Origin of the sequence: Xanthomonas sp. DAR 80977 (assembly GCF_041240605.1) — a bacterium.
In the GTDB taxonomy this organism is placed as follows: domain Bacteria; phylum Pseudomonadota; class Gammaproteobacteria; order Xanthomonadales; family Xanthomonadaceae; genus Xanthomonas_A; species Xanthomonas_A bundabergensis.
The window spans coordinates 5,407,007-5,464,677 of sequence record NZ_CP162487.1 but is presented as its reverse complement, the minus strand read 5'-3'; the positions used below and the strand labels follow the sequence as shown (position 1 = coordinate 5,464,677).

Genomic DNA, 57,671 nt, shown 5'->3' with positions numbered 1-57,671 from the left:
GGCGCCAAGCTGCGCAAGCTGCTGCCGCGGCGCCTGCGCAAGGGCCTGGTCGACGACGGCCGCTGGCTCAAGCCGGACGCGCGCGAACAGCTGCAGCACTGGGTCGCGCAGCGCCCGCGCATGCGTACCCTGGTCGAACACCGCGCGCGCCTGGCCGCCCTGCTGGAAGCGCGCAGCCACGACGCCAGCGAACGCCTGAAGCAACTGCAGGCCTGGTGCCACGACGCCGAGGCCAGCGGCATCGCCGCCCTGCAGGCCTATGCCGCGCGCCTGAAGGGCTACGCGTTGGCATGAGCCACGGTGTCCCGCAGACGCCTCGCGAACGCCGCCTCGTGCGGCGTTCGTCGTTCATGGCAGCGTTCGTCCTGTTGACGGCGCTGAGCGGCGCGATCGCCAGCGCCGGCGCGCAAGTCGTCGACAGCACCGGGAGCTATCTGCAACGCATGGAACGCGACGGCGACGGCCGCGTCAGCCTGGACGAATACCTGGCCTGGATGAGCTACGCCTTCGACGCGCGCGACCTCGACCACGACGGCGTGCTCAGCCCCGCCGAACTCCCCGGCGGCCGCGGCAAGCCGATCACCCGCGCCCAGCACCAGGCGACCTTGACCGCGCGTTTCCGCAAGCAGGACGGCAACGGCGACGGCTATCTCAGCGCCAGGGAGTTGGCGGCGCCGCCGAGATGAACGCGTCGCTTCGTTCCCAAGTCCGCTTTCTTGTGCTTTCTTCCATCCATGCAGCCAGTTCTTTGTCCATAAAAAATGACTACGAAACGCTTATTAATCTGACTGCATCCGCGGCGCAATGCTTTGCTTAAATAGGCCGCGCACTAACACACTTACTTTAATCAACCCTTGTTATCACAGGAAAGCGCCCTGCTGAGATGTGTTAACGATGGTTTTCATCGAAGTAGCGCAGCACGAACACCTCTCTTTCACTATTCCAATGGTGCTCGGCCTTATCGTAGCGCTGCCACGGGAAACCGTATATCGAACATGAAGGCAGTGCCGTCCCAGTCCGGATCTTTGTCCGGCAGGGTAAGGTACCGAAACTCTCAAAGGATTCCCGAACAGTCGCTCGACATGGTCTTCAAAACGCTCTGTGTGGCCACAAGTACGGCTCCAGTAGATCGTATGCCGCAACTACCAAAGTTGGTATATAGAAGAATCAAATGGCCATCCCTAAAAAAAGCAGAATATTTTCCTGAACCGTCATCCCTAATGGATCTCACAAGATAAACGTGCTTTTGACTCAAGAAAAAACTTGGTGCATCCAGCAACCTCAATTCATGACCCGTTATTTCTACGAATTCACGGCCAGCAAGAATTTCCTTTGCTCTCCCATCGCCGCTCATTGGTATTTCAAATAATCTCCCCTCTTCCATCCTATCCAATTCGCGCGGATATTCCGGCACGCTCAGTTGAGGATTTGGAGCGGATGCGCAACCAGAGAAAAAGGCTATAAAGAAAAGAGCGCGGCATGATTTATTTTTTTTGCAATTCAACTCTTTCTTTATTATTTCCCTGACCCTGTCATCAGGTTGCCCGAATGGGTCCGCCATTATATTCCCCTCCCAACCTTGAACCGCTTTAGACCGCCTCGGATTTTGAGATATGACGTCATACATGTCAAATCGTCCACCATACTCGAATTTCATTATATGCCCAGCCTCATGTGCAAATACCCAGGGGTCGCTACCGGCAAAAAACCATTTCCCCCAGTTGCCCTGCATATAAGATGTGCCATGGCGGCCGCGGCAAGGCGATCAGCCGAGTCCAGCACCAGTCCACCTTGACTGCGCGCTTTCGCAAACAGGACGGCAATGGCGATGGTTATCTCAGCGCCAGGGAGCTGGCGGCGCCGCCGCAGCGAGAGGTTGACCCGGCCCATGTCGTCCATGTCGGGTCTTAGCTTGGGGCTTGAGACGTGGGTTCCGTCACCTGGACGATTTGGCACTTAAGGAAAGGTGCAGCAGCGCCATCGAAAGGAAACAGACGGCGGTCGCATCGCTTCGAATACCGACCATCGCCAAGGCGAGAAAACAGTACATCGCGGCCAGTTTACGGTGCGAGGAAGAGCGCATGGTCGTTTAGTTCTGCAGGTAAGTTCGATGTGTCTCCTCGCCGTTGCCCAACGCCGCCGTCCACCGCTGACGCCTAGATGACGCTCTGCAACGCCCAGCTCTTGCAACGCTGAAAATTCTCTTCGTTGTTCCAGACCATGATGTAGGTCGGGCCCCGCACGCGTCCGATCAGTTCGAAGGCCTTTTCGCGATCGCGAGCGAGGCAGGCGAAGCGGGCAAAATTCTGCAGGTTCCACTCATCCGGATAGACCTTGAGCACATCGTCGATCCCCGCACGCATGGTCGACCAGCGTGCAAGCGACTCGCTGAACAGTCGTTCGTCGTAGACCGATTGCGAGGCGTACCAATAGATGCGTGCGTACAGCCCTTTTCCTTCCCGCGCACGAGTGCGCTCCATCGCCATCCTGGTGAACCGTTCGATGTCGGCCGCACTGCCTCCCCATTTTGGCGAATAGAACTCGATCGCGTGGAAATAGATCTCGTAGTACTCGGGATACCGCGTCATCGCTTCATCGATCAAGCTCTGGAAACGGGCATCGTCCCACTGCTGCGCCTTGGCGACGGATTCCATCTTGACGTACCACTCCGGATCCGACGATGCGATCTTCTTGTTGTCCTCCAGATAGCGTCTCGTCGCCTCGATTCCGGCTCTGAACGGTGCCCAGTCCTCCGGTCGAACCGTATTCGCATAGCCCCCGCCGCGATGGCTCCAGGCGCGTCTGGACAGCCACTCCGCGTACGCCAACCGTGCGGTCGGAGACTTCGGATATGCCGCGATCCAGCCTTTGGCGGTCTGTTCTTTTTCCGCCCATGTCGCCTCGTCGTACGTACCTATGAGGAAATAGCGATCGACGCCGCCATGGAGCACACTCAATTTCCAGACGCCGCTGGAGGTACGGGTTTGCCGCGTTCGGAATTGCGTGGCCTGCTGCTCGAGCGCTGCGAAGTCGCCCTTTTTGAGCGCCTCCTTCGTGCTATCGAGAATCGATGTGCGTTCCTGTATCTCTTCGCTCGATGCCTGCGTGGAAAGCATCGAGGCGGCGACAAATAGAAACGCAGTCAACACGCGATGATTTGTCCAGCTCATTGCCCCTGCTCTCCTTGAAAAAATCGTGCTTCCTTAACGGATATGGGAGGCTCCAATACGATGCTGCCGCCGGCTTGCTCCGCCCGCGCACATTGGCGTGTCTCCGCCCAGCGCCCGCGACCCACGCAGCTGAAGGCGTCGGGTGGGAATCGGGCGGCGTGTGGACGATCAAAGGTGCCAGAGAAAATATTCACTTCAAACAGATATTCCCTCTGGTCCATTTTTCTAGCGCGCGATTATCTGTAGTGACTCTGATCATCAAGGCGAGACTCAAAACACTAAAGAATTTCTGCCTTATTCCTCTTTGTGTTCCATGAAACAAGCTTCATAACTCCAGGCGGCCAAGGCTGCGATGGCGGGAAACCTGGCGGCAAAGCATACCAAGTCACGTATGTCGCACACACCGTCTTGTGCACTAGCTGGAATTTTTTCCATTTTTTGCTTCTTGAGTTCTTTCTTAACTGCAGCGGGAAAATTATGGTCTACTCCAAGGGAAGTGTGGCATGCCTCGTCTGCAAAAGCGCTTGACATCATTGAAGCTAAAAAAATCAAAACCCATAGTCTTCGCATTTTTTAGACTCCCGACGTTTGACAGCTTCAAGAAGATTGCGTTTGGTATTCGCATCCAATGGGGTTTTCTTCTTAATTTTTGAGATGCAATCAATGGTGATGGCATCAGCTCTACACTCGGTTTCATGAAACTCACGCGCATAAGCCTCGCTATCAGCAGTGTAATTCTGGGGCCAAGGAGCGGCCCCGAGCGGGCGGCCCAAGCATGCGCCCGGATGTACGGTTTTTAAAAATCTTTTATGCTCTTCTTCATGGCGCTGCGTGCATTCACGGTCGCAGCCATTGTTGCAGTTACTTACCATGAAGCCTCCTTTTCCATCACAGGTCGTTAGACCCAGTTGACCTGCGCAAGTCTTAGTATCCCAGACGGCTTCCAGTCCAAATGGATCATAGAACCGAGTCGGTGTGCCTAACGAATAAAGGTAAGAAGAAGTTCCTCCTCTCAACCCAATCGGATCACTCTGCCCATACCGCCCAATACGAGGTTCATAGTCCCGGAAGTAGTTTTGATTGAACCCAGTTGCCGCATCGTAGCGCTGCCCCGGGAAGCGCATATCGAACACGAACGCGGTGCCGTCCTTGTCCGGGTCCTGGTCTGGTGCGGTGGTGCCGAAGGCTTCGCCCTTCAGGTCCCAGGTCCAGATTGCCACGTCGCGCACCGGTCGATCACCGCGCGCGGACTGCCTAGGTGGTGACGAAGTGAAAATCGCCACAAAAGAAATATCTAATCGCGGTTGCAATAATGTTCACTTTTACTGTCTGATGTCCAAATGACTCCATAAGTCCAGTAACTATTTTCAACTTGCTCCAGAGATAGCATCAAACGTTTTTTACAAAAATTATATATTCTCGAATACGGCGATTTTGTTGGTGTCGACTCAACCCAACCAAGGCTCAATGCTTTTTTTTTGAACTCCACTAAAGGCAAAGAATCCTTATTGGCCAATCTAATACCCTGAGACGAGACACCTACAATGCTCACCCTATCAAAGGCTGTGATAGGAACCCCGCCAAAATTGTCCGAAAAAGGCGCAATTTCTTTTTTTAGATGACTTATGCTTGGCCTTCCAGAGGGATCGTAACCCTTAGATTTCACGTAAGAAATATAAAGCCCATATCCAATGCAAAGGAATATAAGCAAAAAAAACGCCGGCTTGAGCACCTTCACCACGTCCACCCCCATCCATCGTTACTTATAACTTCTCCCAACTCGCCGCCGAAACCGCCTGCTTTGCTACCCTTAGTGGCAGAAACACCAGCTCCAACACCAATTTCTGTTGTGGATCCGGCACCTGGGGAATGACTGTAAGCCCCACCTACTACTTCATAGGCTCCGAAAGTCGCTAATCCAGGCCCGGTAAACAAATTGTCAAGCTTGGAACTACTGGGAGTATCGCATTGATTTGCCCAGCCAATACTAGCCGTAACTCCAGCAGATATAAAATGCGGGTATATTTTAGCCAAACCTTTACTCATATAAACCCTTCCATTTCTGCCGCGCGCAAAAGATAGCGTTCCAGGCCCGTAGCCAAATGAGACCTTGACAAAATCAGGCCCTCGAATGTTCGTGCCCGTCTCCCACCAAACCTTATGCCCGCCGTTATTAAAAGAGCCAACAGATTCAAGTCCATATAAGTCAAAATTCAAAACAGCATTTGAATCAGCATAAGCAAAGGTATTTATACCTGCTTTCAACCCAATCGGATCACTCTGCCCATAACGCCCTGTGCCCGGATCGTAGTCTCGGAAGTAGTTCTGGTTGAACCCCGTCGCCGCATCATAGCGCTGCCCCGGGAAGCGCATATCGAACACGAACGCGGTGCCATCCTTGTCCGGATCCTGGTCCGGCGGGGTGTTGCCGAACGCTTCGCCCTTCAAGTCCCAGGTCCAGATCGCCACGTCACGCACCGGGTCGATCACCGCCCGCGGGCTGCCCAGGTGGTCCGGCTGCACGTAACGCAGGCTGTTCTTGGCCAGTACGCCCACCGGCAGGTCGTCCAGCCAGATCGCCTGCTGCAGCGACGCGCCGTTGGCGTCGTAGTTGCCCAGCCAGTGGCCGCTCTCGTCGTACAGCGTGTAGGTGTTGGTCTTGTCCACCCGCCGCACCTGCTCGCCGCGGCCGTTGTAGCCGTACTTCATCACCACCGTGCCCGCGCGCTTGGCCTGGCTCATCCGGCCCGTGGCGTCGTAGGCGAACTCCTGCGCCGTGCCGCCGATGGACAGCGTGTTGCCGATCGCGTCGTAGGTGCGGGCGGTGCCGGCCACCGCGCTCAGGCGGTGGCTGGTGGTCGGGTACGTGTAGCTCTGGGTGACGGTGTTGACCTTGGCGTTGAGCCGGTTGCCGGTGGCGTCGTAGCTGTAGCCGTCGATCACCGTGCCGGTCGGGCCGTCCTTGAACGCGGTCAGCCGGCCCAGGGCGTCGTAGTCCAGGCTCACCACCGGGGCGGTGTTGCCGGCCGCGGTCAGGGCGCTGAGGTTGCCGGCCGGGTCGAAGGCGAAGCCGGTGCTCAGGCCGTCGCTGCGGGTGTCGCTGACCGCCAGCGGGCGGTAGTCCTGGTCCAGCACGCGTTGCATCGGGCGGCCGTTGCCGTAGGACCAGCTCGCCACCGGGCCGAACGGGTAATAGGTCGCGTTGCCCAGCAGCACCTGCCGCGTGCCGCCGGCCGGGGTCACGCCCACTTCCGTGGTCTGGCCCTGGGCGCTGCGCACGTAGTCCACTGCCGCGCCGTCGGGATAGGTCAGGCGGCTGAGCTGGCCGGCCTTGGTATAGGCATAGCGCAGCACGAACACCTTGCCGTTGGTGGTCTGCACCTTGCGCACCAGGTCGCCGAAACGGTCGTAGCAGTAGTCGGTGCTGCCGCTGCTGTCCTGCATGCGCGCCAGGCGGCCGATGGCGTAGGTCTCGCCGCTGGCGCAGGTGGTCTGGCTGACGTCGTAGGTATAGGTGACGTTGAGGCTGGTGGTCGGATAGGCGACCTTGGTCAGCCGGTTCAGCGCGTCGTAGCTGTAGGTGGTCTTGATGTTGCGCGCATCGGTCTGCGTGGCGCGGTTGCCGGCGCTGTCGTAGGTGTACGTGGTGACGCCGGTGTCCGGGCTGGTGAGCTTGGTCAGGTCGCCCAGGCCGTTGTAGGCGTAGGTGGTGTCCAGGCCCTTGGGGTCGGTGACCTTGGTCAGGTTGTCCAGCGCGTCGTAGCCGAACTTGGTCTCGGCCGCGATGCCGCCCACGTCCTGCAGCGTGCGCGCCAGGCGGTTGAGCGGGTCGTAGTCGTTCTGGGTCTTGTGCCCCAGCGCATCGGTGACCGCCGTGGTGTTGCCGTTGGCGTCGTAGCCGAAGTCGGTCGGGTCGCCGCTGGCGGTGGCCTGCGTGGCCAGCTGGCCGAGCTGGTTGTAGACCCGCGACAGCGTGCGCTTGAGCGTGCCCGACGCGTCCTTGGTGTCTTCCTTGACCCGGTTGCCGGCGTTGTCCAGCGTGTAGTGCAGCGTATTGCCGGCGTTGTCGGCGATATCGGTCAGGCGGTGCGCCGCGTCGTAGGTGAAGGCGGTGAACGCGCCGTCCGGCTGGGTGACCTGCTTGACCAGGCCGGTCGGCCAGTAGTCGATGCGGGTGATGCGGTCGTCGCTCTCGCTGCTGTCGTCGGTGCCGCGGACCTTGCTGGCGGTGAGCCAGCCGCGCGGGTGGTAGGTAAAGTCGGTGATGAGGCCGTTGGCGTCCTTCACCGACAGCACGCGGCCGGCGCCGTCGTAGGCCAGGTACTCCGTCACCTGGCCCAGGGCGTTGGTGACTTTCCACAGGTCGCCCTTGCGGTGCGGGCAGGTGGCTGGAGTGCTGGCACAGGTCGCATCGTCTGATGGGTAATACGCGTAGCTGGCAGTGTCGCTGATGTCGGTGCGCGGCCCATCCACAGCCTTCAGCAAGCCGAGCAGCGGGCAACTGCTACCGGAGGCGACATCATCCGCCTCGCAGTAGCTATATGTCGTAGTACGTAGCTTGCCACTGCTGATGTCCTTGACCACAGCGCTAGTGGACTGCAGGCGCAGATTGCGCGTAAAGCGCGTCTCGCGATTGCTATCCCGGGTCAAGATCACACGATTGCTCGCGAGATCGCGGGTCTCCACGCTGTCGCGCGCACCTGACAAGCCAACTGCCTGCTGAGCAGTATGCGTGCTTGCGGGAAGACCGCTTATCGAATCGACGGCCTCGGCGTAGCTATGTTTGGTTTGCACTCCACTACGATCGATGACGGTATCCACGCGGCGCCGAAAATCCACCGATTCATCGTAATACGTAGTGCTGAGCGTACCCACGTTGTCGACAACATCGCCGATTTTGCGCGGCGGACCATTGGCGGCGCCTGCGGCTAGGCCGTAGTTGGTTTGATGGCCGAGCGCATCGGTGACGATAGCCCCGCCTGCAGGCGTGTAGCTCAAGGTGATACCGTCCGCGCCGCCGTCATGCTGGCTGGAGATCACCCGGCCTTCGTCGTCGTAGGCAAACCAACTGTAGCGACGTCCGTCCTCGGCGGTGATGCCGGTCAAATTCTTGGGATAGCGCGTGTCTTCGTAGTGATATGCGCGGTTGCCGCCGCCAGGATAGGTTGCCGTACCGACTTGGCCAGTGGCGGTGTAGGTATAGCTGACGAGCTGGACGCCCGACGCGCTGACAGCAACGATCGAGGCATTCTCGGCCGTTGAGTCGTAATGGAACTCCAGCGTGCGGCCGCTGGAGTGAAGGATCGCGTTCAGGCGGCCCATCGCATCGTAATCGTAGGACAGGCTGGTGCCGTCCTGATTGTTTCGTTCCAGCAAGCGGCCGTCGGCATCGAAGGTGAGAACGCTATCGGTGCGGTAGAGTTTCCAAAGGCCGCCATCGGCGACGATGCGGTTGCCGCTGCTGTCGGAGGCAAAGTACGCGTCGCCGGACTTGCGGTAACGGGTGTGGAAGCCGCCGCCATCGGTCAGGCCCAGAGAATCGTCGGCGATCGACAAGCGTAGATCATGCGAGTGCGTCCAGCCGTACCCAAAGCCACCGGAGGCATTGGAGATGCCGGAATGATAATGGCGTTCGAAAGCAATCCAGCCGAGATCGAAATCCGTTTCGATCTGGTATTTATCGCCGGTCTTTGTGTCGCAGGGATTGCCCTCGTAGCCGCATCCGCGTTCGAGCGTTTTGGTCACTACGAACGCGAGCGCATACTCGTTGACACACGCTTGGTACTTGTCTCGCCACGACATGAATTTTTCGATCGAGCACTCAGTCTTTCTATGTCGCGCAAGTTCTGAGGTACTGCTTCGGGGTACGCAATCGCTACCGGATCTACGGGTGTAGTCCAATTGATACGGCTTTTTCCCCCATTCGCCGCCATCGTCACCTGGACCAGTGCGGCTGTAGTCCCAGTCTCCCAAAAGAGTAAGCTTAGCAGTGGCAGGACATGGGCTATTGCTCGCATTGGCGATGCTTACCAGTTCTTTGATAGCCTCGTCTTCAGTCGCATAGTCCTGCGCACCGACCGGATATTCCCAGTCTGGATCCGTAGGTTGTTCTTTTCCATTCCAATACGTGATCTTCAACTCCCCATTCTGGGAAATTTCCCGACTCTTTATTTGATCTGCATACTTATAGAAACCGGGAGTATAAGGACTGGGATCTGGCAAATTCTTGATGGAAGCGGCAGCTTGGTCCTGGGTCTTGTACGGACCGTGGGTTTGCCCATCTTGATCGAGTAGTGTCCAGGTTCTTTTGCTTTCTTCCGCGGCGACAGTCGTAGCCAGCATGGGCATGAACATGCTCACCAGCAGCAATAAACTCCTCGAATATTTGAGCGCTGACTTGTAGATGGCGTGACTGTCGCTTCCTGCCTGATACATATCCCTGAAATCCTTGAAGTAAAATCTTGGAGTCACGTCTGCGCGCGTCAATTCGATATGAGCCTGCAGAACGGGCACAACTCTGACGGCATGCATGCAGATGCCGTTGCTAGAAACGTTCTTGAGATCAAGTCGAGTTGCTCCCTACCCATATCTGGTGCCCACCGGCACGCTGCGTCCTAGCATTGGCGACGTTGATACCTTTAGCACGCTACTTTGTCAATCGAAAGACACTGCAACCAGTCGCAACAGGCACACCACGTCAAATGTGAGAGGAATTGTCCATCCCTATTCACAGCCGAACATGCTGGGCGTCGCATTTGTAACGTGATCCGAAATTGTCAACGCTGCTCCGGACATTGATGTACGGGTTCGCGAACGAAGTTGATCGGCTCCAGGCTCTTTCCGATCCGGCGCCAGGCATCGGCGAACAGACGGTTGTCGTAGTGCGCTTGCGAGGCGCACCAATAAATCCTCTTGGCGACGGTGATACATTCCGCCGGCTCGCCTTCTCAACCGACCATCGCACTCCACCCCCATGCCCGAACTCCCCGAAGTAGAAACCACCCGGCGCGGCCTGGAGCCGCATCTGCTGGGGCGGCGCATCCATGGCGTGATCCTGCGCCGGCCGGACCTGCGTTGGCCGATCCCGCCGGAGGTGGCGCAGCAGTTGCCGGGGCAGCGCATCGACGGCATCCGCCGCCGCGCCAAGTACCTGCTGCTGGACACCGCCGCCGGCAGCGCGCTGCTGCACCTGGGCATGTCCGGCAGCTTGCGCGTGCTGCCCGGGGACACGCCGCCGCGGGCGCACGACCATGTCGACATCAGCCTGGAAGACGGGCGCGTGCTGCGCTTCAACGATCCGCGCCGCTTCGGCTGCCTGCTGTGGCAGGCGCCGGGCCAGACCCACCCGCTGCTGGAGGAACTCGGGCCGGAGCCGCTGTCGGACGAATTCGACGGCGATTACCTGTTCCGGCGCAGCCGTGGCCGGAGTGCGCCGGTAAAGACGTTCCTGATGGACCAACGCATCGTGGTCGGGGTCGGGAACATCTATGCCGCCGAAAGCCTGTTCCAGGCCGGTATCAGTCCGCTGCGCGAGGCCGGGGAGGTCTCGCGGGCACGCTATGCGCGGCTGGCCGAGGCGGCCAAGGCGATCCTCGGCTACGCCATCGCCCGTGGCGGCACCACCTTGCGCGACTTCATCAGCCCGGACGGGGCGCCGGGCTATTTCGAGCAGGAACTGGCGGTCTACGGCCGCGAGGGCGAGGCCTGCAAACGCTGCGGCCGGCCGCTGCGGCATGCCAGCATCGGCCAGCGCGCCAGCGTCTGGTGCGGGAGCTGCCAGCGCTGACGGACGGCAGCCGCTGGCCGCCGGCCCGCGTTATAGTCCGCGCGAATCCCGGCCGGAGGAGAGACCGCCGTGGTAGAGACCGCACCCGAGATCACCGTGTGGCTGGATGCCGCGCGCGGCGGCGACCGCGCGGCGCTGGACCGTGTGCTCAGCACCCTCTACCAGGAGCTGCACAGCATGGCCCGGCGCCAGTTGGCCGGGCAGCAGAGCCAGACCCTGGATGCGACCTCGCTGGTCCACGAATCCTATCTGAAGCTGCTCGGCGCGCACGGCATGGCCCGCTTCGACGGCCGCGCGCACTTCTTCGCCTACGCCGCCTCGGCGATGCGCAGCGTGGTGGTGGACTACGCGCGCAACCGCCTGACCCGCAAGCGCGGCGGCGACCTCAAGCGCGTCGCCGAGATTCCCGAGGACAGCGGCGGGGTGCGCCTGGACGAGGACCTGCTGGCGCTGGACGTGGCGCTGGACCGGCTGCAGGCGATCGACGAGCGCCTGGCCAAGGTGGTGGAGCTGCGCTATTTCGCCGGGCTGTCGGAACAGGAGATCGCCGAGCTGATGCAGCGCTCCGAACGCAGCATCCGCCGCGACTGGCAAAAGGCGCGCATCTTCCTGTTGGCGGCGATGCAGGATCACTAGGACGCACAAGGAGCACGCATGGATGCGCTGCAGTGGCAACGCCTGTCGCCGTTGCTCGACGAATTGCTGGAGTTGGCCCCGGACATGCGCGCGGCGCGGCTGGCGCAGCTGCATGCGCACGACCCGGCCATGGCCGACGAACTGGTGCGGATGCTGGCGCTGGACGCGGCCGGCGCGGACCTGCTCAGCGAGCCGTTGCTGACCACCGCCACCGAGTGCCTGTGCGCCGGCAGCCGGGTCGGGCCGTACGCGCTGGAGTGCCTGCTCGGCGAAGGCGGCATGGGCCAGGTATGGCTGGCGCAGCGGGCCGACGGCCTGTACCAGCGCCAGGTCGCGCTGAAGCTGCTGCGCCCCGGCTATGCCGACGCGGCGCTGCGCCAGCGCTTCACCCGCGAGCGCGAGATCCTGGCGCGGCTGGAGCATCCGAACCTGGCGCGGCTGCTCGACGCCGGCATCGCCAACGACGGGCGCCCCTACCTGGCGCTGGCCTATGTCGAAGGCGAGCCGCTCACCGACTACTGCCAGCGCCTGCACCTGTCGGTGAGCGCGCGGCTGCAGCTGTTCCTGCAGGTGTGCGAGGTGGTCAGCCATGCGCACGCCAACCTGATCGTGCATCGCGACCTGAAGCCGTCGAACATCCTGGTCAACGCCGCAGGCGAGGTGCGCTTGCTCGACTTCGGCATCGCCAAGCTGCTCGACACCGAGACCGACGCCGCGGCCGATCCGCATCCGCGCACCGAGATCCGCGCCTTCACCCTGCACTACGCGGCGCCGGAGCAGGTGCGCGGCGAACCGATCACCACAATGACCGACGTGTATTCGCTGGGCGTGGTGCTGTACGAACTGCTCACCGACCAGAAGCCCTACCACCTGCGCCGCAGCAGCGATGCCGAATGGGAGCGCGCGATCCTGGCGGTGGAGGCGCCGCGGCCGTCGGCGGCCGTGGTGCGCGCCGCGCAGCAGGGGCAGCGCGATCCGGCCGAGGCGCGGCGCCTGGCCTGGCGGCTGCGCGGGGACCTGGACAACATCCTGCTCAAGGCGCTGCAGAAGCCGCTGGCGCAGCGCTATTCCTCGGCCGAGGCGCTGGCCCAGGACCTGCGCCGCTACCTGCAGGGGCGGCCGGTGCAGGCGCGCTCGCGGGGCGTGGCCTACCGCCTGCGCAAGTACCTGCAGCGGCATCGCTGGAGCCTGCTGATCGGCAGCGCGACCACGGCCGCGTTGCTCGGCGCGGTCGGCGTGGCGCTGTGGCAGGTGCGCGAGGCGCACCGCGAGACGGTGCGCGCGCAGGCCATGCAGGATTTCGTGATCGGCCTGTTCGATCGCGCCGGCAACGCGCAGCGCGGCGACGGTTTCGACCTGCGCGGCCTGCTCGCCAGCGGCGAACAGCGCGGCGAACGCGAACTGCTGCGGCAGCCGCTGGCACGGGCGGAACTGCAGGGCGTGATCGCGCGCCTGCGCATCGGCCTGGGCGACTATCGCGAGGCGCTGCTGCTGCTGGAACGGCAGCGCACGCTGCTGGCCACGCAGGACGACGTGCCGCTGGCGCTGCGCCTGGAAGCGGCGGCGCAACACGGCCGCGCGCTGCGCCTGCTGAGCCGTTCGCAGGAGTGCGTGGCGGTGTTGCAGCCGCTGGCGGCGCAGGCGCAGCAGGCGCAGGCGCAGCTGCCGCTGCAGGCCGCCGGCTTCTTCTCGCAGCTGGGGCGCTGCCGGCGCGTGCTCGGCGAACGCGCGCCGGCGCGGACCTGGTTCGAGCGCGCGCTGGCGCTGCACCGCGACGTGCTGAAGGATCCGGCCGGCATCGTCGAGAGCATGACCGACATCGCCTCGATGGACAGCGACGTCGGCCACACCGATGCGGCGATCGCCGGCTACCTGCAGGCCCTGGCCCTGCTCGACCGCCAGGCCGGACCGCGGCATCCGCTCAGCGTCAACCTGCTGCGCAGCCTGGGCGTGGCCTACCGCGATCGCGGCGACGTCGACCAGGCCGAGCAGGCGGTGAGCGCGGCGCTGGCCCTGTCGCGCAGCTTGAACGGCGATCGCCACCCGGTCAGCCTGGGGCTGCGGCGGCTGCGCGCGGCGGTGATGATCGACCAGGGCCGCCTGGACATCGCCGAACGCGAACTGCGCGCCGCGCATGCGCTGACCGTGGAGCGGCTGGGGCCGGCGCATCGCGACACCGGCATGAGCTGGAGTTCGCTGGCGATGCTGGAACTGGAGCGCGGCCAGGATGCGCAGGCGATCGCCGACATGGACCGCTCGGTCGCGATCCTGCGCGCGCCCGACAGCCAGGCGCTGCTGCCGTACATGCTGCTCAACCAGGGCCTGGCGCTGTCGGCCGCGGGCCGTTACCGCGATGCGCTGGCGCCGCTGTACGAAGCGCGCGCGCGCTGGATCGCGCAACTGGGCCAGAACAATCCGGCGGTCGGCGACAGCGAGCGGCTGATCGCCGAGGCGCGTGCCGCGCTGGGCGAACCGCGGCAGGCCGACGTGCTGCTGGCGCAGGCGCTGCGCCGCACCGAAAGCGGCTACGGCCCGACCCATCCACGCACCCGCGCGGTGCGCGTGGCCTGGGCGCGCAACCTGGGCCGGCTCGGCCGCGACACGCAGGCGCTGCGCGAACTGGAGCTGCAGGCGCGGCTGGGCGGGGACGGCATCGAGAGCCGCAAGCTGCGCTGGCGCGCCCGCGCCTACGCCGCCGAACTCCATTGCCAACGCCGCAACGGCGCCGGCAGCGGGCGTGGCGAACTGCAGGCGCTGCAGCGCGAACTGGCGCAGGCGCAGCCGCAGGGCGGCACGCTGGTGCACGAGGTGGAGGGGCTGAGTGCGGCTTGCGGCGCTCCGGCGGTGCTGACCGCCGCGCGGTGAGTCTCGACCACGAAACGGCGCTCGCAGCGCGGCCGCGGCGGCCGCGGACCTGCGTCCTTGGCGGCGACGGCGGCCTGCCTGCCGGGATCGGCGTCTGCGAACGGCCGGCGATCGCCGCTACCATTGGCCACCGCCCTCCGACCCGCCGCGCCGTGCCCGTTCGCCATGTCCTGTTCCTGTGCGCCCGCAACCGGTTGCGCAGCCCGACCGCCGAGCAGCTGTTCGCCGACTGGCCCGGCATCGAGACCGCCTCGGCCGGGGTCAACGCCGATGCCGACACCGCGGTGACGCCGGAGCTGCTGGCCTGGGCCGACCTGATCTTCGTGATGGAACGGCGCCACCGCAGCAAGCTGGCGGCCGCGTTCCAGCGCCATCTGGGCGGCAAGCGCGTCGTCTGCCTGGACATCCCCGACGACTATGCGTTCATGGATCCGGCGCTGGTCCGGCGGCTGCAGCAGGCGGTGACGCCGCACCTGCCGCGCCGTCATCCGGCGCCTTGAGCGGCACACCGCGCGGGCGCGCGGCGCAACCCGTCCGGTGACGTCGCGGGCGCAGCAGCGAGCGCCATGCTTGCCGAACGGCCGAGCGCCATGGCGGCACCAGCGCCACCTATCGTTCCCGGGCCACCCTGCGCCGGGAAGCGGCGGAGCTGCGGCACCTGTTCGAGGACTTGGCCAATGGCGACCGAGATCGCGGCGACCGTCGTCTTCGCTGCTGCGATACGTGCAGGTGTTCGGATCAATCCGTTGCCGAAGCCGCGCATGCGCCTGCGCCAGGCGCGACGGCCGGAGTGCGTCGAGCGCAACGGCGCGCCTGCGCGGGCGAGCGACTGTCGCCGCGGCCGCATAGCCGCCACAATCGCGCTTCCTTCCTCGATCGCAGGTTCGCCATGCGCACCGATACGCAGAATGGACGGTGGCGCCCGCGCGCGGCGCTGCTCGCGCTTCTCGGTGCCTGGCCGCTGCTCGCCGCCGCCGCCCCGGCAACTGCGCCTGCGCCTGGCACCGATGCGACTGCGCCCTGGAACATGGACAACGGCGTGGTCCGGTTCACGGTGACGCCGACCCTGGGCGGGCGCGTGCTGGGCTTCCAGCGCAGCGGTGGACCGAACCTGATCAAGCTAGGCGACGCGGTGCAGCGCCAGCCGTTGCCGACCGTCAGCGCGAGCGCCGACGATATTCCGTATTTCGGCCACGACGTCTGGGTCGGGCCGCAGAGCGCCTGGTGGCAACACCAGGACGCCAATCCGGCGCGGCGTGCGGCGCATGCGAACTGGCCGCCGGACCCGTACCTGAGCTTCGCCACCACCAGCGTCGTCGCGCGCTCGCCGCAGCGCCTGCAACTGCGCGGCGTGGACAGCCCGGTCAGCGGCGTGCGCCTGCTCAAGACCTTCGCGCTGTCGCCGCAGCGCGCCGACAGCGTGGTGTTGCAGGTCCAGGCACGGAACGTGCGCAAGACCGCGGTGGCCTGGGACCTGTGGTTCAACACCCGGGTCAGCGCGGCCACGCGGGTGCTGGTGCCGGTTGCGGCCGCCGCCGACATCCGCGTGCAGCCCAGCGATGGCGCCGGCTACGCGCCGCCGCAGTACGCACTGCAGGACGGGGTGATGGCGCTGGCCGCCGCGCCGCCGGGCAGCGCCGGACAGCGTGGCAAGTTGCTGCTGCAGCCGTCGGCCGGCTGGATCGCCGCCTTTTCCGGCGGCCAGGCCTGGGTGATCCGCTTCGCGCACCAGCCGCGCGCGCGCATCCATCCCGAGCAGGGCCAGGTCGAGTTCTACCTGGATGCGTCGGTGGCGGACCCGGGCGGCGGCCTGCTGGAAATGGAGGTGCACGCACCGTACCGGAGCCTGGCGCCGGGCCAGCGCATGCAGGCCGAGGAACAGTGGACCTTGCTGGACTATGCCGGCGGCGACGACCCGGCGCAGCAGCGCAGCTTCCTGTGCGGGCACGCCGCGGCGCTGGCGTTGGCGGGGGCCTGCACCACGCAGTAGCTCTCGCGTTTAACGCGGCTTGTCTATGATGGAGCCCCTTTCCGCTTCGATCCGGCCCATGCAACGACGCGATTTCCTCAAGAACGCCGCCGCCGCCTTCGCCGCCATGGGCTTGCCCGCGATGCCGATGCTCGGCCAGGCCTCGCCCGCGGTCGGCCTGCGCCGCCTGGGCAAGCCGCAGCCCTTCGACTATGCCTGGCTCAAGGGCCACGCCCGGGCCATGGCCCAGGCGCCGTACCAGAGCCACAAGCGGGTGCTGCCTGGACCGCTGGAAGCGCTGAACTGGGACCAGTACCAGTCGATCCGCTACCGCCAGGACCACGCGCTGTGGGCGGTGGACAAGGCGTCGAAGTTCCAGGCCAAGTTCTTCCACCTGGGCCTGTACTTCAAGTCGCCGGTGCACATGTTCGACCTGGTCGACGGGCAGGCGCAGGAACTGGCCTACGACGGCGCCGCGTTCGACTACGGCAGCAGCGGCCTGCAGGGCAAGCACCTGCCCAAGGAGCTGGGCTTCGCCGGCTTCCGCCTCAACACCAAGCAGGACACCGACCGCGACTTCGCCGCGTTCCTCGGCGCCAGCTATTTCCGCGCGGTGGGCAAGGAAGGCCAGTACGGCCAGTCCGCGCGCGGCCTGGCGATCGATACCGGCACCGGCGGGCCGGAGGAATTCCCGGACTTCATCGCCTACTGGCTGGAGCAGCCCAAGGCCGGTTCGGACACGGTGGTGGTGTACGCGCTGCTCGACTCGCCGAGCGTGGCCGGCGCCTACCGCTTCGCGATCACCAACGGCGACGTGCTGCTGATGGACATCGACAGCGCGCTGTACCCGCGCAAGACCATCGAGCGGCTGGGCCTGGGGCCGTGCACCAGCATGTACCAGGTCGGCGAGAACGACCGCCGCATGGACTGGGACTGGCGCCCGGAAATCCACGATACCGACGGCCTGGCGATGTGGACCGGCGGCGGCGAATGGATCTGGCGGCCGCTGTGCAATCCGCCGCAGCTGCGCTTCAACATGTTCGTCGACGAGAACCCGCGCGGCTTCGGCCTGCTGCAGCGCGACCGCAATTTCGACCACTACCACGACGACGGCGTGTACTACGAGAAGCGCCCGTGCCTGTGGGTGGAACCGAAGCAGGGCTGGGGCAAGGGGTCGGTGCAGCTGGTGGAGATCCCCACCGTGGACGAGACCTTCGACAACATCGTCGCGTTCTGGAATCCGCAGGAAAAGCCGCAGCCCGGGCAGGAACTGCTGTTCGGCTATCGCCTGTACTGGGGCGCGCAGCCGCCGGCGTCTTCGCCGCTGGCGCATTGCGTGGCCACGCGCACCGGCCTGGGCGGCGTGGTCGGGCAGAAGCGCAGCCATTTCTCCTGGCGCTTCGCGGTGGACTTCGTCGGCGGCGAGCTGGCCGCGCTGGGCAAGGACAAGGACGCCAAGGTCGAGGCGGTGCTGCAGCTGAGCCGCGGCAGCACCGAGATCGTCTCGGCGCGGCCGCTGCACGAACTCTCCGGCTATCGCGCGATGTTCGACGTGGTGCCGCCGGACGAGGGCACCCAGCAGATCGACATCCGCCTGTTCCTGCGCGCCGGCGACAAGCCGCTGACCGAGACCTGGCTGTACCAGTGGACGCCGCCGCCGGCGGCCGAGCGCAAGCTGTATTGAGTACGGCCGGGCGATGTCGCCCGGCGCGGTATCGCCGGGCGGCATCGGTGTGTGCGTTGGCCTGTTGCGCGTGGTGGCTGATCGGTGGCGACGCGCAATCCGATGCGCTGAAACTGCCGGGCTTCGCTCGTCGCGGCTGAAGCCGCTCCTGCAGGGATCTGCGAAGAGCAGGCCGGGTGCACTGTAGGAGGGGTTTCAACCCCGATGCTTTTTGCGGTGTGCTGAAACTGTTGGGCTCCGCTCGTCGCGGCTGAAGCCGCTCCTACAGGGAGCTACGGAGAGCAAGACGGGTGCACTGTGGGAGGGGTTTCAATCCCGATGCTTTTTGCGGTGCGCTGAACTGTTGGGCTTCGCTTGTCGCGGCTGAAGCCGCTCCTACAGGGATCTGCGGAGAGCAGGCCGGGTGCACTGTAGGAGGGGTTTCAACCCCGATGCTTTTTTGCGGTGCGCTGAAACTGCCGGGCTTCGCTCGTCGCGGCTGAAGCCGCTCCTACAGAGGCTTGCGTAGAGCAAGCCGGGATGCACTGTGGGAGGGACTTCAGTCCCGATGCTTTTGGCGGCGCCGCGGCGTGTCCGGCGCCGCGCACTGCAGCCGGCTCAGGGCTTGGCCGGTTGCTGCGGCGTCGGCGCGGGTTCCTGGGTGATGTCCTCGACGTCGCCGATGTCCACGCGGCCGGGCGTGCGGCCGTCCCAGACCCGGTCCTGCAGCTTCCAGTACGCCGCCGGTTCCCAGAATTCCTTGGCGTAGAACACTTCCGGATCGATGCTGCCGCCGCGCGGGCCGTTGATCTGCAGGCCGGAGGCACCGGAGTGGCCGAGCATGCTGCCGGTGCTGCGCCCGGCTTCGCGGCGCAGCACCGCTTCCTGGCGCGGCTTGGCTACCTGGTCGCCATACGTGGCCAGCATCTTCTTGTCCTGCTTGATCGCGCGCTGGCGCTCTTCCGGGGTCAGCTGGTTCCAGTACTCCATCTTGCGCGCGGTGAACGCCTCGTAGCCGCGCTCGGAGGCCAGCGCCATCCACAGGAATCCCATCGCGCGGTCGCTCGCCACGCCCTGGCCTTCCCAGTACATCTCGCCCAGTCGCGCCTGCGAGGGCTTGTCGGCGTAGCGCGCGGCGAGCAGGTAGTTCTTCTTGGCCTCGGCGAACTCGCCCTTCTTGTCGGCGCGGATGCCGGCGCGGCGGTAGAACAGGTCCAGATGCGCCTCGAGGAAACCGTCGGTCAGCACCTGCGCCGGGATGTCCTCGAACGTGCGCGCATTGTCGGCGGCGGCCGCGTTGCCGGACAGCGCGAGCGCAACCGCGAAGGCCAGGGCGGTGCAGCCACCGATGGCGTATTCCTTGAACTGATGCATGTAACTCTTCCCATGAGTGCGATCGCTGGCGATTCTAGACGTGCGTTGTTGCGGCGATCCATAGACTGATGGCCTATGCGGCGCCTGCCGTGCAGGCGTCGTCAAGCGCGGTTCATGATTGGCGCGTCGCCGGGCCGACGCGGCGGATGCGCGCACCCGTACAGTGCAAGGCGCTCACGACTGCGGTCGCCCGTGCATGCGGCCAAGGCGATGGCGATCAGATCCAGGCCGGCGCGTTCTTGCGCCTGTGCCGCAGCCGACAGCACGGCTGCGCTAGCGCGGCAGCGCGATCTGCAACGGATCGATGCGGCCTTCGCCGCGCATGATCTTCTTGAACTCGGCGCGGCTCACCGACACGTAGCGCTCGTTGCCGCCGATCTCCACCTGCGGGCCGTCCTGCACCGCGTGGCCGTCGGCGTCCACGCGCACGGTCATCGTCGCCTTGCTGCCGGTGTGGCAGATGGTCTTGATCTCCTGCAGCTCGTCGGCCCAGGCCAGCAGGTACTGGCTGCCCTCGAACAGCTCGCCGCGGAAATCGGTGCGCAGGCCGTAGCACAGCACCGGGATGCGCAGCCGGTCGACCACCTCGCTGAGCTGCCAGACCTGCGCGCGGCTGAGGAACTGCGCCTCGTCCACCAGCACGCAATGCAGCGCGCCGTCGCGGGCGATGTCGTCCTGCAGCAGCGCCAGCAGGTCGGTCTCCGGCACGAAGCTGCTGCCGTCGGCGCGCAGGCCGATGCGCGAGGCGACCACGCCGCTGCCGTCGCGGTGATCCAGGCGCGGGGTCAGGATCGCGGTGCGCATGCCGCGCTCGCGATAGTTGTGCGCCGACTGCAGCAGCGTGGTGGTCTTGCCGGCGTTCATCGCCGAATAGTAGAAATACAGTTTCGCCATGGCGCGATTCTAGCGCGGCGGCGGCCCGCGCCGCAGGCCGGGCGCGGCTGGGAAAACCCGTTCAGCGCCGGCGCGGCGGCGCCGGCATCGCCGCCCGCCGGCGCCCGTTACAATGCGCGGCCCAGGGAAGTCTTCATGCACGGTCTCAATCCCCCCCAACGCGCCGCGGTACTGCATTGCGAAGGCCCGTTGCTGGTGCTGGCCGGCGCCGGCAGCGGCAAGACCCGCGTGATCGTGGAAAAGATCGCGCACCTGATCGCCACCGGCCGCTACCCGGCCAAGCGCATCGCCGCGATCACCTTCACCAACAAATCGGCCAAGGAAATGCGCGAGCGCGTGGCCAAGCGCATCCGCGGCGACGCCGCCGACGGCCTGACCATCTGCACCTTCCACGCGCTGGGGCTGAAGTTCCTGCAGATCGAGCACGCCGCGGTCGGGCTGAAGCGCGGCTTCTCGATCTTCGACGCCGACGATGCCGCCGCGCAGATCAAGGACCTGATGCACGGCGCCAAGCCCGACGCGATCGACGACGCCAAGAACCTGATCTCGCGCGCCAAGAACGCCGGGCTGTCGCCGGAGCAGGCGATGGCCGCGGCGCGCAGCAACCGCGAGCAGGAAGCGGCCAGCCTGTACGAGCGCTACCAGGCGCGGCTGACCACGTTCAACGCGGTGGACTTCGACGACCTGATCCGCCTGCCGGTGCAGGTGCTGGAGGAGAACGAGGACATCGTCATGGCCTGGCGCGAGCGCATCGGCTACCTGCTGGTGGACGAGAGCCAGGACACCAACGACGCGCAGTACCGGCTGCTGAAGATGCTGGCCGGCCCGCGCGGCAACTTCACCTGCGTGGGCGACGACGACCAGAGCATCTACGCCTGGCGCGGCGCCAACCCGGAAAACCTGATGCAGATGGGGCGCGACTATCCGGCGCTGCAGATCGTCAAGCTGGAGCAGAACTACCGCTGCTCCAACCGCGTGCTGCGCGCGGCCAACGCGCTGATCGCGCACAACCCGCACGAGCACCTGAAGACCCTGTGGAGCGACCAGGCCGACGGCGAGCGCATCCGCGTATGGGAATGCCGCGACAGCGAGCACGAGGCGGAGAAGGTCGCCGCCGAAATCGCCTACCTGGGCAACGCCAAGCAGGTGCCGTGGAGCGATTTCTGCATCCTGTTCCGCGGCAACTTCCAGTCGCGGCCGCTGGAAAAGGCCTTGCAGATGGCCGGCGTGCCGTACCACATCACCGGCGGCACCGCGTTCCTGGAACGCCAGGAAGTGAAGGACGTGCTGTCGTGGCTGCGGTTGCTGGTCAATCCCGACGACGATGCCGCGTTCCTGCGCGCGGTGCAGGCGCCCAAGCGCGAGGTCGGCGCCACCTCGCTGGCCAAGCTGGCCGAACTGGCCTCGGCCAAGCATCTGCCGATGTCGCGCGCGGCCGAGTCGATGGGCGCGCTGCAGCAGCTGCCGCCGCGCGCGGCCAACGGCCTGAGCGACTTCGTCGACATCCTGCAGGAACTGCGCACCGCCTCGCTGACCTTGTCTTCGGCCGACGTGGTGCGCCAGCTCGCCGAGCAATCCGGGCTGATCCGCGAACTGCGCAGCCAGTGCAAGGACGAAGCCACGTTCCAGCGCCGCCGCAGCAACCTGGAAGAACTGGCCAAGTGGTTCGAGGGCGGCCCGCGCGGCGCCACCGTCGGCGACCTGGCCGCGCAGCTGGCGCTGCTGTCGCGCAACGACAAGGACGACGGCGGCAACCAGGTGCGGATGATGACGATGCACGCCTCCAAGGGCCTGGAATTCCGCTACGTGTTCATCGTCGGCTGCGAGGACGGCGTGCTGCCGCACGAGGTCAGCCTGGAGGAGGGCAACCTGCAGGAGGAGCGGCGCCTGCTGTACGTGGGCATCACCCGCGCCAAGGAGCAGCTGTGGATGAGCTACAGCAAGCTGACCCGCAAGTTCGGCGAGCACATCCGGCTCAAGCCCAGCCGCTTCTTCGCCGAGATCCCGGCCGAGGAGATGCAGCGCGACGGTGCCGACCCGGTGGCCGATGCCGAGCGCAAGAAGGAGCGCGCCAATGCCGGGCTGGCGGCGATCCAGGCGTTGTTCGATTGAAGGCGGGGATTGGGGAGTGGGGATTCGGGATTCGCAACGGCGGTTGTGCGCCGCGCTGCGGGTGGCGCGTCTGGGGTGTGGCGCGGGTATGTGCCAGACCTTGCTAGCTGTTTCCTTCTCCCACCGGGAGAAGGTGCCCCGAAGGGGCGGATGAGGGTACGGGCGAAGCCTCGTGCGCCCAACTCCACGAGACGCTTCGCGCCGGACCCTCACCCCAACCCCTCTCCCGACGGGAGAGGGGCTCGACCCGGCGCTTGTATACGACCAGCCGAGTGCACTGTAGGAAGGCTTTAGCCCCGACACTCTTTCTCAGCACGGCAGGATTTCGGTTGCGCTCGTCGCGACTGAAGTTGCTCCCACAAGAAGCGGTGTTGCCGAAGGCAGCGGCTGCCACGAGCAGGGTCGCTCGGCGGTCATTGCAGGTAGCCGGCTCGGTGCACTGTGGGAGGGACTTCAGTCCCGACGCTTTCCACTTGTTGTGGGACCGTTGGCTTCGCGCGTCGCGACTGAAGTCGCTCCCACAAAAAAGCAGAGGCGGCTTTCGCCGCCTCTGCACGCATCCAGCTGCTGCGTCGCTTACGAGGACAGGTGCTCGATCGCGGCGACGCTGCCGAGGCGGTCGCCCAGGCGCTTGAGCAGGGCCAGGCGGTTGCCGCGGATCGCCGGATCGTCGACGTTGACCATGACCCCGTCGAAGAACGCGTCCACCTGCGGCCGCAGCCGCGCCAGGAAGTTCAGCACGGTGACGTAGTCGTGCTGGCGCAGCGCGCCGTCGGTTTCCACGATCGCCGCTTCCACCGCTTCGGCCAGCGCGCTTTCGGCCGGCTCGCGCAGCAGCGTGGCGTCGATCTGCGCCGGGATCGTGCCCTCGGCCTTGCGCAGGATGTTGCGGATGCGCTTGTTGGCCGCGGCCAGCGCCTCGGCCTCCGGCAGCGTGGCGAAGATGCCGATCGCGTCGATGCGGCGGTCGAAGTCGTAGAGCGATCCGTGGGTGGCGGTCGCGGTCGAAACCGCTCCTGCAGAAGCTGCGACGCTCCCTGTAGGAGCGGCTTCAGCCGCGACCGAGAACAAGGCCGCCACCGCGTTGAAATGCGTCGCCGGGACGCCCTTGTCGGCGTAATAGCCGCGCAGGCGGTCGAGGATGAAATCGAACAGTTCCGCTACGGTCGGAGCAGCCTCCAGGAAGGTCACCGCCTGACCCTGTTGGCTGAAATGCTCCTTCAGGAAGCCGGCGACGAAGCTGTTTCCCGACCTGCCATCGCCGGCGGCAGGAATTGCGCTGGGCTGACTGACGACAGCGTCCTTCTTCGGGCTGTGCGCAGCGACCGCCAAAAGCGTTTGCAGCGTCGCGACACCGAGTAGATCGCGCAGGCTCACATCAAACCCACTCTCGATCACCGTCCGCGCCAACCCCAGCGCATTGCGCCGCAGGGCGAACGGATCCTTGTTGCCGGTCGGCTTCAGGCCCGCGGCGAAGCCACCGGCCAGCGTGTCCAGGCGCTCGGCGATCGCCAGTACCTTGCCCAGCGGCGACAGCGCGATGTCGTCGCCGGCGAAGCGCGGCTGGTAGGCCTCGTCGATCGCCAGCGCGATCTCGCCCGGCTCGCCGGCGGCCTTGGCGTAGTGGCGCCCGGCGATGCCCTGCAGTTCGGGGAACTCGTTGACCATGCGCGACTGCAGGTCGTTCTTGCTCAGTTCGGCGGCGCGGCGCGCCTGCGCCGCGTCCACGCCGACCAGCGGCGCGATCGCCGCGGCCAGCGCGGCCACGCGCTGCACCTTGTCGGCGATGCTGCCGAGCTTGGCCTGGTAGGTCACGCTGGCCAGGCCGGCGCCCATCGCCTCCAGGCCCTGCTTGAGGTCCTCGTCGAAGAAGAACTTGGCGTCGGCGAAGCGCGGCCGGATCACCCGCTCGTAGCCCTTGGCCACTTCGGCCACGTCGCGCGAGACGATGTTGGCGATGCCGATGAAATGCTCGGTCAGCTTGCCGCCGTCGTCGAGCACCGGGAAGAACTTCTGGTTGCTCTCCATGGTCTCGATCAGCGCTTCCTGCGGCACCGCCAGGAACGCCGGCTCGAAATGGCACAGCACCGCCGACGGCCACTCGACCAGGTTCACCACCTGCTCCAGGTTGTCGTCGGAGATGCGCGCGCTGCCGCCGGCCTGGCGCGCGGCTTGCTCGACCTCGGCGACGATGCGCGCGCGGCGCGCGTCCGGGTCCACCAGCACCTGCGCCGCTTGCAATGCGGCCACGTAGTCGCCCGGCTGCGCCAGCGCCACCGGCGCGTCGTGCAGGAAGCGGTGGCCGCGGCTGTCGCGGCCGGCCTGCACGCCGAACAGCTGCACCGGCACCACGTCGCTGCCGAACAGCAGCACCAGCCAGTGCACCGGCCGCGCGAAGCCGTAGTCGTGGTCGCCCCAGCGCATCGGCTTGGGGATCGGCATCGCCGCGATCGCCTCGCGCAGGATCTCCGGCAGCAGCGCGGTGGTCTGCGCGCCCGGGGTCAGCGCGCGGTGCACGAAGCGCTCGCCCTTGGCGTCGCTGGTGCGCTCCAGCGCGGTCCAGTCGATGCCGGCCTTGGCGGCGAAACCGGCCAGCGCCTTGGTCGGCTGGCCGTCGGCGTCCAGCGCGATGTTGAGATAGGGGCCGAGCACTTCCGACCGCTGCTCCGGCTGCTCGGCGGCCACGCCCGGCAGCAGCACCGCCAGCCGGCGCGGGGTGGACAGCGGCTTGGCGTCGCCGCGTTCGAAGGCGATGCCGCGCTTCTCCAGCCCGGCGATCACGCCGTCGAACAGGGCCTGCGCCAGGCCCGGCAGCGCCTTGACCGGCAGTTCCTCGGTGCCCAGTTCGATCAGCAGGGGATGTAGTGCGCTCATGTGTCAGACCTTGCTAGCGGTTCCCTTCTCCCTGCGGGAGAAGGTGCCCCGAAGGGGCGGATGAGGGTTCGGGCGAAGCCTTGGAAGTTCAGGTCTGCAGGGCTTCGCCCCGTACCCTCACCCCAACCCCTGTCCCGTTGGGAGAGGGGCTATGAAGGCCTCAGCGCTTCACGCCGGGGAAGCCCAGCTTCTCGCGTTGCGCGTGGTAGGCCTTGGCCACCGCTTGCGCCAGCGCGCGCACGCGCAGGATGTAGCGCTGGCGTTCGGTCACCGAGATCGCGCGGCGCGCGTCGAGCAGGTTGAAGGCGTGGCTGGCCTTGGTCACCTGCTCGTAGGCGGGCAGCGGCAGGCCGAGCTCGACCAGGCGCTGCGCCTCGCGCTCGCAGGCGTCGAAGCGGTGGAACAGCTCGGCCACGTCGGCGTGCTCGAAGTTGTACGCGCTCTGCTCCACCTCGTTCTGGTGGTAGACGTCGCCGTAGGTCACCGGCGCGCCGTCCGGGCCGTAGGTCCACACCAGGTCGTAGACGTTGTCGCAGTTCTGCAGGTACATGCACAGCCGTTCCAGGCCGTAGGTGATCTCGCCCAGCACCGGCTTGCACTCCAGCCCGCCGGCCTGCTGGAAGTAGGTGAACTGGGTGACCTCCATGCCGTTGAGCCACACCTCCCAGCCCAGGCCCCAGGCGCCGAGCGTGGGCGATTCCCAGTTGTCCTCGACGAAGCGCAGGTCGTGCACCAGCGGATCGATGCCCAGCGCCTGCAGCGAATCCAGGTACAGCTGCTGGATGTTGTCCGGGTTCGGCTTCATCGCCACCTGGTACTGGTAGTAGCGCTGCAGGCGGTTCGGGTTCTCGCCGTAGCGGCCGTCGGTGGGGCGGCGGCAGGGCTGCACGTAGGCCGCGTTCCACGGCTCGGGGCCGAGCGCGCGCAGGAACGTGGCCGGGTGGAAGGTGCCGGCGCCCACTTCCAGGTCCAGCGGTTGGATCAGCACGCAGCCATGCTGCGCCCAGAACTGGTTGAGGGTCTGGATCAGACCCTGGAACGTGATCGGAACGGACCGGGAGACGGGCATGCAGCAAAGGCCGGCAAAGGGGGTGCGCTAGTATAGCGACCGACTTGCGGGGACTTCCGCGCACCGGACCTGGACCATGGATTCGCGACCCGCCGCGCAGCCGCCCGCAGTACCCGTTCCCAATGTGGTGTCGCTGCCGCCCGGGCGCCTGAGTGTCGAGCGGGTCGCCGCGGCGCTGCTCGCCGACGGCCTGGTCGCGCCGGCCGAGCGCGGCCGCATGCAGTTCTCGGCGCAGTCCGCGCGCACCGTCAGCGACGTGCACCCGCTGGTGCTGCTGTCCAACCTGAAACTGGCCGCGACCCGTCCGCCCGGCAGCGAGCTGGGCCTGGAACGGCTGACCGAGTGGCTGGCGCAGCGCTGCGGCCTGCGCTACCTGCGCATCGACCCGACCCGGGTCGACGTGGCCGCGGTCACCGCCGTGGTCTCGCACGCCTACGCGCGCCGCCACCGCATCCTGCCGCTGGCGCTGGACGGCGAACGCCTGCTGGTGGCGACCAGCGAGCCGTTGGCGCTGGACTGGCTGGCCGACGTGCAGCACCTGGCGCGGCGCCGGATCGAGATCGCGGTGGTCAACCCGCTGGACCTGCACCGCTACACCATGGAGTTCTTCGGCGTGACCCGCTCGGTGCGCGGCGCCAAGGACGGGCGCAACGAACAGAGCAGCGGCCTGCCCAGCTTCGAGCAGCTGGTGGAACTGGGCCGCGGCGGCGACGTCAACGCCGACGACCACCACATCGTGCACATCGTCGACTGGCTGCTGCAGTACGCCTACGAGCAGCGCGCCAGCGACATCCACCTGGAGCCGCGGCGCGAGGCCGGGCGCATGCGCTTCCGCATCGACGGCGTGCTGCACAAGGTGCTGGAAGTGCCGCCGGCGGTGATGACCGCCATCGTCAGCCGGATCAAGGTGCTCGGGCGCATGGACCTGGCCGAGCGCCGGCGCCCGCAGGACGGGCGCATCAAGACCCGCTCGCCGGGCGGGCGCGAGACCGAGATGCGCCTGTCGACCATGCCCACCGCGTTCGGCGAGAAGTGCGTGATGCGCATCTTCGACCCGGACGCGGCGTTCAAGAGTGTGGACCAGCTCGGTTTCAGCGCGCAGGAAGCGGCCGGCTGGGCGGCGCTGGTCGAACGCCCGCACGGCATCGTGCTGGTCACCGGCCCGACCGGCTCGGGCAAGACCACCACGCTGTACTCCACGCTCAAGCGCCTGGCCACGCCCGACGTGAACGTGTGCAGCATCGAGGACCCGATCGAGATGATCTCCCCGGAGTTCAACCAGATGCAGGTGCAGACCAACATCGACCTGGACTTCGCCAGCGGCGTGCGTACCCTGCTGCGTCAGGACCCGGACATCATCATGATCGGCGAGATCCGCGACCTGGAGACCGCGCAGATGGCGGTGCAGGCCTCGCTGACCGGACACCTGGTGCTGTCCACCCTGCACACCAACGACGCGCCCTCGGCGATCACCCGCCTGCTCGACCTGGGCGTGCCGCACTATCTGGTCGCCTCCACCCTCAACGGCGTGCTGGCGCAGCGCCTGGTGCGCACGCTGTGCAGCCACTGCAAGCGCCCGCACACGCTCGGCGAGCTCGAATGGGACGCGCTGCGCGAGCCCGGCGAAGCGCTGCCGCAGGAACTGCAGGTCCACGCCCCGGTCGGCTGCCTGGAATGCCGCCGCACCGGCTACCTGGGCCGGGTCGGCCTGTACGAACTGCTGCCGGTGACGCCGCGCCTGCGCACGCTGATCCGCGCCGACATGGACCTGGCCGGCTTCAGCCGCGCCGCGCAGGCCGAGGGCGTGCGCAGCCTGCGCCGCGCCGGCCTGGAAAAAGTCGCCGCCGGCCTGACCACCATCGAGGAAGTGCTGTCGGTGCTGCCGCCGCGCGAGTGAGGCGGCCAGGGCACGCGCTGGCGCGATCGCGGTGCCAGCGACTTGTCCACCCGCGGCGGCGCCAGCTGCGCTAGAACGGTCGGGCCGCCCGGGGCACAAGGGGCGGCATGCGGGCCGCGTTTCCAGACCTCGATCGCTGCGTTGCCGCTCCAGTGCGGCCGCGCGCCGCGCTTCGCCTGTGCGTGGCTCTTCCCGTAGCGCACGTCAATGGAAGTGCAAGGAGATCGCGCAATGACGACAACCACACTGTATGCCTGGGTGAATCCGGTCGGCGCAGGCGATACCGGCTTCATCCAGCAGGCACCCCGGCTCAGCGCCCTGGTCGACCACACCTGGGTGACCAGCTACGACAACCGCGAACACGCCTATCCGACGATCCAGGATGTCCTCGCTCAGCAGCAGCAATATTGGTATTGCTGGGGCGTGTTCCACCCGTCCGGGCAGAGCAAGACATCGCCCGGTGGCTATGCCGGGCAGGCGCAGGCCGACCTGGCGCACGCCAGCTGCCTGTGCCTGCCGAACCAGGCTTCCAACGACAACCCGCCGGCGCAAGGCACCATCTTCCGCTACGCCATCAACGGCGTCTGCCATCAGCTCGCCAACCAGGTGCTGTGGGCGACCGGCAGCGCCAGCACCGCGCCGCTGACGGTACGCATCGCGCGCGGTTACTGGCTCAGCACGGCGCTGTATGGCACCTATGGCCGCAACTGGCTGTCGAACGCGTGGGAGGAAAAGAAGAACGCCTGCGCCGTGGGCGCGGCGCTGGTCGCCGCGCACGAAAGCGACGATTTCGCCGCGCGGGTCCATGCCACCCTGGGCGAAGCGCTGACCGCCGCTGCGCGCGATGGCGTGCTGCAATTCCGCGAGGCGGCGGTGGCGAAGATCGCGGCCATCGCCGCACGCGAAACGCTGCGGGCCGACGCCGCGACCACCCAGGCCGAGGGCGCCGAGATCAACCGCATCGCCCTGGAATTCCAGGACAATGCCGCCAAGGCATTGGATCCGGAGCAGTACCGGCAGATCTTCGAACTGGATCCCGACGAGCGGCTCACCGTGGTGGATCCGGCGATGCTGGCGTAATCCCTTGCCGTCATCCGCGCTGCGTCTACCGGGCAGGACGCAGCGCTGATGCCAAAACCGACGTGCGGCGGCGGCAAACGACTGTCGTGCAGCTGAATTGGGACGCGCGACAGCGGCGCAGTGCGCCGCCGGCTTGGAAAAAGCCGTGAAGGTCTGTCTACAATCGGGTCGACCCCCTCCGAGTTGCCGCCCGCCGATGACGCCCGCGCCCTTCCTGATCCTCGAAACCGGCGAGCCGGTGGCGACGATGCGGCGCTATGGGCGCTTTCCGCACTGGATCCGCGTCGCCGCCGGCCTGGCCGAGCGCGACACGGTGGTCGCCAATGTCGCCGCCGGCGCGGCACTGCCGGCGCGCGCGGGTTTCGCCGGGATCATCGTCACCGGCTCGGCGGCCTTCGTCACCGACCGCGCCGACTGGAGCGAGCGCTCGGCCGACTGGCTGCGCGAGGCGGCCCACGCCGGCACTCCGCTGCTGGGCATCTGCTACGGCCACCAGCTGCTGGCGCACGCGCTGGGCGGGGAGGTCGCCTACAACCCGGCCGGGCGCGAGTCGGGCACCGTGCACATCGACCTGCATCCGCCGGCGTTCGACGATCCGCTGTTCGCCGGCCTGCCCGAACGCTTCCCGGCCCACGCCACGCACCTGCAGACCGTGCTGCGCGCGCCGGACGGCGCCACCGTGCTGGCGCGCTCGGCGCAGGACCAGTGCCACGCCTTCCGCTGGGGCGAGGCGGCCTGGGGCGTGCAGTTCCATCCGGAATTCGCCACCCACCACATGCGCGGCTACGTGCACGCCCGCGCCGAGTGTCTACGCAGCGCGGGCCGCTGCGCCCGTACCATCGCCCGCGAGGTCAGCGCCGCGCCGCTGGCGCGCAAGCTGCTGCGGCGCTTCGTTCAGCACGCGCGTGGCCAGCAAACCGCCGGCGGCCGGGCAAAACCGCGATAATCTGTACAGGCGCCGCGCAGGTACGGCGCCCCCCACTTCGGATTGGCAATGATCGAGATTCGCAAGCTGCCGGCCTCGGCCGGCGCGGAATGGCTGTTGACCGGGATTTCGCTGCTGCGCCGCGCGCCGCTGGCGCTGGGCCTGCTGGGCGTGATCTGGGGCCTGGCGGCGCTGCTGGCGCTGCTGATGGGCGCGCTGAACCCGACCCTGGGCATGCTGGCGCAATTGCTGCTGGGCCTGGCCGGTCCCTTGCTGTTCGGTGGGCTGGTGTGGGCGGTGCGCGAAGTGGACCAGGGCCGCGCCGCGCAGCCGGCGCATCTGCTGCAGGGCCTGCACGACAGGCGTGCGCCGAGCCTGCTGGTGGCGCTGCTGCCGCAGGTGCTGGTCGGCCTGGCGCTGGGCGCGCTGGCGCTGGTGGTGGTCGGCCAGAGCGGTTGGGAGCAGCTGGGCACGGTGATGACCAAGCTCAACGAGCTCGGCCAGTCCAGCACCCAGCCGGATCCGGCGCAGGTCGAGCAGCTGGTGGCCACGTTGCCGGCCATGCGCATCCTGCTGTGGCTGCTGCTGGTGTTCGTCGGCTTCGTGGCGGTGACGCTGACCCTGTTCGTGCTCGCTCCGCAGGTGATGTTCGACGGCCGCGGCGGCCTGGCGGCGATGCGCAACAGCCTGCGCGCCTGCCTGCACAACCTGCCGGCGATGCTGGTGTTCTTCATCCTCGCCTTCATCGCGATGTTCGCGCTGTACTTCGGCCTGGTGCTGGTGATCCTGCTGGTGCAGGCGCTGGCCGGGCCGACCATCGCGGCTCTGGTCGCGCAATTGCTGCTGATGGCGCTGGCGATGCCGGCGCTGGCCGGCGCGGTGTACGCGGCCTGGAAGCAGATGTTCGTGCACACCGGCGACGCCGCGCCGGCGGTGCCGCCGCCTTCGAATGTGTTTGCGGCTTAAGGGCCGGGATTTGGGATTCGGGATTGGGGATTCGTAAAAGCGGGAGCTGACGGTTTCCCGGTCGTCGCTTTGCAGAGCTCCAGCCTTGCCAGGTCGTCGCATCTGTAGGAGGGGCTTCAGCCCCGACGCGTTCGGCCCCGTCGATCGCCGCGGCCCACGGGCTACCTTGAGCCGCTACGCGGCGCAGATCGCGCCGGCCCCCGCCTTTGCGAATCCCCAATCCCTAATCCCGAATCTCCGCCTCAACCGGCTTCTTGGTCACCGCACTGGCCGCAATGATGCCGATCTCGTACAGCAGGCACATCGGGATCGCCAGCATCAGCTGCGAGACCACGTCCGGCGGGGTCAGCACCGCCGCCAGCACGAAGATGCCGACCACCGCGTAGCCGCGGCCTTCGCGCAGCTGCTGCGGGGTGACCCAGCCGAGCAGGGCCAGGATCACCAGCGCCACCGGCAGCTCGAAGCTGGCGCCGAAGGCGAAGAAGATCGCCAGCACGAAATCCAGGTAGGCGCCGGCGTCGGGGGTGAGCTGGATGATGTCCGGCTTGAACGTGGTCAGGAAGTGGAACACCGCCGGCAGCACCAGGAAATAGGCGAACGCGCAGCCGACATAGAACAGCAGCACCGCCGAGGCCAGCAGCGGCAGCGCCAGGCGCTTCTCGCGCTGGTACAGGCCCGGGGCGACGAATGCCCAGGCCTGGTACAGCAGCCACGGCACGGCGATGAACACGCCCACGAAGAACGTCAGCTTGAGCGGGGCGAACACCGCCCCGGCCGGATGGGTGGCGATCACGCTCTGCCCGATCGGCAGCTGCGCCAGCATCGGCGCGGCCAGCCAGGTGTAGATCGGCTTGGAGAAGGGCAGCAGCGCCAGCACCACCACGCCCAGGCCGAGCAGCGCGCGTACCAGGCGGGCGCGCAGTTCGACCAGGTGCTCGATCAGGCTGCTTTCGGCTTCCGGATTCATCGTGGCGCCTCAGGATCGCCGTGGGGCGGCGTGGCGCCGGGTGCCGGCGCTGCGGTGGCCGCGGCGTGCGCGGCAACCTGCGGTGCATCGGTGGGTGGGTGCGGGAGCGGCGCCGGGGTCGGGGTCGGGGTCGGCGTCGGCGTCGCGGCGTGCGTGGTGGACGGCACCTCGGCCGCGGGCGCGCTGGACGGCGGCAACGGGTCCGGCGCCGGTGTGGCCGGCTGCGCCTCGATGGCGGCCGGTGCGGCGTCGGCGTGCGGCTGCGGCCCGGTCGGGTCGATCTCGCGGCGCAGCGCCTCGGTCTCGCGCTGCAGCTGCTGGCCGCTGTCGCGCAGCTGCGACTCGGCCTGGCGCAGCGAGGCCTGCACGTCCTGCAGGCTCCGCTTGAGTTCCTCGGCCTCCAGTTCGCGCTCCAGTTCCTGCTTCACCGAGTCCCACTGCGCGCGCGCGCGGCGCACCCACAGCCCGGCGAAGCGCGCGGCCTTGGGCAGGCGTTCGGGGCCGAGCACCACCAGCGCCACCACGGCGATCAGCAGCAGTTCGCTGAATCCGATATCGAACACGCCAGCGGCTTCCTATTCAGCGGGCGTCGCGGTCGCGTTCGGCCTGGCTCTCGCGGGACTGCTCGCTGTTGCGCGACTCGTCGCCGAGCTGGCCGGCGGGCTTGTCGTCGTCGCGCATGCCTTTCTTGAATTCCTTGACCGCACTGCCCAGATCCTTGGCGCCGCTGGTCAGCCGCTTGGTGCCGAACACCAGCAGCACGATCACCAGCACGACCAGCCAGTGCCAGATGCTAAAACCGCCCATGATCCGCTCGCAGAGAAGTCGTAAGGAACGAGGAGGATAACGCACCGCGCCGCGGTGCGTTCGGTCGCGCTGGTTCTAGTGGTTGCCGTCCAGCGACTCGGTGCGGATCTCGCCCTCGGACACCGGCTGGAAGCCCTGCTGCGGCGGCGTCTGCGGCGGGGCCTGCAATGGCGCGGTGCTGGCGCCGTCGGCGGGCTCGGCGACCGTGGGCGGTGCGGCCTGCGCCGCCGGCTGCGGCCGCGGCGGCGGGGCCGCGGCGGTGTGGCGATCGCCGCCGTCGGTGCCGCGGTTCTGTCGCGCCGCGTAGGTGGCTTCCTCGAGCTTGTCGCGGAAGGCGACCACGTCGTTGGACGGCAGGGCGGTGGTGCGGCCTTCGAAGATCATGCGCGGGGTGGTGTTGCTGCCGTACACGTTGAGGTCGGCGGCATCGTCGATCTGCAGCGCCGCGCCGTCCAGCGCCACGCCGGCGAACAGGCCGCGCGCGCGCGACCACGACCAGATCTCGGCCTTGAGCTGGCCGTCGGTGGCGGCCGAGGCGTTGCGCCCGACCGGGCCGGCGGCGACGCCGGCATCGGCGCCGAGGGTGAACTTGCCGTTGACGATGTTGTCCAGGCTGCGGTCGTTGCGGAACACCAGCACCACGTCGGAGGACTGCACGCCGACCTGGAAGCCGATGCTGCCGCCGGTGAGCTTGACGAACACCGGGTTGGACCAGGTGCCGTCGGGGCGCTTGACCGACATCAGGCCGTGGCCGCGGCGGCCGCCGATGACCAGGCCGGCCTTGAGCGTGTCCGGGATCACCACGATCGCGCGGCCCTCGTCGAGCAGCTTGTCGGGGATGGATTGCTCGGGGATCTCCTGGATGTCGGTCAGCACGCGCAGCGCGTTGCGCGCGCGCTCGTCTTCTTCCGGGCCGGCCACGGCGTGGCCGACGAACAGCGTGGTGCTCAACAACAGGGCGAGGCGCGGCAGGCGGGGCATGGCGGGCTTCCGAAATAGGTCCGCAGCAAGATACTGCAAGACCTTGAACTTAGTCACAGCGCAATGAATCGGCAATGAGTGCGCGCGGCCGGCATGCGCACCGGCCGATCGTTGCGATAGACACGATCGCGACGCGCGCGGCCGGCGCCTCTGCCACAATGCGGGCATGTCCGACGCACCCGATACCGCCGTGCTGGTGGTGAACCTAGGCACGCCCGAGGCGCCGACCGCGCCTGCGGTCGCCCGTTACCTGGCCGAATTCCTCGGCGACAAGCGCGTGGTCGCCATCCCCAGGCTGTTCTGGTGGCCGCTGCTGAACTGGGTGATCCTGCCACGGCGCTCGCCGCGCTCGGCGGAGAAATACGCACTGGTATGGCTGCCGGAAGGCTCGCCGCTGGCGGTGTACACCCGGCGCCTGGCCGAGGGCATGCAGCGCGAACTGCCCGGCCACCGCGTGGCCTGGGCGATGCGCTACGGCACCCCGGCGCTGGCGCCGGCGCTGGACGCGCTGCGCGACGGCGGCGTGCGCAGGATCGTGGTGCTGCCGCTGTACCCGCAGTATTCGACCACCACCACCGCCTCGATCGAGGACGTGGTGCAGGCCTGGCAGGCGCGCAACCCGCAGCTGCCGGTGACCCTGATCGAGGACTATCCGACCGATGCGGCCTGGGTCGAGGCGGTGGCCGACAGCGTGCGCGCGCACTGGGCGCAGCACGGCCGCGGCGAGACCCTGTTCTTCTCCTTCCACGGCCTGCCGCAGCGCGTGGCCAACAACGGCGATCCGTACCCGCAGCGCTGCGAGGCCAGCGCGCAGGCGATCGCCGCGGCGCTGGGCCTGGGCGCCGGCGAATGGCAGCTCGGCTACCAGTCGCGCTTCGGCGCCGAGCGCTGGCTGCAGCCGTATGCGGAGCCGAGCCTGTGGCAGCTGGCCGAGCGGGGCACCAAGCGGGTCGACGTGATCTGCCCGGGCTTCGCCACCGACTGCCTGGAGACGCTGGAGGAAGTGGCGATGGGCTTCGTCGAGACCTGCGCCGCGCGCGGCATGCAGGTGCGCTACATCCCCTGCCTCAACGACGCCCCGGCGCACGCGCGCGCGCTGGCGCAGCTGGCCGCCCGCGCCGCATGACGCTGCGGCCCTTCGCCTGCCCGTCGCGGGTGGGCACGTTGGCCGGGTTGCGCAGCGGCGATCCGCACGGACCCAAGGTGCTGGCGCTGCACGGCTGGCTGGACAACGCCGCCAGCTTCGTGCCGCTGAGCGCGCAGCTGCCGCAGCTGGACCTGGTGATGCTGGACCTGCCCGGCCACGGCCACAGCGACGCCTTGCCGGCCGGTGCCGACTATCTGCTGACCGGTGCGCTGCATCCGCTGCTGGACGCGGCCGACGCGCTGGGCTGGGAGCGCTTCGCGGTGGTCGGGCATTCGATGGGCGCGGCGATCGCCAGCACCCTGGCCGCGGCGGCGCCGCGGCGGGTCGGGAAGCTGGTCGCGATCGAGATGCTCGGCGGCCTGGCCGAGACCGTGGAGGGCACCCTGGAACGCCTGCGCGACAGCGTCGCCGCGACCCGCCGCGCCAATGCCTCGCCGCTGCGCGTGTTCCCCGACCTGGCCGCGCCGGTGCGCGCGCGGATGCTGGCCAACCAGCTCAGCGAGCCGGCGGCGCGGCTGCTGGTGGAGCGTGGCGTCGAGGCGGTGGAGGGCGGCTACGTGTGGCGCAGCGACCGGCGCCTGACCCTGCCCACCGCGGTGCGGCTGAGCGAGGCGCAGGTGCAGGCGCTGCTGGCCGGCATCGACTGCCCGGCGCGGGTGATCTACGCCGACCCGGCGCAGCCGTATTTCCCCGAGCCGTTGCGCAGCGAACGTGCGGCGCGGCTGCGCCATGGCCGCGTGCACGTGTTGCCGGGCACCCACCACCTGCACATGGAGCAGCCGGCCGCGGTGGCGGCGCTGTTGCGCGACTTCTTCTGAGTCGCGGGCCGGCGCCGCTGCGCCGCGCCGCCTCCGCCAGCGCGGCATCCGTGCGACACCCGCAATGGGGCGCCTGCGCCGCGTGCCCGAACCGATGCCGCCGCATGGCCAGCACACGCCCGTGGACGCCAGCGCGTGCGCGCATGTCGCGATCGCGCGCTCAAGTTCCGCGGATCGCCGCCGATAGACGCTGCGGATGCACGGCACGCCGCGGTTGCGATGCACCCGGCGTCACAGTTCGACATGTTGTCGCAGGCCGGTCGCGTTTCAGTAAAGCTTGGTGGCCAGGGTAAGCGTGGGCAATTGCGCCCCAACCTCTCCCCGCCCCGATGATCCGTCTCCTTCGTCGTTATCCCGTCGGTCCCCGACTGACCTTCGCCTTTGCCGCATTGCTGTCGATCTGCGGCGCGCTCATCGTCGCCAGCCTGGCGTCCATGGCCATGGCGCGCCACCAGCTGGACGACATCAGCCTGGACAAGATGGAGAAGATCCGGCTCTCCGACGCCATGGTCACCGCGCAGGCGCGCCTGGAGATCGGCCTGCTCAACGATGTGATCCTGACCAACCCCGACGAGAAGCGAGAGGTGGTGCGCGCGATCGGCCAGGCCGCGCGCGACTACGCGCAGGTGCGGCGCAAGCTGTTCGCGATGCGCCTGGATCCGGCCGACCGCACCGGCGCGCAGCGCCGCGCCGCGATCGACCAGGCCTTTGTCCAGGTGCAGCCGTTCCAGACCCAAGTGCTGGCGCTGGCCGCCGACAACCAGAACCTGGACGCGCAGACCCTGCACCTGTACACGCTGCAGCCGCTGCTGGCGCAATGGCAGCAGGCGATCCAGCGCAATGCCGCGCACCTGCGCACGCTCAGCGACCAGGCCTACGCCGATGCGGTGGCGACGATGACCCGCGCGCGCTGGATGCTGCTGATCGGCGGCGGCCTGCTGCTGGCGGTGGCCACCTGGCTGGGCTGGTGCATCACCCAGAGCCTGGTGCGGCCGCTGCGCGAAGGGACGCGGATCGCCGCGGCGATCGCCGCCGGCCGCCTCGACGCACCGTTGCCGGTGCACGGCAACGACGAGGCCGCCGAACTGCTGCGCAGCATGCAGACCATGCAGGCGCAGCTGCGCGCGGTGCTCGCCGAGCAACGGCAGATGGCACAGCGCCACGCCGCCGGGGCGGTCGCGCACCGCAGCGACGCGGCGGCGTTCCCGGGCGAATACGGGCAGCTGCTGCACGACGCCAATGCCTTGGTCGAGCTGCACGTGGGCACGGTGCAGTGCACGGTCGCGTTGATGCAGCGCTACGCGATCGGCGACCTCAGCGAGGACATGCCGCGCCTGCCCGGCGAGCAGGCGGCGATCTCCGACACCATGGACGCGATCAAGGCCAACCTCGGCGCGCTCAACCGCGACATCTGGCACCTGGCGGCGGCCGCGGCGGCCGGCGATTTCAGCGCGCGCGGCGACGTCAGCCGCCACCAGTACGATTTCCGCACCATGCTGGAAAGCCTGAACCAGCTGATGGCCGCCGTGGACGGCAACCTCGGCGCGCTGTCGACGCTGCTGCGCGCCATCGCCTGCGGCGACCTGGGCGTGCGCATGCACGGCGAATTCCACGGCGTGTTCGCGCGCATGCGCGACGATGCCAACGCCACCGCCGACCAGCTGGCCATGATCGTGGCCGGGATCCAGCGGGCGGCCGCGGCGATCGACAGCGAGGCCGGCGCCATCGCCGATGGGCACCAGGACCTGTCGCGGCGCAGCGCCGAGCAGGCCGGCGCGCTGGAGCGCACCGCGGCCTCGGCGGCGCAGCTGACCGAGACGGTCAAGCAGAACGCCGCGCACGCGCATCAGGCCAACCAGCTGGCGCACGCGGCCGCATCGGTCGCGCGCCAGGGTGGCGCGGCGATCGACGAAGCGGTGGCGGCGATGCAGGGCGTGCAGGGGTCGTCGCGCAAGATCGGCGAGATCATCGCGGTGATCGACAGCATCGCGTTCCAGACCAATATCCTCGCCCTCAACGCGGCGGTGGAGGCGGCGCGCGCCGGCGAGCAGGGCCGCGGCTTCGCTGTCGTCGCCAGCGAGGTGCGCGCGCTGGCGCAGCGCTCGGCCGGGGCGGCGAAGGAGATCAAGACGCTGATCGAGGCGTCCTTGTCCCAGGTCGCGATGGCCTCGACGCAGGTCCATGGCGCCGGCCAGACCATGGGCCGGGTGCTGGCGTCGGTGGGCGAGGTCAACGAGGTCGTGGCCGGGATCGCAGTGGCGTCGCAGGCGCAGTCGGCCGGCATCGAGCAGGTCGGCCAGGCGATGGCGCAGATGGACCGCACCACGCAGCAGAACCTGGCGCTGGTGGAACAGGCCACCGCGGCGTCGCATGCGCTGGAACAGCAGGCCGGCGCGCTGGCCGCCGCGGTGGCGGTGTTCCGGCTGCAGGCGCGCAGCGCGGCGCCGGAACCGCGGCCTGCGGCGAGCGCGCAGGCGCCGGCCGAGTTCGACGTCGCCGTCGGCGCCTAGGCGTGTCCTTGGTCCCCGCGGGTGGCTGTGCGCGCACGGGCGGGGAAGAGGGCGGGAGTCCGTGCCGGGCGACGACGCGGTCCCGCGCACCAGCGCGGCCCAGCCGTGCCGGCGGTCGATGTCGCGCGGCCTGGCGCTGGTCGGGTCGCAGCCGGCTGACGGACCGCAAGGCCTGGCCCGGCGCGACCCGCTCGGGCGCCGATCCGGTGCCAGGATCGGCGCGCCGGGCCGGCGGCTGAACGCGCCGCATACACAACGGACGTGACGCTTGTGTGTAGACAGAATTTCGCTAAAGTTGCGGCCACGCCTGCCGACAACAGGCATAGACGCGATACGTCTTGCGTTCGCGGCACGATCCCGGCGTCCTGACATGCCGGCGTAGCGCCGCACGGACCGTATCGTTCGCTGGCGCCGGAGGTCGCGCCAGGTGTGAGGTAGGCGGGGAGAGGGGGCCTGCCGGGCGCTGCGCATGGAGTTCTTCTTCCGCAGCGCTGAGGCGAAACCCGCCCGTTCCTTGCGTCTTCTCCGCTCTGTCCACCGCTGCGGCGCCGTGCGCCTCGAGCCGAACCATCCCTTCCCGAGAACGCCGCCGGATTCGCCCGGCGCGCCGACGCGTGGCTTGCGGCCATGTCGCACAACGCCCCCGGCTGCCGGCCTGACAGGCCCAACCCGCAGGGCCGCTCTGATGCGTCCAGACGCTACGTCGTCGTCCGCGCTGAAACAGCCCTCACGCGTTCTTGCTTGTCCTTGCCGCGTGCGCGCGCAACGGCGGCGCGGACGAGACGCCCTAGCTCAACAGCCGCCGCAATTGCGCCTTCAGGCGCCGCCCCTGCGCGTGGAAATAGTCGCGTTCGGCGCGCCAGGCCGGGAACCGCGCTTCCACCTCGCGCCAGAACGCCGGCGAGTGGTTGGCCTGGAGCAGGTGGCACAGCTCGTGGACCAGCACGTACTCGAAGGCCGACGGGCGCCCCAGCACCAGCGCCAGATCCAGCGCCATCGACCCGTCCGGCGCCAGCGAGCCCCATTGCGAGGACATCACCTTCAGCCGCACCCGCGCCGGCGCGCGCGGCAGCGAGGGCAGGTACCTGGGCAGCCAGCGGCCGACGTCGGCGCGCGCCTGCGCCTCGTAGAACTCGCGTAGCGCGCGCGCGATCGCCGCATCGCCGGCGCGCGCCGGCAACTGCAGCTGCGCGCCGTCGGCATCGACCTGCAGGCGCGCATAGCGGCCCTCGCTCCAGCGCAGCGGCAGGCGCTCGCCGCGCAGCGGCAACCAGCCGGGCACGCCGCGCTCGAGGCCCGGTTCGTTGTCTTCGTCCTGGTAGCGCGCCAGCTGCTCGCCGAGCCAGTGCCGGTGTTCGAGCAGGAAGCGCTCGCCGGACACCAGGCTGGCGCGCAGCGGCAGGGTCAGGCGCGCACCGCGTTCGTCCACGCTGAGCTTGATCCGCCGCGCGCGCGGGTCGCGCACGCGCAGCACCTCGATCTCGCGCTCGTCCAACCGCAGGCGGACGAGGTCGCGTTCGACGGTCGCGGCAGGCGGCGCGATCAGGCGACGGAGGAAATCGGGCATGCGCACAGCATACCGCCCAGGCGCGCGTGCACGGTGACAGCGCGCACCGATCGCGCTGCATGCTTCAGCTGAATGTCCGTCACGGTTGCCCCGGATCGTTCTCCAGTGGATCCGAGCAGCGCACGCCGTGGCCCTTGTAGGAGCGGCTTCAGCCGCGACGAACGGAGCCGGGAAGCTGGCCGACTCCGGCAGCAGTCGGGACTGAAGTCCCTCCCACAGTGCACCCAGCCGGCGCGCGGCCCCTTGTGGGAGCGACTTCAGGCGCCACGAGCGGAGTCGGGAACTTGGCCGGCTTCGGCAGCGATCGGAGCTGATGGCCCGAGGCCGCCCGCAGCCCCTCCGACAGTGCCCTCGGCCAGCGGGGCGCGGCTTGTGTAGGAGCGGCTTCAGCCGCGACGAACGAAGCGGGCATGCCGGCCGATTCCGGTTCCTGTCCGGGCCGATGGCCCAAGCCCATCAGATCCAATCCACAGGCATCGCCGACAACAACACGCCGGTGCCCGGCAACCTCCCGGCGCGATTCGCCGGGAGGTTGCCGGCCTTGCCTCAGCTGTCAGCCTTGCTCAGCTTCAGCGCCTCTTCCAGCAGCAGGAACAGGCGCCGCACCTCGGCGCTCATCAGCGCGAAGCGCGCGTCCAGTTCGGCGCGCACGCCGTCCTGGTCGGCGTTCTCCAGCTGGTCCAGGGCGCCGTCGAGGAACTTCAGCTTGCGGATCACCAGGTCGTCGCCGAGCACGAAGGAGACGTGGTCGTCCAGGATCAGCGCCAGCTTGGTGACCTGCTTGCCCGCTTCCAGGTGCTTGTCGATCTCGTCGCAGCGCAGTTCCTGGTGCTGGCACTTGACCACCGCGCCGCCTTCGATCGGATCCTTCATCTCGCATTCCTCGCCCAGGCTCAGGCCTTCGGGCAAGGGTTCGCCGGCGATCCAGCCGGTCAGGATCGAGCGCGGCGCCACTTCCGCGTTCAGCGGCAATGCCGGGAAGCTGCCCAGCACGCCACGGATCTCGGACATCACGTTCTCGCCGGTCTTGCGGCTGGAGGTGTCCACCGCGACGTAGCCGTGCTGCAGGTCGAGCATCGCGTCGGTGCGCGAGGTCTTGACGAAGGCGCGCGGCAGCAATTCGTGGATCAGGTCGTCCTTGAGCCGCTTGCGCGCCTTGCCGCCGGGCCGGCGCCCTTCCTTCTCCTCGATCTCGGCGACCTTGCGCTCGAGCAGGTCGTTGACCACCGAGCCGGGCAGGATCTTGTCCTCGCCGCCGACGGTCAGCCACAGGAACTCGGCGATGCGGTGCGACAGCACTTCGCGTTCGTCGCGGCCGAACGGGGAGATGAAGCCGCGCGAGCTCATTTCCAGCGGGCCGACCGGCTTGAGCTGGACCTCCGGCAGGAGCTTGTCGATCTCGGAGAAGTCGAGGGTGGTGGGGAAGCGGAACAGGGTCAGGTTGCGAAAGAACATCGAGCATCCAGCAGAAGGAAACGGAACGCCCCGGCGCCAGGCGCAGGGTGGGCGGCGGGCATTGTCGCATCGCTCCCGCCCGGATACCGCATCGTGTGGTTCAGCGGCGGCCGCGGACCGCCGGCAGCGGCGTTACGCGTCCTCGTCGCCGGCCGGCCAGGCCACGGCGGGCGTGGCCTCGGCAGCGCCCAGCGCGCGGAAATCGAACAGGGCCGGGTCGGCCAGCTGCGCCGGCTGCACGTTGCCCATGGCGCGCGCGATCTGCTCGATGCGGCCGGGATGCTCGCGGTCCCACTGCTGCAGCATCAGCCCGACCTGGCGCCGCTGCAGGTTCTCCTGGCTGCCGCACAGCGTGCACGGGATCAGCGGGAAGCCGCGGGCCTGCGCGTAGTCGGCGATGTCGGCCTCGCGCACGTAGGCCAGCGGCCGGATCACCACGTGGCGGCCGTCGTCGCTGCGCAGCTTCGGCGCCATCGCCGCGAGCCTGGCGTGGAAGAACAGGTTCATGAAGAAGGTGGCGACGATGTCGTCGCGATGGTGGCCCAGCGCGATCTTGCTGATCCCGTTCTCGGCGGCGTAGCGGTACAGCGCGCCGCGGCGCAGCCGCGAGCACAGCGAACACAGGGTCTTGCCCTCGGGCACCACCCGGCTGACCACCGAATAGGTGTCCTGCTCGATCACGTGCCAGGCCACGCCGAGCCCGCGCAGGTAGTCGGGCAGCACCTCGGCGGGGAAGCCGGGCTGCTTCTGGTCCAGGTTCACCGCGACCAGCTCGAACGGCACCGGCGCCTTGCGCTGCAACTGCAGCAGGATGTCCAGCAGGGTGTAGCTGTCCTTGCCGCCGGACAGGCACACCATCACCTTGTCGCCGGCTTCGATCATGCCGAAATCGGCGATCGCCTGGCCCACCTGCCGGCACAGGCGCTTGCCCAGCGCCGACGGCGTGCGCCGCTCGCGCGGTGCGGGATCGGCGAGGCGTTGCGGCAGCGGCAGCGGCGTAGGGGTCATCGGCGCGCATTGTAGTCGGCGCAACCGCAAGCGCGTTGCGCGGGGCGGATGCGCGACCCGCGCGCGATCAAGACGCGGCGCATGGCTGCCGGCATGTCGCACTGTGCTGGCGCGCACGCCGCGCACGCCGATGGCGCAGCGCAGCAAGCGTTTCGCCGATGGGCTGGGTAAAGTCCGCCTGTCCCCGGCTTGCGAACCGCATCTGATGGCCCCGTCGGCTTCCCTCCGCAGTGAAGCTTTTTTTAGCGCGGTTTCTGGTAGCGCTACCATAACCGCGCGTATGGTGCGGCGCGTTTGTGGCGCCGGTCGCCGAACGACGCGGCAGGGTGGCCCTTGCACCAGGGGCCGGCGCTGCGCCCACATCGGCGGCGCAACCCGTTTGCGGTCCGGCCACGCCGATGGCGCAGCGCTCGCGCCTGCGCGCGCCTTTCCAACGCCAACCATCTTCGCGACAGTCGCCGCCGCGGCGCCAGCCCGGCGGCAACGCGTGCCTTTCTTCTCCCACTCGACAGGACTCCACCTCCCATGAGCAACTCCGTCTACATCGGCGCCAAGGAATACTTCCCGGGCATCGGCCGCATCGCGTTCGAAGGCAAGGCCTCGGACAATCCGCTGGCGTTCAAGGTCTACGAGGCCGACAGGAAGATCGGCGACAAGACCATGGCCGAGCACCTGCGCTTCGCGGTGGCGTACTGGCACAGCTTCTGCGGCAACGGCGCCGATCCGTTCGGGCCGGGCACGCGCGCCTATCCGTGGGACGCCGGCAGCGACGCGCTGGGCCGCGCCGAGGCCAAGGCCGATGCGGCGTTCGAGTTCTTCACCAAGCTCGGCGTGCCGTACTACTGCTTCCACGACGTGGACCTGGCGCCGGACGCCGAGGACGTGGGCCAGTACGAGAAGAACGTCAAGCACATGGTCGGCATCGCCAGGCAGCGCCAGGCCGACACCGGCATCAAGCTGCTGTGGGGCACCGCGAACCTGTTCTCGCACCCGCGCTACATGAACGGCGCCTCGACCAACCCGGACTTCAACGTGGTCGCGCGCGCGGCGGTGCAGGTCAAGGCCGCGCTGGAGGCGACGGTGGAACTGGGCGGGGAGAACTACGTGTTCTGGGGCGGCCGCGAAGGTTACGCCTGCCTGCACAACACGCAGATGAAGCGCGAGCAGGACAACATGGCGCGTTTCCTGACCATCGCCCGCGACTACGGCCGCAGCATCGGCTTCAAAGGCAACTTCCTGATCGAGCCCAAGCCGATGGAGCCGATGAAGCACCAGTACGACTTCGACAGCGCCACGGTGATCGGCTTCCTGCGCCAGCACGGCCTGGACCAGGATTTCAAGCTCAACATCGAGGCCAACCACGCCACGCTGTCGGGCCACAGCTTCGAGCACGACCTGCAGGTGGCCAGCGACGCCGGCCTGCTCGGCAGCATCGATGCCAACCGCGGCAACCCGCAGAACGGCTGGGACACCGACCAGTTCCCGACCGACCTGTACGACACGGTGGGGGCGATGCTGGTGGTGCTGCGGCAGGGCGGGCTGGCGCCGGGCGGTCTGAACTTCGACGCCAAGGTGCGGCGCGAGTCGTCCGATCCGCAGGACCTGTTCCTGGCGCACATCGGCGGCATGGACGCGTTCGCGCGCGGGCTGGAGGTTGCCCATGCGCTGCTGACCTCCTCGCCGCTGGAGCAGTGGCGCGCCGAGCGCTACAGCAGCTTCGACAGCGGCGCCGGCGCGGCGTTCGCGGCCGGCAGCAGTTCGCTGGCGGACCTGGCCGCGCACGCGGCCAAGGCCGGCGAGCCGAAGCAGGCCAGCGGCCGCCAGGAAGCCTACGAGAACCTGATCAACCAGTACCTGATCCGCTGATGCGGACCCCGCCGGCCGCCGCCGCGTCAGCGCCGCCCGGCGCGCGCCGCGGCCGGCGCGGCCACCGAATCGCGCTTGACCAGCTGATGAGCGAGCACATGATCGATCTTCGTCCGGGCCGTGCGTTCCTTGCTGCGGATGCTGCGCAGCAGGATGTCGATCGCCGCATCGGCCATGGCCGCGATCGGCTGGCGGATGGTGGTCAGTTCCGGCCACACGGTGGTCGCGGCGGAGGTGTCGTCGAAGCCGACCACGGACAGGTCGCGCGGCACGTCCAGGCCACGCCGGTGCGCCACCGAGATCGCCGCGGCGGCCATGTCGTCGTTGCTGGCGATGATGGCGCTGGGCGGCTGGCGCCGCGACAGCAGTTTTTCCGCGGCATCCAGGCCGGAGCGGTAGGTGTAGTCGCCCGGCTGCAGCAGGTGCCGGTCCAGGCGCAGGCCGGCCTCGGCCAGCGCCGCCTGGAAGCCTTCGAAGCGGCGCGCGCTGGCCGACAGGTTGGAGCGGCCGGCGATGTAGCCGATGCGGGTGTGGCCCTGCGCGATCAGGTAGGTAGTGATGTCCTTGCTGGCGTTGAACTCGTCGATGCGCACGCAGGCCACCTGGTCGCTGAAGCGGTCCGAGGCGATCGCCACCACCGGCACCTTGGCGCGCACCAGCTCGCGGATCGCCGCGTCCGATTCGCACAGCGGCGGCGGCAGGATCACCCCGGCCACGCCGCTCTTGGCCAGCTTGCGCGCGGCCTTGCGCTCGGCCTCGGCGCCGAGGTCGTCCCAGTAGTCCATCACCACCTGGATCGAGGTGCGCGAGGCCGCGCGCAGCACGCCGACCAGCAGTTCGCCCAGGTAGGCGCCGCTGGGGTTGCTGTAGATCAGCGCGACCCGCGTGCTCTGTGCGGCGGCCAGCGCGCTGGCCGCCAGGTTCGGCGTGTAGCCGAGCGTGTCGACCGCGCGCATGACCTGCTCGCGGGTGCTGTCGCGCACGTTGCCCTGGCCGTTGATCACCCGCGACACGGTCATCGGCGAGACCTTGGCCAGTGCGGCCACCTCGTCGATGGTCACGGCGAGGCTCTTGCGGCGAACCGATTTCCTGACCTTCTCCAAGATGGGCCTCTTCGCTGGTGTGCGGGCGTGGATCGCGACCGGGGACATCCTGCGCAAGCCCCGTGTGCGGCGGCGCCGCGGCACGGTGTGGATCCCGACACGAGTGACGCCTGCATGGTACCGGGAAGCCGGGTGGGCGGCGACCGGCGTTGCGCGCCGGCATCGCGCCCAAGGGGGCGCGCATGAGCGGCGGCGCACGGTCGCGCGCGCCGCAGCGCCGGCATGCGGCACGTGGCGATTGGCTGCGCAGCGCCTGCCTGTGGCTGGCGCTTCTGGTGCCGATCGCCGTGGCGCAGGCCGAGGACGGCTACGATCTATGGTTGCGCTACCAGCCGCTGGCCGAGGCGCAGGCCACGCCGTGGCGCGCGGCCGCCACGCAGCTGGTGGCCGGCGCCGAGACGCCGATGCAGCAAGCCGCGCGCGATGAACTGCGCCGCGGCCTGGGCGGCCTGCTCGGGGCCGCGCCGCCGCTGGCGGCAACGGCGGACCGCGCCGGTGCGATCGTGCTCGGCACGCCGGCCACGCCGGCGATCGCGCGGCTGCGGCTGGACACGCGCGGCCTGGGCGAGGAGGGCTACCTGATCCGCAGCGTGGTGGTCGATGGCCGCCCGGCCACCGCGCTGGTCGGCGGCGGCGAGCGCGGCGTCCTGTACGCCGCGTTCCGCTTCCTGCGCCTGCTGCAGACCGGGCAGGCGCCGGCGCGGCTGGCGCTGCGCGATGCGCCGCGGGTGAAGCTGCGCGTGCTCGATCACTGGGACAACCTGGACGGCGTGGTCGAACGCGGCTACGCCGGCGCCTCGCTCTGGGACTGGCAGAAGCTGCCCGGCTACGTGGACCCGCGCTACACCGACTACGCGCGCGCCAACGCCTCGATCGGCATCAATGGCGTGGTGCTGAACAACGTCAATGCCAGCGCGGTGAGCCTGACCGCCGCCTATCTCGACAAGACCGCGGCGCTGGCCGCGGCGCTGCGCCCGTACGGTATCCGCGTCTACCTGAGCGCGCGCTTCAGCGCCCCGATCGAGATCGGCGGGCTGGCCAGCGCCGACCCGCTGGACCCGGCGGTGCAAGGCTGGTGGCGGGCCAAGGCGGACGAAATCTACGCGCGCATTCCCGATTTCGGCGGCTTCCTGGTCAAGGCCAATTCCGAAGGCCAGCCCGGCCCGCAGGACTACGGGCGCAGCCATGCCGACGGCGCCAACATGCTCGCCGACGCGTTGGCGCCGCACGGCGGGGTGGTGATGTGGCGCGCCTTCGTCTATTCGCACGAGCAGCCGGACGACCGCGCCAAGCAGGCCTACAGCGAGTTCGTGCCGCTGGACGGCAAGTTCCGCGACAACGTGGTGGTGCAGGTCAAGAACGGCGCCATCGACTTCCAGCCGCGCGAGCCGTTCCATCCGCTGTTCGGGGCAATGCCGAAGACGCCGCTGATGCTGGAGTTCCAGATCACCAAGGAGTACCTGGGCTTCGCCACGCACCTGGTCTACCTGGGCACGCTGTACCAGGAAACCCTGCAGGCGGACACGCGGCGCGGCAGGCAGGCGACGGTGGCGCGGGTGGTGGAGGGCGCGCTGGACGGGCATGCGCTCAGCGGCATCGCCGGGGTCGCCAACATCGGCGCGGACCGCAACTGGTGCGGCTCGATCTTCGACCAGGCCAACTGGTACGCGTTCGGGCGGCTGGCCTGGGATCCGCAGGGCGATGCGCAGGCGATCGCCGAGGACTGGGTGCGGATGACCTTCGGCAACGACCCGGCGCTGGTCGCGCCGGTGGTCGGCATGATGATGGCCTCGCACGAAGCGGCGGTCGACTACATGACCCCGCTCGGCCTGCATCACCTGATGGGCCGCGGCCACCACTACGGCCCGGCGCCGTGGGATGCGGGCAGCGCGCGTCCGGACTGGGACCCGGTGTACTACCACCGCGCCGACCGCAACGGCATCGGCTTCGACCGCAGCGCGACCGGCAGCAACGCGGTGGCGCAGTACGCGCCGCCGCTGGCACGCCGCTTCGGCGATGTGCGCACGGTGCCTGAGCAGTATCTGCTGTGGTTCCACCATGTGCCCTGGGACCATCGCATGGCCTCGGGCCGGCCGCTGTGGGAGGAGTTGATCGGCCGCTACGACCACGGCGTGGCCGAGGTGGCGCGGATGCGCGCGACCTGGGCCGGGCTGGCGCCGTACGTGGACGCGCCGCGCTATCGCCAGGTCGCCGATTTCCTGGCGATCCAGCAGCGCGAGGCGCAGTGGTGGCGCGATGCCAGCATCGCCTACTGGCAACAGGTGTCGGGCCGCGCGCTGCCGCCGGGCACCGCGCCGCCGCCGCATCCGCTGGCGTATTACCAATCGCTGTCGTTTCCGTACGCACCGGGGAATCCGAAATGACGCCGCACCGTTCCGTTGTCGAGATCGCCCGTGGCCTGCTGCTGGCGGTGTTGTGCGTGCCCGCGTTCGCCCATGCCGACGAGGCGCCGTTGTTGAATGCCCTGTTCCAGGACCACGCGGTGCTGCAGCGCGATGCGCCGATCCGCGTGTGGGGCCAGGCCGCGGCCGGCGAGACGGTGACCGTGCAGCTGGCGCAGCAGCGCGTGCAGGCGCGCGCCGACCGCCAGGGCCGCTGGCAGGCGCAGCTGGCGCCGCTGCCGGCGGGCGGGCCGTACACCTTGCAGGCCAGCACCGCGCACGGCCGCGTGCAGCACGCCGACGACGTGCTGCTCGGCGACGTGTGGCTGTGCTCGGGCCAGTCGAACATGGAGCTGCCGGTGCAGCGCACGCTGGATACGCGCAGCGAGATCGCCGATGCGCAGCAGCCGGCGATCCGCATGTTCAAGGTGCCGGCGCAGTCCAGCCCGACCCCGCAGGCGCAGTTCGGCGGCGCGACCGCGTGGCAGCCGACCACGCCGGAGACGGTGGGCGCGTTTTCCGCGGCCTGCTATTACTTCGCCCGCGAACTGCGCAAGACCGTGGACGTGCCGATGGGGCTGATCAACGCCTCCTGGGGCGGTTCGCAGATGCAGGCGTGGATCGGCGATGCGGCCCTGCGCAAGGTGGACGGCAACGCGCCGGCGCTGGACGTGCTGGCGCGCTACGCCGCCGATCCGCAACAGGCCGCGCCGCGTTGGGGCAAGTTGTGGGAAGCGTGGTGGCGCACGCACGGCAGCGGCGCGCCGTGGCAGCCGGACGATGCCGGCGGCGACTGGCGCGACGCACCGGCGGCGCTGGGCGCCTGGGACGACTGGGGCGTGCCGCAACTGGTCAATTTCAACGGCATGGTCTGGTACCGCAGCACGGTCACGCTGAGCGCCGAGCAGGCCAGAGAGCCGGCGACGCTGGCGCTGGGGCCGGTGGACGAACTCGACCAGACCTGGGTCAACGGCCAGGCGGTGGGCAGCAGCTACGGCGCCGACCAGCCGCGCAGCTACCGCTTGCCGCGCGGCGTGCTGCATGCGGGCAAGAACACCGTGGTGGTCAACGTGTACAACAGCTACCGCCGCGGCGGCCTGCTCGGCGACGCGCAGGCGCAGCAACTGCAACTGGGCGACGGCAGCCGGGTGGCGCTGGCCGGATGGCAGTACCGCATCGTGCCGCCTCAGCTGGGTACGCCGCCGCGCGCACCGTGGTCCTCGGCCGCGGGCCTGACCACGCTGTACAACGGCATGATCGCGCCGCTGGGCCGGGTCGGCCTGCGCGGCGTGCTGTGGTACCAGGGCGAATCCAACACCGGCGATGCGGCCGGCTATCCGGCATTGCTCGACGCCTGGCAGCGCGATTGGCGGCAGCGCTTCGGCGCGCAATTGCCGCTGCTGCTGGTGCAGCTGGCCAACTACGGCGCGCCGCCCACCCGGCCCGGCGACAGCGGCTGGGCGCAGCTGCGCGAGGCGCAACGGCGCTTCGTCGTCGCCGACCCGCACGCCGGCCTGGCGGTGGCGATCGACATCGGCGACCGCTACGACATCCATCCGGCCAACAAGCAGGAACTCGGCCGCCGCCTGGCGCGCGCGGCGCGGCACGTGGTCTACGGCGAGGCGTTGGCGCCGTCGGGGCCGGTGCCGCATGCGCTGCGCCGCGACGGCGCGGCGCTGGTGGTCGATTTCGACGACGTCGATGGCGCACTGCAGGCCTACAGCGCGGATGCGCCGATCGGTTTCGAACTGTGCGGCGCGGCATCCGGCAGTTGCCGCTACGCGCAGGCCGAGTTGCAGGGCCGCAGCGTGCGCCTGCCGATTCCCGCCGGCGCGGCGCCCACGCGCGTGCGCTACTGCTGGGCCGACAGCCCGGTGTGCACCCTGTTCGACCGCGACGGGCTGCCGGCCGGTCCGTTCGAACTTTCCCTCCCGTCCGCGGCCCGTGCGGCGGCGGCCTCTTCCCCGTGAGCGATCCGCGATGACCCAGACTTCCGATAGCGCCTCTTCCGCCCAAGGCTCGGCCCGCGACCGCGAGATCGTCGAGGCGCGGGTCATCGTCACCTGCCCGGGGCGCAATTTCGTCACCCTCAAGATCGTCACCCGTTCCGGCGTGTACGGCCTGGGCGATGCCACCCTCAACGGCCGCGAGCTGGCGGTGGCGTCCTACCTGCAGGACCACGTGGTGCCGAACCTGATCGGCCGCGACGCGGGCCGCATCGAGGACCTCTGGCAGTTCTTCTACCGCGGCGCGTACTGGCGGCGCGGGCCGGTGACGATGACCGCGATCGCCGCGGTGGACGTGGCGCTGTGGGACATCCTCGGCAAGATGGCCGGCATGCCGCTGTACCAGCTGCTGGGCGGGCGCTCGCGCGAGGGCGCGCTGGTCTACGGCCACGCCAACGGCCGCGACATCGCCGAGACCAGCGAGGAAGTCGCCCGTTTCCGCGAACTCGGCTTCATCGCCATCCGCGCGCAGTGCGGCGTGCCCGGGATCAAGAAGACCTACGGCATCTCCAGCGGCGGCAAGCCCTACGAGCCGGCCGAGAGCGAGCTGCCGACCGAGACCGTGTGGTCCACGCCGCGCTATCTCGGCGTGGTGCCCAAGCTGTTCGAACGGCTGCGCGCCGACCACGGCGACGAGATCGAACTGCTGCACGACGCGCACCACCGCCTGACCCCGATCGAGGCGGCGCGGCTGGCGCGCGACCTGGAGCCGTACCGGCTGTTCTGGCTGGAAGACGCCACACCCGCGGAAAACCAGCGCGCGTTCGAGACCATCCGCCAGCATTCGGTGACGCCGCTGGCGGTGGGCGAGGTGTTCAATTCGATCTGGGACTGCAAGCACCTGATCGAACAGCAGCTGATCGACTACATCCGCACCACCATCGTGCACGCCGGCGGCATCACCCATGTGCGGCGGCTGGCCGATTTCGCCGCGCTGCACCAGGTGCGCACCGGTTTCCATGGCGCCACCGACCTGTCGCCGGTGTGCATGGGCGCGGCGCTGCACTTCGACACCTGGGTGCCGAACTTCGGCATTCAGGAATACATGTTCCATTCCGACGAGGCCAATGCGGTGTTCCCGCACGACTACGCGTTCCATGCCGGCCGCCTGCATTGCGGGGAGGCGCCCGGGCATGGCGTGGACATCGACGAGACCCTGGCCGCGCGCTATCCGTACGCGCCCAAGCAGTTGCCGGTGGCGCGGCTGGAAGACGGCGCGATGTGGGACTGGTGAGGCGCATGCGCTGGGGACGCGCCCTGGTTGTGGCGCTGCTGTGTATCGTGGTGCTGCAGACGGCATCGGCGCAGCGCGGGCGGGCCGCCGACATTGCCGAATTCGACTGGTTCGAATACCGCGGCGACGATGCGGTGTTCGCCACGCCGCTGCCGCCCGGCCACTACCGCAATCCGGTGCTGGCCGGGTTCTATCCCGATCCCAGCGTCGTGCGCGCCGGCGACCGCTACTACCTGGTCAATTCCACCTTCGCCTATTTCCCGGCGCTCCCGGTGTTCGAGAGCCGCGACCTGGTGCATTGGCGGCAGGTCGGCAACGTGGTCGAGCGCGCCGGGCAACTGGACTACGACGGCCTGCGCGTGTCGCGCGGCATGTTCGCCGCCAGCATCGCGCACCACCAGGGCCGCTTCTACGTGGTCGGCACCGCGGTGGACAGCGGCGGCAACTTCGTCGCCACGGCGGACGACCCGGCCGGGCCGTGGTCGCCGCTGCACTGGCTGCCGGACATCGACGGCATCGACCCGTCGCTGTTCTTCGACGACGACGGCACGGCCTACCTGCTCAACAACGGCCCGCCTGAGGGCGCGCCGCTGTACGAAGGGCATCGTGCGATCTGGATGCAGCGTTTCGACCTGGCGCGGATGCAGCCGGTCGGCCCGCGCCAGGTGCTGGTCAACGGCGGCGTGGACCTGGCCAGCAAGCCGATCTGGATCGAAGGCCCGCACCTGTACAAGCGCGACGGCTGGTACGTGCTGTCCTGCGCCGAAGGCGGCACCGGCCCGCAGCACTCCCAGGTGGCGCTGCGCAGCCGCACGCCTTGGGGGCCGTACGTGCCGGCGCCGCACAATCCGATCCTGACCCAGCGCGACCTGCCCGCCGAACGCGCCAACCCGATCACCAACGCCGGCCATGCCGACCTGGTCGAAGGCCCCGACGGGAAGTGGTGGGCGCTGTTCCTGGCCAGCCGCCCGTACGCGGGCGAGCGCTACAACACCGGCCGCGAGACCTTCCTGCTGCCGGTGACCTGGCACGACGGCTGGCCGTCGATCCTGCCCGCCGGGCAGCCGATTCCCTATGTCGCGCCGGGGCCTGCAAGGCTGCAGGCCGATACCGACGTCGCACCATTGAGCGGCAACTTCACCTGGCGCGACGGCTTCGATGCGCCGCAGCGCGATCCCCGCTGGCTGTTGCTGCGCACGCCAAAGCGCGACTGGCTGGATCTACAAGCGCGCCCGGGCTGGCTGACCCTGCGGCCCGACGCGCAAGGCCTGGAAGGCAGCGGCAATCCCGCATTCCTGGCCTACCGGCAACAGCACACCCGCTTCGACGCCAGCACCGCCGTGCAGATACCGGCGCAGCCGGGCCTGGTCGCCGGCCTGGCCGCATTCCAGAATGCCGATGCCTGGTACGTGCTCGGCGTGCGCCGCCGCGACGGGCGCGCGGAGGTGTTCCTCGACAAGCGCGACGGCAAGCGCACCACCACTGTCGCGCACAGGACGGTCGACGCCAAGGGCGCGCTGCGCCTGAAGATCGCCGGCGACGGCGGCCGCTATGCCTTCGCCTTCGCCGCCGACGGCCAGGACTGGCAGTGGCTGCGCCGCGACGACGATGCGGCGATGCTCAGCACGGCCGTGGCCGGCGGTTTCACCGGCACCACCCTCGGGCCGTACGCCCGCCGCGAACCGGATCGATCCAGCAAGGAGTAGGCAATGCACACCGAGACTGCGCCGTACCAAGGACATGGCCGCCGCGTCGCGACGCTGGCGTTGCTGTTGGCCATCGCGCCGTGCGCGGCATCCGCGGCCGAAGCGCCGCCGCCGTACCTGGACACCCAGCGCAGCTTCGAGCAGCGCGCCGCCGACCTCGTCTCGCGGATGACGCTGGAGGAAAAGGCCGCGCAGATGCAGAACGCCGCGCCGGCGATCCCGCGCCTGGGCGTGCCCGCCTACGACTGGTGGAACGAGGCGCTGCATGGGGTGGCGCGTGCCGGCGGCGCCACCGTGTTCCCGCAGGCGATCGGCATGGCGGCCACCTTCGACCTGCCGTTGATGCACGAAGTCTCCACCGCGATCAGCGACGAGGCGCGCGCCAAGCATCACGAAGCGCTGCGCCACGACCAGCACGCGCGCTACCAGGGGCTCACGTTCTGGTCGCCGAACATCAACATCTTCCGCGACCCGCGCTGGGGCCGCGGCCAGGAGACCTACGGCGAGGATCCGTTCCTCACCGCGCGCATGGGCGTGACCTTCGTGCAGGGTTTGCAGGGCGAAGGCGCGGACGTGCCGAAGAACGCGCAGGGCGAGGCCTACCGCAAGCTCGACGCCACCGCCAAGCATTTCGCCGTGCACAGCGGCCCGGAGGCCGACCGCCACCACTTCGACGCGCATCCGTCGCAGCGCGATCTCCACGAGACCTACCTGCCGGCGTTCGAAGCGCTGGTCAAGGAAGGCAAGGTGGATTCGGTGATGGGCGCCTACAACCGCGTGTTCGGCGAATCGGCCAGTGCCAGCAAGTTCCTGCTGCGCGACGTGCTGCGCGACACCTGGGGCTTCGACGGCTACGTGGTGTCCGATTGCTGGGCGATCGTGGACATCTGGAAGAACCACAAGATCGTCGCCACCCGCGAGGAAGCCGCCGCGCTGGCGGTGAAGAACGGCACCGAGCTGGAATGCGGCGAGGAGTACTCCACGCTGCCCACCGCCGTGCGCAAGGGCCTGATCAGCGAAGCCGAGGTCGACAAGGCCTTGCAGAAGCTGATGTATTCGCGCATGCGCCTGGGCATGTTCGATCCGCCGGAAAAACTGGCTTGGGCGCAGATTCCGATCTCGGCCAACCAGTCGCCCGAACACGACGCGTTGGCGCGGCGCACCGCGCGCGAATCGCTGGTGCTGCTGAAGAACGACGGCGTGCTGCCGTTGTCGCGGGCGAAGATCAAGCGCATCGCCGTGATCGGCCCCACCGCCGACGACACCATGGCGCTGCTCGGCAACTACTACGGCACGCCGGCCGCGCCGGTCACCGTGCTGCAGGGCATCCGCGAGGCCGCGCCCGACGCCGAGGTGCTGTATGCGCGCGGCGCCGACCTGGTCGAGGGGCGCGACGACCCCGCGGCCACGCCGCTGATCGAGCCGCAATACCTGCGCCCGTCGGCGGACTCGCCGGAACGCGGCCTGCGCGGCGAATACTTCCGCAACCGCGACCTGTCGGGCCCCCCGGCGCTGGTGCGGGTGGATGCGCAGATCGGCTTCAAGTGGGACCGCGGCTCGCCCACCGACAACCTGCTCGCGCGCGGCGAAGCCGGGCCGGACCAGGCCATCCCGGCCGACAACTTCAGCATCCGCTGGAGCGGCAAGCTGGTGCCGCCGGCCACCGGCACCTACCACCTGGAAACCGCGGCCGACGACGGCGTGCGCCTGTATCTGGACGGCAAGCGCCTGATCGACCGCTGGAGCGCCAGCGACCGCCTGCACGCCGACGGCGTCGATGTGCGCCTGGAGGCCGGCCGCAGCTACGACCTGCGCCTGGAGTACTACGAAGGCGAGCGCGACGCCGGCATTCGCCTGGCCTGGCGCCAGCCCGGCGCCAAGCCGCCGCTGCAGGAAGCGCTGGACGCGGCGCGGCGTGCCGACGTGGTGGTGTTCGTCGGCGGCCTCACCGGCGACGTGGAAGGCGAGGAGATGAAGGTCAACTATCCCGGCTTCGCCGGCGGCGACCGCACCGACCTGCGCCTGCCCAAGCCGCAGCGCGCGCTGCTCGAAGCGCTGCACGGCACCGGCAAACCGGTGGTGGCGGTGCTGACTACCGGCTCGGCGCTGGCCATCGACTGGGCGCAACAGCACCTGCCGGCGATCCTGCTGGCCTGGTACCCCGGCCAGCGTGGCGGCAGCGCCGTGGCCGACGTGCTGTTCGGCGACGCCAACCCCGGCGGCCGCCTGCCGGTGACGTTCTACAAGGAAAGCGAGAAGCTGCCGGCCTTCGACGACTACGCCATGCGCGGCCGCACCTACCGCTACTTCGCCGGCACCGCGCTGTATCCGTTCGGGCACGGCCTGTCGTACACCCAGTTCGCCTATTCCGACCTGCGCCTGGACCGCAGCACGCTGGCGGCCGACGGCAGCCTGCACGCCACGCTGAAGGTAAAGAACACCGGCCAGCGCGCCGGCGACGAAGTGGTGCAGCTGTACCTCCACCCGCTGTCGCCGAAGCGCGACCGCGCGACCAAGGAACTGCGCGGCTTCCAGCGTATCGCCCTGCAGCCTGGCGAAACCCGCGAAGTGCGTTTCGCCATTACCCCGCAGACCGACTTGCGCATCTACGACGAAGCGCGCAAGGCCTACGTTGTGGACCCGGGCGACTACGAACTGCAGGCCGGCGCCTCCAGCAACGACGTACGCGTGCGCCAGCGTTTCAGCGTGCAGCCGTCGCCCGCGGCGGAGGCAACGCCGCACAAGTGACCGCAACGGGTGGTGCGAGCAGTCACTGCTCGCACCACCGAAGGAGTGGGCGCGGACGGCCGAGGTCAGCCCCGGGCACGTCACCGACCATGCACCGGACGCCCGCGATCCCCTGTAGGAGCGGCTTCAGCCGCGACCGCCTTACCGACCAAACTCCAACTCGCCTCGGCTCCATTGTGGGAGGGACTTCAGTCCCGACAGCCCTACCGACCAAGTCTCAGACCGAAAAAATCCTCCCCCTGGATCTCCCGTGACCGACCCACGCCTCACCGCCGCCACGCTCCCCAGCCTGCCGCCCACCATCGCCCGCCCAGCCTACGCCCTGGACCGCGTCCGCATCGGCATCGTCCACCTAGGCGCCGGCGCCTTCCACCGCGCCCACCAGGCCGTCTACCTCGACGACCTGCTCGCAACCGAACCGGACTGGGCGATCAGCGCCGTCTCCCTGCACAGCCCGCAGGTGCGCGACGCACTGCGCCCGCAGGACGGCCTCTACACCCTCGCCCTGCTCGACGAACACCCGCAGCTGCGCATCATCGGCGCCATCCGCGAAGTGCTGTGCGCGCAAGACGAGCAGCCCGCCGTCCTCGCCCGCCTGGCCGACCCGGCGGTGCGCCTGGTCACCCTCACCGTCACCGAGAAGGGCTACTGCCTGGCCGGCAAACACCTCGACTTCGCCCATCCGGACATCGTCCACGACCTCGCCGCCCCGCACGCCCCGCGCAGCGCCGTCGGCTACCTCGTCGCTGGCCTGCGCGAACGCCTGCGCCTGGGCCTGGCGGCGTACACCGTGCTCAGCTGCGACAACCTGCCCGACAACGGCGGCAAGCTGCGCCGCGCCGTCCTCCAGTTCGCGCACGCCCTCGACCCCGCACTGGCCGCCTGGATCGAAACCGAGGCCGCGTTCCCGCGCTCGATGGTCGACAGCATCACCCCGGCCAGCGACGACGCCCTGCGCGCACGCGTCGCCGCGCAACTCGGCTGCCACGACGCCTGGCCGATCCAGCGCGAGCGCTACAGCCAATGGGTGATCGAAGACCGCTTCTGCAACGGCCGCCCCGCCTTCGAGCGCGCCGGCGTCACCCTGAGCGACGACATCGCCGGCTACGACCGCGCCAAGCTGCGCCTGCTCAACGGCCCACACTCCGCGCTGGCGTATCTGGGCTCCCTGCTCGACCTGGACACCGTCGCCGACGCCATGCGCCACCCGCAACTGGCCGCCTTCGTCGAAACCCTGATGCGCGACGACATCGCGCCGACGCTACAGCCGATGCCCGGCTTCGATCCGCAGCACTACACCGGCGCCATCCTCGCCCGCTTCCGCAACCCCGCCATCGCCCATCGCCTGGCGCAGATCGCCTGGGACGGCTCGCAGAAACTGCCGGTACGCCTGCTCGGCACCATCGCCGACGCCCTGGCCGCCGGCCGCCGCATCGATCGCCTGTGCCTGCCGATCGCAGCGTGGATGCAGTTCGTGCGGCGCCAGGCGCGCGCTGGCGTGGCACTGGTGGATCCGATGCGCGAGGTGCTGACCGAGATCGGGCGCAGTGCGACCGGCGATGTAGGGCGTGATGTGGAGGCGTTCCTCCGGCTGGATGCAGTGTTCGCTCCGCTATCGCAGGATGTACGTTTCGTCGAGACGCTGCGAGCGGTTTGTGCAAGGTTGAGCGTTGACAACAGCGGACAGAAAGGTGTGGAAGGCGCTCTTGAGTCGGCATAAATCCGCAGCAGCCATTCGACGGCAAAAGCGAATGAAGTCAAGGACGTCTTGCGCGAGCTGGTCGGCCTCCCGTCAAGTCATTCCGGATCGATAGTGACGCCATAGACTTCATAAAAGGGGGCCACTGGAGGTTCCGGATACTGGCGGCCCACCATCTGCGTGGCAAAGCATCGCAGCGCGGGAACGTCCGGATTGACCAGATACTCGGTCACCTTGCCGTGGCGGTCGACGGTTGCAACAGCCTTGAAGCTGCCGATGCCTGCAGCTCTCGCCTCGGGCGCGCAGGCCTGATACACCTGGGCCCAGAATTGGTTGTGCACCAGAATCATCTCCCTTTCCCACAGCA

General features: G+C 68.5%; 40 protein-coding genes and 1 pseudogene (2 of these 41 running past the window's edge). 23 read left to right on the top strand and 18 right to left on the bottom strand.

Annotation, left to right across the window (positions count from 1 at the left end; genetic code table 11):
* Together AB3X10_RS23155 and AB3X10_RS23150 are read left to right on the top strand one after the other, a co-directional pair.
* Positions 1–294 carry the end of an acyl-CoA desaturase gene (locus AB3X10_RS23155; protein ID WP_369977922.1) on the top strand. Its footprint begins 903 nt before the window's first position, so the window shows 294 of its 1,197 coding nt (coding positions 904–1,197); its start codon lies beyond the left edge, outside the window; its stop codon occupies positions 292–294.
* Between the two features lie 56 nt (positions 295–350).
* Entirely contained in the window at positions 351–686 is a 336-nt protein-coding gene (locus tag AB3X10_RS23150; RefSeq protein WP_369977920.1) for a calcium-dependent protein kinase 21, read from the top strand.
* Between the two features lie 368 nt (positions 687–1,054).
* Here the strand turns inward: AB3X10_RS23150 and AB3X10_RS23145 are convergent, their stop codons facing one another.
* The 5 genes and pseudogenes from AB3X10_RS23145 to AB3X10_RS23125 all read right to left on the bottom strand — a co-directional run bounded on the left by AB3X10_RS23145 (position 1,055) and on the right by AB3X10_RS23125 (position 9,701).
* Positions 1,055–1,732 carry a hypothetical protein gene (locus AB3X10_RS23145; RefSeq protein ID WP_369977918.1) on the bottom strand — a complete coding sequence of 226 codons (678 nt, stop codon included), beginning with the start codon at positions 1,730–1,732 and terminating at the stop codon, positions 1,055–1,057.
* Positions 1,733–2,156: 424 nt separating this feature from the next.
* The gene (locus AB3X10_RS23140; RefSeq protein ID WP_369977916.1) at positions 2,157–3,170 is read right to left on the bottom strand and encodes a DUF4034 domain-containing protein; all 1,014 of its coding nucleotides are present in this window, start codon (positions 3,168–3,170) and stop codon (positions 2,157–2,159) included.
* 944 nt (positions 3,171–4,114) lie between these two features.
* Positions 4,115–4,431 (bottom strand): annotated as a pseudogene (locus AB3X10_RS23135) (RHS repeat-associated core domain-containing protein); the annotation flags it as partial.
* Positions 4,432–4,464: 33 nt separating this feature from the next.
* Positions 4,465–4,917 carry a hypothetical protein gene (locus AB3X10_RS23130; RefSeq protein ID WP_369977914.1) on the bottom strand — a complete coding sequence of 151 codons (453 nt, stop codon included), beginning with the start codon at positions 4,915–4,917 and terminating at the stop codon, positions 4,465–4,467.
* Positions 4,905–9,701: a DUF6531 domain-containing protein gene (locus tag AB3X10_RS23125; RefSeq protein WP_369977912.1), complete on the bottom strand. Its 4,797-nt coding sequence runs from the start codon at positions 9,699–9,701 to the stop codon at positions 4,905–4,907. The genes AB3X10_RS23130 and AB3X10_RS23125 overlap by 13 nt, the downstream gene beginning before the upstream one ends.
* A 442-nt stretch (positions 9,702–10,143) precedes the next feature.
* On the opposite strand from AB3X10_RS23125, the gene mutM reads away from it, so the two are divergent.
* From mutM to AB3X10_RS23095, 6 genes are all read left to right on the top strand, one after another.
* A complete protein-coding gene (mutM, locus tag AB3X10_RS23120; RefSeq protein ID WP_369977911.1) occupies positions 10,144–10,956 on the top strand; it encodes a bifunctional DNA-formamidopyrimidine glycosylase/DNA-(apurinic or apyrimidinic site) lyase in 813 nt (270 codons plus the stop codon).
* 69 nt (positions 10,957–11,025) lie between these two features.
* Complete coding sequence (locus tag AB3X10_RS23115) at positions 11,026–11,592, top strand: ECF-type sigma factor (RefSeq protein ID WP_145704274.1); 567 nt, start codon at positions 11,026–11,028, stop codon at positions 11,590–11,592.
* An 18-nt stretch (positions 11,593–11,610) separates the two neighbouring features.
* The gene (locus AB3X10_RS23110; RefSeq protein ID WP_369977909.1) at positions 11,611–14,457 is read left to right on the top strand and encodes a protein kinase domain-containing protein; all 2,847 of its coding nucleotides are present in this window, start codon (positions 11,611–11,613) and stop codon (positions 14,455–14,457) included.
* Between the two features lie 152 nt (positions 14,458–14,609).
* A complete protein-coding gene (locus tag AB3X10_RS23105; RefSeq protein ID WP_369977907.1) occupies positions 14,610–14,957 on the top strand; it encodes a low molecular weight protein tyrosine phosphatase family protein in 348 nt (115 codons plus the stop codon).
* A 527-nt stretch (positions 14,958–15,484) separates the two neighbouring features.
* Positions 15,485–16,447: a DUF4380 domain-containing protein gene (locus AB3X10_RS23100; protein WP_369981976.1), complete on the top strand. Its 963-nt coding sequence runs from the start codon at positions 15,485–15,487 to the stop codon at positions 16,445–16,447.
* Between the two features lie 58 nt (positions 16,448–16,505).
* Positions 16,506–18,110 carry a glucan biosynthesis protein gene (locus tag AB3X10_RS23095; RefSeq protein WP_369977905.1) on the top strand — a complete coding sequence of 535 codons (1,605 nt, stop codon included), beginning with the start codon at positions 16,506–16,508 and terminating at the stop codon, positions 18,108–18,110.
* A gap of 597 nt (positions 18,111–18,707) precedes the next feature.
* Here AB3X10_RS23095 and AB3X10_RS23090 read toward each other — a convergent pair.
* Both AB3X10_RS23090 and AB3X10_RS23085 read right to left on the bottom strand, forming a co-directional pair.
* Positions 18,708–19,463: a sel1 repeat family protein gene (locus AB3X10_RS23090; RefSeq protein WP_369977903.1), complete on the bottom strand. Its 756-nt coding sequence runs from the start codon at positions 19,461–19,463 to the stop codon at positions 18,708–18,710.
* Positions 19,464–19,736: 273 nt separating this feature from the next.
* Positions 19,737–20,357, bottom strand: coding sequence for a thymidine kinase (locus AB3X10_RS23085; protein ID WP_145704262.1), 621 nt, complete (start codon positions 20,355–20,357; stop codon positions 19,737–19,739).
* Between the two features lie 135 nt (positions 20,358–20,492).
* On the opposite strand from AB3X10_RS23085, the gene rep reads away from it, so the two are divergent.
* Positions 20,493–22,469: a DNA helicase Rep gene (gene rep / locus AB3X10_RS23080; RefSeq protein WP_369977900.1), complete on the top strand. Its 1,977-nt coding sequence runs from the start codon at positions 20,493–20,495 to the stop codon at positions 22,467–22,469.
* Positions 22,470–23,045: 576 nt separating this feature from the next.
* Here rep and glyS read toward each other — a convergent pair.
* Positions 23,046–25,343, bottom strand: coding sequence for a glycine--tRNA ligase subunit beta (glyS, locus tag AB3X10_RS23075; RefSeq protein ID WP_369977898.1), 2,298 nt, complete (start codon positions 25,341–25,343; stop codon positions 23,046–23,048).
* Positions 25,344–25,503: 160 nt separating this feature from the next.
* The gene (gene glyQ / locus AB3X10_RS23070) at positions 25,504–26,412 is read right to left on the bottom strand and encodes a glycine--tRNA ligase subunit alpha (RefSeq protein ID WP_003469925.1); all 909 of its coding nucleotides are present in this window, start codon (positions 26,410–26,412) and stop codon (positions 25,504–25,506) included.
* A 76-nt stretch (positions 26,413–26,488) separates the two neighbouring features.
* On the opposite strand from glyQ, the gene AB3X10_RS23065 reads away from it, so the two are divergent.
* From AB3X10_RS23065 to AB3X10_RS23050, 4 genes are all read left to right on the top strand, one after another.
* The gene (locus AB3X10_RS23065; RefSeq protein ID WP_369977895.1) at positions 26,489–28,309 is read left to right on the top strand and encodes a GspE/PulE family protein; all 1,821 of its coding nucleotides are present in this window, start codon (positions 26,489–26,491) and stop codon (positions 28,307–28,309) included.
* Positions 28,310–28,540: 231 nt separating this feature from the next.
* Positions 28,541–29,389, top strand: coding sequence for a hypothetical protein (locus AB3X10_RS23060; RefSeq protein WP_369977893.1), 849 nt, complete (start codon positions 28,541–28,543; stop codon positions 29,387–29,389).
* Positions 29,390–29,585: 196 nt separating this feature from the next.
* Positions 29,586–30,335, top strand: coding sequence for a glutamine amidotransferase (locus tag AB3X10_RS23055; RefSeq protein ID WP_369977891.1), 750 nt, complete (start codon positions 29,586–29,588; stop codon positions 30,333–30,335).
* A 48-nt stretch (positions 30,336–30,383) separates the two neighbouring features.
* Positions 30,384–31,280 carry a BPSS1780 family membrane protein gene (locus AB3X10_RS23050; RefSeq protein WP_369977889.1) on the top strand — a complete coding sequence of 299 codons (897 nt, stop codon included), beginning with the start codon at positions 30,384–30,386 and terminating at the stop codon, positions 31,278–31,280.
* A 223-nt stretch (positions 31,281–31,503) separates the two neighbouring features.
* On the opposite strand, the gene tatC is transcribed toward AB3X10_RS23050, so the two are convergent.
* From tatC to AB3X10_RS23030, 4 genes are all read right to left on the bottom strand, one after another.
* Positions 31,504–32,247: a twin-arginine translocase subunit TatC gene (tatC, locus tag AB3X10_RS23045; RefSeq protein WP_369977887.1), complete on the bottom strand. Its 744-nt coding sequence runs from the start codon at positions 32,245–32,247 to the stop codon at positions 31,504–31,506.
* Positions 32,244–32,810 (bottom strand): Sec-independent protein translocase protein TatB, encoded by a 567-nt coding sequence (gene tatB, locus AB3X10_RS23040; protein ID WP_369977885.1) that lies wholly within the window; start codon positions 32,808–32,810, stop codon positions 32,244–32,246. The genes tatC and tatB overlap by 4 nt, the downstream gene beginning before the upstream one ends.
* Before the next feature lie 16 nt (positions 32,811–32,826).
* Positions 32,827–33,054 carry a Sec-independent protein translocase subunit TatA gene (tatA, locus tag AB3X10_RS23035; RefSeq protein ID WP_369977883.1) on the bottom strand — a complete coding sequence of 76 codons (228 nt, stop codon included), beginning with the start codon at positions 33,052–33,054 and terminating at the stop codon, positions 32,827–32,829.
* 75 nt (positions 33,055–33,129) lie between these two features.
* Positions 33,130–34,035, bottom strand: a complete 906-nt coding sequence (locus AB3X10_RS23030; protein WP_369977881.1) for a lipid-binding SYLF domain-containing protein — start codon at positions 34,033–34,035, stop codon at positions 33,130–33,132.
* A gap of 166 nt (positions 34,036–34,201) precedes the next feature.
* Between AB3X10_RS23030 and hemH the strand changes: the two genes are divergently transcribed.
* The 3 genes from hemH (at position 34,202) to AB3X10_RS23015 (ending at position 38,510) form a co-directional block, all read left to right on the top strand.
* Positions 34,202–35,161 carry a ferrochelatase gene (hemH, locus tag AB3X10_RS23025; RefSeq protein WP_369977879.1) on the top strand — a complete coding sequence of 320 codons (960 nt, stop codon included), beginning with the start codon at positions 34,202–34,204 and terminating at the stop codon, positions 35,159–35,161.
* Positions 35,158–36,000 carry an alpha/beta fold hydrolase gene (locus AB3X10_RS23020; protein ID WP_369977877.1) on the top strand — a complete coding sequence of 281 codons (843 nt, stop codon included), beginning with the start codon at positions 35,158–35,160 and terminating at the stop codon, positions 35,998–36,000. Before hemH ends, AB3X10_RS23020 begins: the two co-directional genes overlap by 4 nt.
* Before the next feature lie 329 nt (positions 36,001–36,329).
* Positions 36,330–38,510: a methyl-accepting chemotaxis protein gene (locus tag AB3X10_RS23015; RefSeq protein WP_369977875.1), complete on the top strand. Its 2,181-nt coding sequence runs from the start codon at positions 36,330–36,332 to the stop codon at positions 38,508–38,510.
* Positions 38,511–39,297: 787 nt separating this feature from the next.
* Here the strand turns inward: AB3X10_RS23015 and AB3X10_RS23010 are convergent.
* The 3 genes from AB3X10_RS23010 to ttcA all read right to left on the bottom strand — a co-directional run bounded on the left by AB3X10_RS23010 (position 39,298) and on the right by ttcA (position 42,540).
* A complete protein-coding gene (locus AB3X10_RS23010; RefSeq protein WP_369977873.1) occupies positions 39,298–40,077 on the bottom strand; it encodes a SprT family zinc-dependent metalloprotease in 780 nt (259 codons plus the stop codon).
* A gap of 546 nt (positions 40,078–40,623) precedes the next feature.
* Positions 40,624–41,532 (bottom strand): recombination-associated protein RdgC, encoded by a 909-nt coding sequence (locus tag AB3X10_RS23005; protein WP_369977871.1) that lies wholly within the window; start codon positions 41,530–41,532, stop codon positions 40,624–40,626.
* 132 nt (positions 41,533–41,664) lie between these two features.
* The gene (gene ttcA / locus AB3X10_RS23000; protein WP_369977869.1) at positions 41,665–42,540 is read right to left on the bottom strand and encodes a tRNA 2-thiocytidine(32) synthetase TtcA; all 876 of its coding nucleotides are present in this window, start codon (positions 42,538–42,540) and stop codon (positions 41,665–41,667) included.
* A 525-nt stretch (positions 42,541–43,065) separates the two neighbouring features.
* Here ttcA and xylA point away from each other — a divergent pair.
* Positions 43,066–44,406, top strand: a complete 1,341-nt coding sequence (gene xylA / locus AB3X10_RS22995; RefSeq protein WP_369977867.1) for a xylose isomerase — start codon at positions 43,066–43,068, stop codon at positions 44,404–44,406.
* A gap of 26 nt (positions 44,407–44,432) precedes the next feature.
* Here xylA and AB3X10_RS22990 read toward each other — a convergent pair whose 3' ends face one another.
* Positions 44,433–45,557, bottom strand: a complete 1,125-nt coding sequence (locus AB3X10_RS22990; RefSeq protein WP_369977865.1) for a LacI family DNA-binding transcriptional regulator — start codon at positions 45,555–45,557, stop codon at positions 44,433–44,435.
* A 134-nt stretch (positions 45,558–45,691) separates the two neighbouring features.
* On the opposite strand from AB3X10_RS22990, the gene AB3X10_RS22985 reads away from it, so the two are divergent.
* The 6 genes from AB3X10_RS22985 to AB3X10_RS22960 all read left to right on the top strand — a co-directional run bounded on the left by AB3X10_RS22985 (position 45,692) and on the right by AB3X10_RS22960 (position 57,325).
* Positions 45,692–47,893 (top strand): alpha-glucuronidase family glycosyl hydrolase, encoded by a 2,202-nt coding sequence (locus tag AB3X10_RS22985; RefSeq protein WP_369977863.1) that lies wholly within the window; start codon positions 45,692–45,694, stop codon positions 47,891–47,893.
* The gene (locus AB3X10_RS22980; protein WP_369977861.1) at positions 47,890–49,881 is read left to right on the top strand and encodes a sialate O-acetylesterase; all 1,992 of its coding nucleotides are present in this window, start codon (positions 47,890–47,892) and stop codon (positions 49,879–49,881) included. Before AB3X10_RS22985 ends, AB3X10_RS22980 begins: the two co-directional genes overlap by 4 nt.
* 10 nt (positions 49,882–49,891) lie before the next feature.
* Positions 49,892–51,151 (top strand): D-mannonate dehydratase ManD, encoded by a 1,260-nt coding sequence (gene manD / locus AB3X10_RS22975; protein ID WP_369977859.1) that lies wholly within the window; start codon positions 49,892–49,894, stop codon positions 51,149–51,151.
* A 5-nt stretch (positions 51,152–51,156) separates the two neighbouring features.
* Entirely contained in the window at positions 51,157–52,857 is a 1,701-nt protein-coding gene (locus tag AB3X10_RS22970) for a glycoside hydrolase family 43 protein (protein ID WP_369977857.1), read from the top strand.
* 3 nt (positions 52,858–52,860) lie between these two features.
* Positions 52,861–55,605 carry a glycoside hydrolase family 3 protein gene (locus AB3X10_RS22965; protein ID WP_369977855.1) on the top strand — a complete coding sequence of 915 codons (2,745 nt, stop codon included), beginning with the start codon at positions 52,861–52,863 and terminating at the stop codon, positions 55,603–55,605.
* 250 nt (positions 55,606–55,855) lie between these two features.
* A complete protein-coding gene (locus tag AB3X10_RS22960) occupies positions 55,856–57,325 on the top strand; it encodes a mannitol dehydrogenase family protein (protein WP_369977853.1) in 1,470 nt (489 codons plus the stop codon).
* Between the two features lie 77 nt (positions 57,326–57,402).
* On the opposite strand, the gene AB3X10_RS22955 is transcribed toward AB3X10_RS22960, so the two are convergent.
* Positions 57,403–57,671 carry the 3' portion of a hypothetical protein gene (locus AB3X10_RS22955; RefSeq protein ID WP_369977851.1) on the bottom strand. It continues 136 nt past the right edge of the window, so 269 of the gene's 405 nt are visible here — the last part of the coding sequence; the start codon falls outside the window, past its right edge; it ends in the stop codon at positions 57,403–57,405.

Excerpts from the sequence above, each read along its gene's own strand:
- tatC (WP_369977887.1), bottom strand. The coding sequence starts at position 32,247 with ATGAATCCGGAAGCCGAAAGCAGCCTGATCGAGCACCTGGTCGAACTG.
- AB3X10_RS23010 (WP_369977873.1), bottom strand. The coding sequence starts at position 40,077 with ATGCCCGATTTCCTCCGTCGCCTGATCGCGCCGCCTGCCGCGACCGTC.
- AB3X10_RS23030 (WP_369977881.1), bottom strand. The coding sequence starts at position 34,035 with ATGCCCCGCCTGCCGCGCCTCGCCCTGTTGTTGAGCACCACGCTGTTC.
- AB3X10_RS23140 (WP_369977916.1), bottom strand. The coding sequence starts at position 3,170 with ATGAGCTGGACAAATCATCGCGTGTTGACTGCGTTTCTATTTGTCGCC.
- AB3X10_RS23060 (WP_369977893.1), top strand. The coding sequence starts at position 28,541 with ATGACGACAACCACACTGTATGCCTGGGTGAATCCGGTCGGCGCAGGC.
- glyQ (WP_003469925.1), bottom strand. The coding sequence starts at position 26,412 with ATGCCCGTCTCCCGGTCCGTTCCGATCACGTTCCAGGGTCTGATCCAG.
- rep (WP_369977900.1), top strand. The coding sequence starts at position 20,493 with ATGCACGGTCTCAATCCCCCCCAACGCGCCGCGGTACTGCATTGCGAA.
- AB3X10_RS22985 (WP_369977863.1), top strand. The coding sequence starts at position 45,692 with ATGAGCGGCGGCGCACGGTCGCGCGCGCCGCAGCGCCGGCATGCGGCA.
- AB3X10_RS23095 (WP_369977905.1), top strand. The coding sequence starts at position 16,506 with ATGCAACGACGCGATTTCCTCAAGAACGCCGCCGCCGCCTTCGCCGCC.
- AB3X10_RS23100 (WP_369981976.1), top strand. The coding sequence starts at position 15,485 with ATGGACAACGGCGTGGTCCGGTTCACGGTGACGCCGACCCTGGGCGGG.
- ttcA (WP_369977869.1), bottom strand. The coding sequence starts at position 42,540 with ATGACCCCTACGCCGCTGCCGCTGCCGCAACGCCTCGCCGATCCCGCA.
- AB3X10_RS23015 (WP_369977875.1), top strand. The coding sequence starts at position 36,330 with ATGATCCGTCTCCTTCGTCGTTATCCCGTCGGTCCCCGACTGACCTTC.
- glyS (WP_369977898.1), bottom strand. The coding sequence starts at position 25,343 with ATGAGCGCACTACATCCCCTGCTGATCGAACTGGGCACCGAGGAACTG.
- AB3X10_RS23065 (WP_369977895.1), top strand. The coding sequence starts at position 26,489 with ATGGATTCGCGACCCGCCGCGCAGCCGCCCGCAGTACCCGTTCCCAAT.
- AB3X10_RS23125 (WP_369977912.1), bottom strand. The coding sequence starts at position 9,701 with ATGCATGCCGTCAGAGTTGTGCCCGTTCTGCAGGCTCATATCGAATTG.
- AB3X10_RS23150 (WP_369977920.1), top strand. The coding sequence starts at position 351 with ATGGCAGCGTTCGTCCTGTTGACGGCGCTGAGCGGCGCGATCGCCAGC.
- mutM (WP_369977911.1), top strand. The coding sequence starts at position 10,144 with ATGCCCGAACTCCCCGAAGTAGAAACCACCCGGCGCGGCCTGGAGCCG.
- AB3X10_RS23020 (WP_369977877.1), top strand. The coding sequence starts at position 35,158 with ATGACGCTGCGGCCCTTCGCCTGCCCGTCGCGGGTGGGCACGTTGGCC.
- AB3X10_RS22980 (WP_369977861.1), top strand. The coding sequence starts at position 47,890 with ATGACGCCGCACCGTTCCGTTGTCGAGATCGCCCGTGGCCTGCTGCTG.
- tatA (WP_369977883.1), bottom strand. The coding sequence starts at position 33,054 with ATGGGCGGTTTTAGCATCTGGCACTGGCTGGTCGTGCTGGTGATCGTG.
- AB3X10_RS23145 (WP_369977918.1), bottom strand. The coding sequence starts at position 1,732 with ATGCAGGGCAACTGGGGGAAATGGTTTTTTGCCGGTAGCGACCCCTGG.
- AB3X10_RS23090 (WP_369977903.1), bottom strand. The coding sequence starts at position 19,463 with ATGCATCAGTTCAAGGAATACGCCATCGGTGGCTGCACCGCCCTGGCC.
- AB3X10_RS23110 (WP_369977909.1), top strand. The coding sequence starts at position 11,611 with ATGGATGCGCTGCAGTGGCAACGCCTGTCGCCGTTGCTCGACGAATTG.
- AB3X10_RS23085 (WP_145704262.1), bottom strand. The coding sequence starts at position 20,357 with ATGGCGAAACTGTATTTCTACTATTCGGCGATGAACGCCGGCAAGACC.
- AB3X10_RS22990 (WP_369977865.1), bottom strand. The coding sequence starts at position 45,557 with ATGTCCCCGGTCGCGATCCACGCCCGCACACCAGCGAAGAGGCCCATC.
- AB3X10_RS22970 (WP_369977857.1), top strand. The coding sequence starts at position 51,157 with ATGCGCTGGGGACGCGCCCTGGTTGTGGCGCTGCTGTGTATCGTGGTG.
- AB3X10_RS23005 (WP_369977871.1), bottom strand. The coding sequence starts at position 41,532 with ATGTTCTTTCGCAACCTGACCCTGTTCCGCTTCCCCACCACCCTCGAC.
- AB3X10_RS23055 (WP_369977891.1), top strand. The coding sequence starts at position 29,586 with ATGACGCCCGCGCCCTTCCTGATCCTCGAAACCGGCGAGCCGGTGGCG.
- hemH (WP_369977879.1), top strand. The coding sequence starts at position 34,202 with ATGTCCGACGCACCCGATACCGCCGTGCTGGTGGTGAACCTAGGCACG.
- AB3X10_RS22965 (WP_369977855.1), top strand. The coding sequence starts at position 52,861 with ATGCACACCGAGACTGCGCCGTACCAAGGACATGGCCGCCGCGTCGCG.
- AB3X10_RS23050 (WP_369977889.1), top strand. The coding sequence starts at position 30,384 with ATGATCGAGATTCGCAAGCTGCCGGCCTCGGCCGGCGCGGAATGGCTG.
- xylA (WP_369977867.1), top strand. The coding sequence starts at position 43,066 with ATGAGCAACTCCGTCTACATCGGCGCCAAGGAATACTTCCCGGGCATC.
- manD (WP_369977859.1), top strand. The coding sequence starts at position 49,892 with ATGACCCAGACTTCCGATAGCGCCTCTTCCGCCCAAGGCTCGGCCCGC.